The organism is Pseudomonas sp. TH37, assembly GCF_016650735.1.
Classification (GTDB): Bacteria; Pseudomonadota; Gammaproteobacteria; order Pseudomonadales; family Pseudomonadaceae; genus Aquipseudomonas; species Aquipseudomonas farris.
Window position 1 is genome coordinate 230,686 of record NZ_JAEKFD010000006.1, and the last position, 55,587, is coordinate 286,272.

Here is a 55,587-nt window from a genome sequence, read left to right on the forward strand (position 1 = left end):
AGTACTACGCGGACCACCAGCATATTCACAAGCGTACTCACATCTATCAGCCTGCTTCGAGCACTCAATCGTAGACCGAATCAGGCGAGGGGACGCCGCCATTCTTGGGCGCAGTAGATGTTTTATGTAGGGCAGGGAGCCGGCAGCGTATTCATTACTCGGTGCTGGATGCACCGTTCGACAGCCTGAGAAGGTCGCGGCACCTTCAAATCAGCGCCTCGAATGTCCGCTCTCCGGAGCACCATTGCAGGCACAACCGGAGAACACAGCAAGTGGACTCGCAGGCATTAGCTTTCGAACCGCATCGGACTTCAGTGTCTTACAAGCGGTTAGTCAAACAATTACACGCCGATGACCGCTGGTGACAATCGCGGTCGGTAGGCACACAAACATCTATGGCCGGTTAAAACTAGGTGTTGGCTACCTGCGTCTGGCCGAAAGGGGCTTCTTCGTGGCTATGCGTTTGGGCCAGTGAGTGTCGCTTCTGGGTCGAAAAAAGGTCGCTCGGAACGACTGCTATTGGCCGTCTGCTGCCTGTCGCCACGGCAGCTTTTGGCGGATTCCTACCTATTCTCGACGGAGGGGATGATCAACAACGTTCGAATTCGGGAGGTTTACCATTCCGTATGCGGCTCTGAATTACTTGCAGACCGACAACGTGCTGACATCTAAAAAATCCCGAGTTCGATTCCACCGAACGCCATAACTAGCTGATTTGTTTATAGTTACTAGTTGGGGTACGCCGAATTTTCCAGCGAACTCCAGATGCCCGAAAAACCTACTCTCGCCGAAACATACCGTTCGTCTGGTGCCGGCACCATACAAAACGAAGCCCTCGCAGAAATGCGAGGGCTTTGTTGTTTCTGGGGTTTGGAAACTCCCCTGGAAGCTGCCAAATTGCTGCGATAAGACCAACAAAGCCTTATCTCCATCGACAGCCCAAACATTGCCCGCGCGCCTCTACCCGTTACAATTTCACGTCAGCGCAACGTTGACGGGCTCTTACACCTACCTATAATGCACCCCAACACACCCGCCAAGCCTAGGTTGACCCAGTCAGCAAGCTCAAATCGTGCGGGTTTTTTTTGCCTGGAGAAAACTACATGAGGCCCTTCGACAAACCGGCCCTCAGCGTAGAACAGCAATTGGAACTGCTAAAGCAACGAGGCCTGCACGTCGCCAACGACGATCGGGCCATGCGCTTTCTCGAAGTGGTCACGCTGTTTCGCCTGAGCCCCTACATGCGCCCCTTCCAGGAGGCGGGTCCCGAACACACCTTCAAGCCCGGTAGTACACTGAAGGTTGTCGTCGATATCTACCGCTTCGATGGTTCGTTGCGACGCATAACCATGGATGCAATCGAACGTGTCGAAGTTGCCATACGAGCGACTATCAGCAATCACATGTGCCCTAAGTATGGGTCTGACTGGATAGCTGACGTTTCAGTCTTCTCCTCGTCATACTCGCATTCTGATCTACTGCGCCCCCTGCAAAATCAGCTGGACAAGGAACGAAAAAAACTTGGACGTGAGATTGATCGCATAAAAAAGAGCCGTCAGGCTGATGGAGTCCAGCAACAACGGATTGAAAATCGCATGCGCGATAACTATTTCCGATTCTATGGGTCGACTTATGCCCATCCTGAGTTGCCGCCCGCTTGGGCTGTTCTGGAAGAGCTCAGCCTTGGAACGGTATCCACCCTCTTCAATGCCATAGGCAAAAGCGCCGACAAGAAAGCGATCGCTAGCAGATTCAATCTGCCCTTTGAAGTATTGGCCTCCTGGCTCCACACTCTGACCTTCATCCGAAACTGTTGCGCCCACCACTCACGACTATGGAACCGAGAGCTCTCGATTCGACCATCCTTACCCAAAGAATGGGTCATCCCAAATGCACCTGCCGACCGGCCTCAACCCAAGCAGCGGCTATACATCGTATTGACGATGCTGGCCTATCTAACCGACTTGATCAGTCCAGACAGCCAGTGGAAGTTTCGCTTGGCCGAAATCATGGATCAGCAGGAACTGGGCTATTTGAGACTCATGGGATTTCCAAATGATTGGAAACGCCAGCAGCAATGGTGTCTGGAGTAAGTAAGCCAGAAACAGACTGCGATTAATTTATCTCCTGCTTGATCACTCAAGCCAGAAATCGTGGTCTGTTCCCATCGAACCCGTTCGTGCGTCGCAAGCACTACGCACTTAGCTGCTGAATCCAGTCAAGGCTCGCAACGGTAGAACCGGAAGGACGGTATTCACAGCCGATCCATCCTGGATAGCCGCGTTGTTCCAGCTCCGCGAACAAGGCAGCAAAGTCGATGCTCCCCGTTCCCGGTTCGTGACGACCCGGGCAGTCGGCAATTTGCACATGGACTGTTCTGTCATAAAACCGGGCCAGAATATCTGCTGCGTCTCCGGTCAGAATCTGGGCATGGTAAATATCGAGAATCAGCCCAACACTCGGGAAGGTCTCCAGCACCTGTTGCGCCTTGCTGAAGTCAGACATGTAGTAGCCCGGCATCGCCTGCGAACTGATCACTTCGATAAGCGGCCGCAAACCCTGATCTTCGAAATACTTGACTGCATATTCCAGGTTGCCCCCGAAGATGCGCCCAGCATCATCCTGCGTCGTAACGCCAGACATGATGTGGACATCCGAACACGCCAGCGCCTTTGCATAGCTGGCGGCCTGGAGCAGCCCGTTGCGAAACTCTTCTTCCTTGCCCTGCAAGGCAGCGATGCCTTTGGTAACGCCAGCCGGTGCAGCGAACTGAATCAGCGGCAGACTGTATTGAGCCAGGTGGTCGGCCAGGAGACTTGCATCGAATTCGTATGGCGATGGGAACTCCACCGCCCGAAAACCAGCTGCTGCGGCAGCTTCGATGCGTTGTAGAAAGGGCAACTCATTGAATTGGAAACCGAGATGAGCATTGAACTTGAGCATTGGTAAACATCCATGTAGTGATTTATGGCTTTCATATACATTGTAACTGCTTGATGAACCCCACATTCAAAGCGCCTATCTGATCCCGAATGTTGCGTTCCCGATTCCATGGGGAGCCATCGACTCCTGGTGCCCGCACCATACAAAACGAAGCCCTCGCAGAAATGCGAGGGCTTTGTTGTTTCCGGGGTTTGAAAAACCTGGTCTTAGTGCCCCGCACTCTGCCCACCATCGACATGCAAGATCTCGCCGGTGACAAAGTTGGCACTGTCCAGATAAACAACAGCCTGTGCAATGTCGCTGATCTCACCCATATGCCCAACCGGGTGCAAATTCCCCAGGGCTTCGTGAGTTTCCTCACCATGCATCGGCGTCTTGATGATGCCCGGGGAAACCGCGTTCACCCGAATCCCACGTTTGGCGTACTCGATGGCCAGGGATTTGGTCGCAGCGTTCAAGCCACCCTTGGTCAATGACGCCAATACTGACGGCACACCGTCGATGGCATGGTCCACCAGGCTGGTGGTGATGTTGACGACGTGGCCGCGGCCCTGTTTTTCCATCTCGGTGATCGCGAGTTGGGTGATGTAGAAGAAGCCGTTCAGGTTCACCGACAGCACAGCGGCGTAGTCTTCTTGGGTGTAGGCGGTGAACGGCTTGGCGACGAAGATCCCGGCGTTGTTGACCAGCGTATCGATACGGCCGAAACGTTCGATGGCTTCACGGATGACTTGCTGGGCGACTTCCGGGTTGCCGATGTCGCCCGCCACGGTGAGGATGTCCGGGTCGGTGGACGGTTTGATCGAACGCGAAGTGGCGACAACTTTGTAATCCAGATCACGGAAGGCCTTGACCATGCCTGCGCCGAGACCTTGGGAGGCGCCAGTAATAACGATGACTTTTTTAGAATTGCTCATGATGAACCTCTACTAATAAATGATGGTTTGAAAAGTGATCAATCAGGCTTCGGCGGGGGCTTGCGCCATTTGCCTCAGCATCTGTTCGTAGTACTCGACCGATTGCGAACCGGACACCAGGTGACGACCGTTAAGCACCATGGCCGGTACCGAATTGATGCCGCGCTCGCGGTAAAACGCTTCAAGCTCACGCACCTCGTTGGCGAACGTTCCGGAGGCCAGCACCTCGCTTGCACGCTCCGCATCCAGCCCCGCTTCAGCAGCCAAACGCACCAGCGTCTGGTGATCGCTCGGGTTCTGGCCGGCGGCGAAGTAAGCGCGCAGCAATGCTCGCTTGAGCGCGACCTGCCGCCCTTCCTGCAACGCCCAGAACAACAAACGGTGAGCATCAAACGTGTTGTAGAAATGGCTGCGCTTCTCCAGATCGAACTTGAACCCGATGGCCTCACCACAAGCGATCTGCATCGCTTTGCCAGCGGCGACTTCCTCGGCGCTGCGTCCGTACTTGCGCATCAAGTGCTCGACCGCGTTCTCGCCTTCCGCTGGCATGTCCGGGTTTAACTCAAAGGGCTTGAAGGTCAGCTCGACGGAGACTTCACTGACCAGGTTCTCGATCGCTTGCTCCAGCGCCGTCGCACCCAAGGCGCACCATGGGCACACCACGTCGGAGACGAAATCGATGGTGACGGACGCGGTCATGACTGCCCCTGCTCCTCAGCGAGTTGTTTTCGGTACTGGGTGGTGGTGATCCCGGCATAGCCCCAGTTATCGGTGTCGACTTCTTCGATCACGATGTGGGTCAGGTCCGGGCGCTTGTTGAGGACGCGTTCCAGGGTTTCAGTGATTTCAGCGATCACCTGAGCTTTCTGCTCTGAGGTAACGCCATCGCGGGTGATGCGTACGCTTACGAAAGGCATGGGGAAATCTCCAGTGGTCTTCTCATCGGAATGATGAGGAGGCGTTGGAGATGAATGTATGAGGTTGGGTCAGAGGGATAAAGGTGGGGGCGGGAACATCATTAGTTACTTGGTGTAATGACTACGTCGATATCGATTGGAGACGCCACCGGAAAATATGGCCTAACTGTAAGGCCCGCCAGGGGTCAAAATGGGCTTCAATCCGTGCTGACAAACCTCATCGTATTTTCGAAGAAGGCACCGCGGCAAGTGGCCGTTAATTTTGCCGGTGATCGACAAGCACAAAAAACGTTTGCATCAAAAATGATCAATCGGCTAATCTCCATTTATCGTAAATTTTAGATACCGCCTAAAACGGGATAAATGCTCATGGCACTTCAATTCTTTGATAGTCCGTTCCATGTCACGCATGACGAGGAAGTCGCCAGCAAAATGGCGTTGAAAATGGAGCTATCGATATTCATCACTGATTGCATCAAAAAACTGGGCCTCAAACAGAGTGAGGCTGCAGTCAGGTTAAATGTGACCCAATCACGCGTTTCCGAGCTAACCACTGGCAAGATCGAGAAATTTACGATCGATGCAATGATGGACATGCTGGATAGACTCGGATTTCGCACTACTTTTACGTTGCCGTCCAACGATGCCGGGGCCTTGCCTCAGATCGTCATTTCACAAGCTCACGCCTGCTAGACGTTGTAACCCATCTTTCGAAGCTCCCTTTTCAGTTCCTTCAACCGGTCTTGCGCAACAGCCATTGCGTGACGATCGGTTCCATTCGTCGTCTTCACGAATGAATGAAGGACGAAAATGGTGTCCGCATACTTCGCAATGTAGATGCATCGGTATGCCGGGCTGCCATTGATAATCAACTCAATAGCCCCCGCACCTACTGAACTCAGTTGCTTTATTGCCAGCTCTGGATCGCCGCTGTACTGCACACGCATCAGGTCTTTCCCGAACTCATCCTGTACCCACTCCGGCAAATCCTTGTACTCACGTGTTGCCGCCTCACTTACAAATGCAAATCTCTTCAAATGATGGATTCCTACCTGGAACAGTGGATGCCCTCCGAACATCTCAGTAGACGATTTAAGGGGTGCTGTTTAGTAGTCATCGCAGGCTATTTCCGCAGTAGGACTTAGCCCCTTTTGATGTAGTCCATTTAGATACGTGCGCAGTTTTTCCATTTATGCGACGCGTGTTCGTCCAGCGACGCGCAAGCCCCCGAACCCATCGGGGCTTTTTGCGCTTCGTTGAGCTCACATCTCACTAACTTCAAACACAAACGAGATCTTCCGACTGCCCGCACTCCACACATACCGAATGTGCTTCCCTTGCTTCGGAATGGACACGGCCGGCGGCCGAAACGCGGCAACACATTCATGACCCGGCAAACGAACGCTGTTGTAAAGCAATCCCCAGGACAGGGTTTCACGCAGTTGGCGGGCGAAGGCCTGGGCCGGGCCGTAGGCGTTGGGATCTGGGTCGTGCAGGTGTGGGTAGTCGCCACGGATGTCATGCAGCGGTTTGACGACCCGGTTGACGTAGGTGCGCATGGTCAACTCGAGGTCCGGTTCGTTGGTCGCGGCGAGGAAGCGTTCCTGGTGATAGCTCGTCTCGGCGATGGCGGCGGCCTGGCTGCTGGCGGCGTAGTAGACGCCGAAGGTGCCATCGGTGAAGCGGCTGGTTTTGCCGATGTGGGTGAACGCGGCCATGACCGGTGTGGAGCCAGGGCCGGAGACGCGGTCTTCGGGGCGCACGCGGGCGAGTACGCCGGCTTCTTCCATCAGCCGATCGTTGGTCAGGGCTTCCAGCGCGTAGGCGGTGGGCAGGTCTTCGGGGTCGAGCACGTCTTCGAACAACGAGATCGGCGGGAAGCAGCTGTTAACGATCCGATAAGCCCGCGGCCATTGCGGGTCGGCCACCTCTGGCGCCATCAACCGCGCACTCCGTCGAGGTAGCGGCGCACGTCAGCGATGTCGACTACGCGGCCGGCCAGCATGTAGGACAGCGCCGACTGGCCATTGAACGGCGCGGCGGTGTTGGGGCTGCTGACCCAGGTGTAGGCGCGCTCGTGGCTGTTGCTGAAGATGATGCTCAACGCTTTGTGGATGCCCATCAAATACGAGATGCGCTCCAGGGTGTCGTGGGGCAGACGCACGTTGGGCGGCAGGTGTTTGTACTTGTAGAAAGTGGTGTTGCCGACTTTGCCCAAAAGAGTGCGTTGTTGCTCGGCGGTGCAGCCCCAGCGTTCCATGAGATTGAAGAAGAACTTCAGCGCGACTCGACCGGCTTCGGGAGTCTCGAGTTGTTGCTGTGGGCTGAGGGCGATGGTTGAGGCAGGCATGGGATGGCCTCCTTGGATATGCGATGTGTTGATTTCAGACTAGTACAGATGCGAACAAATATGAAATTTTAATTCGTAAACGTATCGACCTATTCCCCTTTTCCGAAAAGAACTTCGCGCAGCTTTTTCGCAGACTAAAAAACTCCGACACACGGTCAAAGACACCCGTTGACACCCGCCATACAGGGGCAGACAATTTAATCGAGAGCGCGAAACCGACTGCCTTCAGGTGGCGATAGTCGATGTAGGAGCCCCGTTGATGACCTGAAAATCAGCGCTCGGGTAAACCTCTCCTCCCCTGCTTGAGGGAGCACAATATCAAGCACCTATTCATGAAAGCAGCCTGATCAGGCTGCTTTTTTTTGCCTTGGAAAAAGGTTTCGCTGATATCCAGAAAACACCCACACATCCCCCTTCCGGGCCATTTTCTGACCCCGATCACCTACGCCCCACCAAAAACCCCAATCCTGTGTAAGCCTCCAGCCATCGGACGCAGAATCATTTCGCTACTAAACTCGGGACAAGCATGCTCAGGTGCAGGATCATAGCCAGCACGCGACCGACGCCCACCGGGGCGATCAGTACACAACAATAGCCAGCCCACTTTAGAGGGCATTACCCAAATGGATAGCAGAACCTTACGTAACCTCATGCGCATTGTGCAGACCGGCTCATTGTCGGCGGCGGCAGAGCATTCCTGTTTGACCGTGCAGGCATTGGCCGCGCAGTTGAACAAGGTCGAAGAGCAGTTCGGTTTTCGGTTGTTTCGTCGCTCCAACAAGGGGCTGACTCTGACAACGCAGGGCACGGAGCTCACGCCCTACATGGACAAAGTGTTGGTCGCTACGCGGCAACTGGAAGAAAAAGCCGCCGCGCTCAAGGTGCCGGGGCAGCGCACGCTCAAGGTTGCACTTAACACCACGCTCTCGGCCGACTTCAACCGGCGCATGATCGGACGCCTCATTGAGGTTTTTCCTGATTATCAACTGGAATTCAGCTACGCCGAGTCGATGGAAAACCTCAGCAAGTTGAAGAATGAGGACTTCGACCTGGCCGTGCTGATCGGGCCGCAGCAGCCGGGATTACCCAGCATTGCCCTGCCCCATGTACAGGTGCAGGTGGTCGGTGCTCATTGCGGTCAGGAAAACGATCCGCTGATGCTGCTCGGCAATAAGTTTCAGGTTCGTCCTGCCGACGATTGTCCGTATTCCCACAGCTTCTTGCGCTTTCTCGACGCTGGCCTTGGTAATTACGAGTCAGGCAAGCGGATGATCTATTCCTGCAGCGAGACCCTGACCCTGTCGTTGATCACGCAAATGGACGGCCTCGGCATGGTTTCCCGTGAGGCGGCCCTGCGTAATGGCTTGACCATTTTCCCGGGTTTCGAGGACTCCCTCGAAGTGCGGCTGGCGGTCAATAACTCCGAGTTGTCGGGCCAGGCCCTGAACGACGTAGTCGCTCTGTCGCTACATGAACGACCCGAGCGCGATGTACGCAGCCGTTCCCACCGCTACGCTGAGAAAGAGGTTTTTGCTGAAATACGCACATAACAACGTCGGAATGGCTGCATAAAATTCCGGGCGATCGAGCTGCACCTGCTGATCCTTGATCAACAGCGGCGTAAGGCTGATTGCAGCGACGATCGCCACCGGCAGGTATTCCAGCGCCCGGGCGACCAGGGGTGGCCAATGATCGGTGCTCACCTGCAGCGGCAACGCGCGCGGCAGGAACGTCACGGCCATCATCAGCACGACGACCAGGATCAGGAACGTTTGGTCAGGCATACACCCACCCCGCAGCCCACAAATGTGGCGATGAACACGTTGAAGGGTGAGCTGCCGATCAGGCTCAGGACACCCATGCAGGCGACCGCGGCCAGTGCGGCGATCAGTTTGTTACGGGTGTTGCACAGCGATACCAGCACGTAGAGCATCATCGCGGTCAGCGCATAGTCGAGCTGATATTTGATCAGGTGCGCCGCGTACTGCGCGCAAATTGCTCCCAGCAAACCGCCCAGCACCCACGACGTGTGGCAATACAGATTGAAGCCGATCAGGTAACGCACATTGACCGGCGTGCCCTTGCCCAGTTTGACGCTGTGGAAGGCGAACGATTCATCGGTCAGCCCGCCGGCATAACACCAGCGCTCGAGACGACTGAGCCCCATCGCCTGCAAGGCCTTGGCCATGTAGACCGACATCAGCATGTGCCGCGCGTTGATCAGAAACGTGGTGAGGATGATGGTGGTCAGTGACGCGCCGCTGGAGATCAGCGCCAGGGCGGCGAACTGCGAGGCACCGGCGTAGACGAACAGGCACATCGCGACCGGCAGCCACACTGGCAATCCGGCATTGACGGCCATCAAACCGAACACAAACGACACCGTGAAGTAGCCCGCAATAACCGGGCTGGCTTCAGCGAACGTGCGCGAGGGCTGGGGCTCGACCATCAGCGGCTGGCTGCTGGACGTCTCATTCATAGGTCCCTCTCAAAGGTAGTTTCGCCGCTCGGCTCGCAAAAGCCTTGAGCACTCCAAAAACGTTTGCCGGCAAGGTTAGCATCGTCGACGAACAGGAACATCCGCAGCACACCGACTCGTTTCATGTCTGCCGAAGCCGCTTCCACCAGGCGCTGACCAACGCCCTGGCTGCGATACACCGGGCTCACCGCCAGGTGATTGATGGTGCCGCGGCTGCCGAGCATGCCACCCAACACCGCGCCGACCACTTCGCCGCAGACATCGAGCGCGAGGAACGCGGTGGTGGTTTTCTGCTCCAACACACCGCGCAGGCATTTGGCGTCCTGCCATTCACAGAATGACACTTCTTCGAATTGCCGAAAGAAGCGTTCCAGACGTTGGGCATCCTTGGCCATCGCGCGCTGCAACATCACCGGTGCAGCGCACTCGGCGATGTGCATCATGGGGTCTAGCTGTTCAGCGAACAATGTCAAAAGCGGTCCCGGGCCGCGAGAAGGAAATGGCCAGAATCTGCCGATAGGCCATTTCGTGAGCGTGGGTGTTGCGTGCCGGTGTCACGTAGTGACGCATGTCGCGATCGAGGAAGTAGGTGGTGTCGAGGATTTCCAGATAGGTCGTCGCCGCCAATGGTTCCTCTTGGGCCGAATACAAACGGCTCTCGGCCCCATCCACGTTGTTGCGGCCCCAGAAATGCACACCGCTGAACGGATAACCGTCGCAGTGAATACCTTCAGGGGTAATTTCCAGTTGCTTGCCCGGCTTGATCTCGATGCGGATCTGATGGATCTGGCATTGCCAGATTTCGTCGTGCAACTCCGGCGGCAGTACGTTTTTGTACACCTCGAAATCCGCATCGATGAGGCTGCGCATCACCGGCGAATTGATGACTTCATTGGAGAAGTCCTGGAAGTGCCGCTCCAGCCCGCCGACATAGCTGTTGTTGGCCTTCGATTGCACGTAGGCGCGGTGTTCCAGCTGCGTCAAGTCACGGGTGACCGGGTTGTATTCGAAATCGCTGTAACGACGGAAACGCATGCCCGCATCGGCCTGGCCGTAATAACTGTCCGGCTCCATGCTTTCCCAACTTTTGGTCAATCTGACGAAGTCGGAAAAATGACCGAAGAGATTGAAGTCGGCTCCCTGGACGTTGACATACTTGTCGCGCCGTAGCGATTCGCCAACTTCTCTGTTCAAAACGATCATTACTAGGTCTCCACTGCATTTAGCGGCTTAATCTAGTAGGTGCAGGATTTGCGGCCCATGAGAAAGAATTTCAGGCATATCAAGCGTTGATTGAAACGCAGTATGAAGTTGCTTTAATTTGACTTTTTGCGATCGAAAACAGCCATTTTTCGTATGTTCTTACGGTCACAAGGCGGAAAAAAACCCCGAACCAGTCGGGGTTTTTATCGAGTCTGAACAACTCAGACGATCATCAGAAGATGTTGATCGGGTAATCCACGAACACGCGCAGTTCGTTGCCGCTGACGTTGTACTCGCTGGATTTCTGCGACACGCGCAGGATCGAGCTGCGTACCTTCACGCTCAGGTCTTTGGCCGGGCCACTTTGCACGACGTACTTGAACTGGTTGAAGATCTCGCGCTCGGTGCCGCCTTCGCTGGTGGAGGTGGTGATGTTGTCACCGCGAACATAGGCGAAGTTGTAGCTCAGGCCAGGAATGCCGAAAGCGCGGAAGTCCAGACCGTAGCCCAACTGCCAGCTGCGTTCGTCTTCGGCGTTGAAGTCGGACCAGTAGGAGTTCGCCAGGTAGATGGTGTTACCGCCGTCGCCGACGCGACCTTGATCCTTCTGGTAGCCGCCGTAGGCGTAGCCCAGGTTGCTGTCGCCGGTGCTGCGTTGGTGAGCGAGAGTGAACGAGTGCGGGCCCGTGGCGAAGGTCGCTGCCAGGCTCCAGATCTTGTTGTCGTCGCCGGTAGCACCGCTTTCGCGGACGTAGGAATCGTCCAGCTTGGTGCGGTAGCCGTTGAAGTCCAGGGTCAGGGACTGATCCTTGTCGATCGGGAACACGTAGTTGGCGTTCACGTATTGCTTCTTCAGCACATCTTCGACGTCGGACGCGTACAGCGCAGCCTTGAACTGTTCGGTGAACTGGTAGCTACCGCCCAACACGTTGATCGACTTCAAGCCACCGCTGTCACGGCCTTCAGCACTTTTACGCGATTCGGCGGTGAAGCGACCGGCGTTCAGCTCCAGGCCTTTGATCTCCTTGGAGGTGATCAGGGTGCCGGTGTAGCTTTCCGGCAGCAGGCGCGAGTTGTCGTAGTTCAGCACCGGCAGGGCCGGCATCTGATTGCCATAGGTCAGCGTGGTGCTGGAGAGGCGGAACTTGACTGCCGCGCCACCCTTCGACAGGTCGTCAGCTGCGTTGCCGCTATCGCCCTGCTTGAAGAAGTCGATACCACCGGCGCCGCTGCGGCCCTTGCCGCCGTCCAGACGCAGTGCGTACAGACCGAAAGCATCCACACCGACACCAACGGTGCCTTGGGTGAAACCGGACGAGAAAGTACCGATGGCCGCTTGGCCCCATTCGGCTTTGTCCTGGTTGCCGTCTTTATAGTCACGATTGATATAGGCGTTGCGCAGCAGCACTTTGAGGCTGCTGTCTTCAACAAAACCCTTGGACTCGGCCTGGTCGTTAGCCATGGCCTGTGTGGCGCTCAACATCCCCAGTGCGATCAGGCTGATTCGCTTGTTCAACATGTTATTTTCCTTATTACGGGTTGATACGCGCTGTGTCGAACAACTGAAATGGCGCTATCGCGCTCTTTTTTCACTCAAAAACAAAAAGGCCCGCCCACGAAAATTCGCGGCGGGCCCTTTATTGTTTTGTGAGTCATGGCGGTTAGCCACAGGCGTGGGGCGCATCCTATCCGCGCCCTTAATAAGGTGTCAATTTCAGGAATCGTCTGTAAATAAGCGAAAATCGTCTAAGAAATCACTTGTCAGCGATAGCCAATTGCACGGTGTGGCTGTCGACGAATTGTTCGAAATGCGTGACTTTGCCGTTAACCAAGGTCCACAAGTGAGCGACCCGAGCATTCATCGGGCGGCCGGTGGCTTTGTAGATGCCGCTGTAATTACCGTAGGCAAACACCTTGTCGCCCTGTGCGACGTAGTTCTCGACCTTGAACTGAAAATCTTCCCACTCGGTGGCCAGGCGCTTGAAGACATTTTCGACGATAGCGTCGAAACCGACATAGGTCCCGGCGTACGGAAAACCCGCCGCTTCGGTCCAGCGGGCGTCATCGGCCAGCGCCGCGGCGGTATTGCGCGCATTCTCCTGGGAGTTGGCGCCTTCGTACGTGCTTTTGATCAGGCTCAGGTTATCCATGGTGACTCCAGCTGAGTTCAATGGGCGCAGCCGTCGAGGCCACAGGTTTGAAACGCGGATGAAGACTCTTTCGCCGCAAACGACTGACCCAGCCATTGGGCGAAAGCTTGCGGCTTGCCGAGCCACGGGCCGATGTCGACCAGGGTGAACTGGCCATCCTGTTCCAGCGCGAAGGTCGGGAAACCCTGACCGCCAACATTGGCCAAGAGTGCGCGACTGTCCTTGATATGGCGCTCGGTGTCGGCTTCATTAAATGCCTGTTGGAACGCCTCAGGTTCAAGGCCGGTCTTTGTGGCGAGTTCCAGCAGAACAGCTTCGTCAGCGATGCGTCGACCTTCCACGTAATGAGCCGTCTGCAAACGCCCCAACAACGCTAGACCACGTCCAGCGATCTGCTCGGCTGCCAGCACGGCGGCAATCGGCGGCGCGGAATCGAACACCGCGGTTTCATCGCGCAGCAAACCCTCAAAATACGCCTCGCCAAACGGCTGGCCGGTGTACTCGGCGATGCGTCGGTCGTGGGGCATGACGTAATTGCGCAGTTGTGGCGAAACGGTCTGGCGGTTGGCGCCGGTCATCATGCCACCACCGTGGGCGATCACCGGCAACACGCTTTGGGCGGCCTGCACCAGTGGCTTGGCGCCGTAACACCAGCCGCACAAAGGGTCGTAAATGTAGTGAAGGATCATGGGAAGACTCCGGCAACAAAGTAGGAAAACTCAATGCCGGCAGGTTAATCCCCAGACAGTTTCGGAAAAACGCTGGAATGGCTTTCAGTCTGTTTCATGAATCGGTCGAATGCTTTTTTCTTCCGCCAGGTGATGGCCTTGGCAAGATCAAAAGATCGCAGCCTGCGGCAGCTCCTACGCCGATCTATGTAGGAGCTGCCGAAGGCTGCGATCTTGACGTCCTGACAAGCGCCAATTTTTCAACAGGCATAAAAAAAGCGCCGCCTTCCCGGCAGCGCTTTTATCAATCCTTTGTTTTTCTTCTTATCCTTCCATCACATCCCACAGTGCTTCCAGTTCCGCCTCGCTGAATAAACCAGCGGGGTAGCGCTCGATCATCATCCGGCGCGGATCAGGTTCCCTGATCTGACGCGTTCCATTGGACTTCAACCACTGCGCCAAGACCTGGAGCGATTCGCTGTTAACTGCCAGGGGATGCATTGCCCGCTCGCTCACGACGTTCATTTCGGCGTTCATCTCAGCGCTCTCTCCTGGTTTGTGAGCGGCTAACTTATCCAAGGTTTATGACAGAACATCGAAGTTCTCTCCCTCCCCATGTTGCGCCATCGAAGATACAAGAGCTGTGCCAATGTTTTCGAAGTGTCGACAAGTGGATACAAAAAAGCCCGCAGTCCTGATGGGCTGCGGGCTTTCTGTGAAATAACGAGGTTAAATCGTTGCTCAATCGATTCTTCAATCAACTCCGGCTGTTACAACCTCACTCACTCCTTGTGCGGCGCGGGCTGTTGTTGGGTAAGGCAGTGGATGTTACCGCCCCCCAGTAACAGTTCGCGACCCGGCACCATGACCACTTCGTGCTGCGGGAACAAAGCCTGCAAAATCTCTTTGGCCGGACCGTCCAACGGGTCGTCGAAGCTCGGCGCGATGATGCCGCCGTTGACGATCAGGAAGTTCACGTAAGAGCCAGCCAGACGAACGGTCGGATTTCGCTCCTGAGTGCCGTCAACCGGATCCACGCCAGCGCACTCGTCTTCGGTCGCGTACAGCGGCCCGGGAATCGGCATCTTGTGCACCGTGAATGGGCGCCCCTTGGCATCGGTGCTGTTTTGCAGCACGTTCATCGCCGCCTGGCAGCGCGGGTAGTTCGGGTCCTGCGGGTCGTCGGTCCAGGCCAGCAGCACTTCGCCCGGACGCACGTAGCAGCAGAAGTTATCCACATGGCCGTCGGTTTCGTCGTTGAACAAACCGTCCGGCAACCAGATGATCTTATCCACAGCCAGATTTGCACTGAGCACCGCTTCGATTTGTGCACGGTCCATATGCGGATTGCGATTGCGGTTGAGCAGGCACTCTTCGGTGGTGATCAGGGTGCCTTCGCCATCGACATGGATCGAGCCGCCTTCGAGCACAAAACCTTCGGTGCGGTAGCGCGGGCTGCGTTCGATTTCGAGGATCTTGCTCGCCACCTGCGAGTCACGGTTCCACGGCGAATACAGACCACCGTCGAAACCGCCCCAGGCATTGAAGTCCCAATCCACACCACGGACTTCGCCACGGTTGTTGATGACGAACGTCGGGCCAGTATCCCGAACCCAAGCATCATCGCTGGACATCTCCACCAAACGAATATTCGGCACGTCGAGACGGGCACGAGCATTTTCGTACTGGCCGGCGGAAACCGCCACGGTCACCGGTTCGAAACGCGCGATGGCCTTGGCCACCGCCACATGCGCGGCTTGCGCCGGTTTGCCGCCCAGGCGCCAGTTGTCCGGGCGCTCGGGCCAGACCATCCAGGTCTGGGTCTGTGGTGCCCATTCGGCGGGCATGTAAAAGCCGTCGGTGCGAGGGGTGCTGTTCAAAGTGGTCATGGTTCAGGACTCCAGGGAACCGTCGAGGGTTTTGATCGCGCCGTACAGGTTCGGGCGACGGTCACGGAACGAGCCCCATGCGCTGCGGATGTGCTCCAGCTCATCGAGGTCGAAACTGTGAACCAGAATGCCTTCTTCTGTTTCATTCAGCTCTTGGACTTTCTCGCCAAACTGGTTGGCAATGAACGACGAGCCGTAGAAGGTAATGTCGTAGCCGTCCTGCTCTTCGTTGCCGATGCGGTTGCTGGCAATCAGCGGCATCAGGTTGGCGCCGGCATGGCCTTGTTGTACGCGCTGCCAGTGGTCGCGGGACGAAATGGTCTTGTCGTGTGGCTCGCTGCCGATGGCGGTCGGGTAGAACAGGATTTCCGCACCTTGCAGCGCCATGCTGCGGGCGCACTCAGGGAACCACTGATCCCAGCAGATGCCCACGCCGATTTTCGCGTAACGGGTGTTCCAGACTTTGAAGCCGGTATCGCCCGGGTTGAAGTAGTACTTTTCGTGGTAGCCAGGACCGTCCGGGATGTGGCTTTTACGATAAATCCCGAGGTTGCTGCCGTCGGCATCGATGATTGCGATGCTGTTGAATCGCGCGCGGCCGGCCAGCTCGTAGAAGCTGATTGGCAGAACAACCTGCAGTTCTTTGGCGACTTTCTGAAAGTGCTTGATGGCGACGTTGTCTTCAACGGTCGTGGCCAGCTGCAGGTAATCCGGGTTCGGTTTCTGGCAGAAGTACGGCGCCTCGAACAGCTCCTGGATCAGGATGATTTGCGCGCCTTTCGCCGCAGCCTCACGGACCAGCTTCTCAGCGGTCTCGATGTTGGCTTCAAGGTCCCAGGAACAGGCCATCTGGGTAGCGGCGACGGTAACGATACGGCTCATGAATCATCTCCTGGGCAAGTGCTTGAGGGTCGAGGGTGGCATCGACCGATGACAGAAAGAGGCAGCACCGGGCGTGGTTCATCCACACCGTGGGCAATGGCGACTTTATAGCCGATAAAAATCGGCTTTTAAAGCGGTAAATATTCTTTCCGTCTGAAATTTCTCACTTAATCCAGATAATAATCGAATTTAACGCGATCCCTTGTGGGAGCGAGCCTGCTCGCGATAGCGGAGGGTCAGTCGACATCAATATTGCATGTTCGACCGCTTTCGCGAGCAGGCTCGCTCCCACAGGGGTATGTATTTACAACCCTTCTTCGAGAACCTTCGACAGCATGTCGACAAAGAAATCCACGCTCTGACGCGACGTAACCATCGGCGGCTTGATCTTGAGAATGTTCAGGTAATCTCCAGTCGGCTGCATGAAGATTCCCAACTCACGAAGGCGATCGCACAACGCCGTGGTTTCTTCAGTCGCAGGCTCCAGGGTTTCGCGATTGCGGATCAACTCCACGCCCAGATAGAAGCCGGAACCATGCACCGCTCCCACCAACGGATGCTGGTCGATCAACGCTTCAAGACGTTCCTTGAAATACCCGCCCACGACCTGGGCGTTTTCCCAGAGTTTTTCTTCTTCCATTACATCCAGCACTGCCATGCCGATCCGGCAACTGACCGGGCTGCCACCGGCCGACGAGAAGAAGTAACCCTCGGCCTCCAGCGCTTCAGCAATTTCCCGGCGGGTAATGACTGCGCCCAACGGCTGGCCGTTACCCATGCCTTTGGCCATGGTGATGATGTCCGGGACCACGCCCTGTTCTTCGAAACCCCAGAAGAATTTGCCCATGCGGCCGTAACCGACCTGCACTTCGTCGGCGATGCACACTCCGCCCTGAGCGCGAACCAGCGCATAGACCTGCTTCAGATAGCCCGGCGGCAGCGAGATACCGCCGGCATTGCCGTACACCGGCTCGCAGATGAAACCGGCTAACTGGCGTTTCTGCTCGGCGATTTTCGCCAGGTTGTGTTCGACGCTACGCACGTAGTCGGGTGCGCTGTCGACGCCACGAAACTCACCGCGATAGGTGTTCGGCGCGGTCACCGGATGCACCCAGTCCGGACGGCTGCTCAAGGCCTTGGGGTTGTCGGCAATCGAAGTCGAAACCGCATCCGCCGCCACTGACCAGCCGTGATAAGCCTCCAACACACTGAGCATGTCGCGACCGCCGCTATAAGCCCAGGCCAGACGGATCGCCAGGTCATTGGCCTCAGTGCCGCTGTTGACCAGAAATACGCGATCCATGTTGTCCGGTGCCAGCTTCAGCAAACGCTCGGAAAACTCGGCAATCGCCGCGTAGTGAAAACGCGAGTTGGTGTTGAGCAACGACCACTGCCGGCTGGCGACGGCAGCCATGCGCGGATGGCCGTGACCCAAGACCGCGACGTTGTTGAGCATGTCGAGGTAAGAACGACCCTGCATGTCGATCAGGTGATTGCGCCAGCCACGCTCGATGCGCGGCGGGTCGACGTAATAGTGCTTCTGGGAGCGAGCGAAACTCGCGTCACGACGGGCCAGCAATGTCTGCGGGTCGAGCTCTTCTTCCGCATCGCAGGCCAGGCCCAACAACACGGCAGGTGACGGACACAGTGCCTGCCAGGCTGCCGCGCGCGAAGGCGTACAAAACAATGGCGCGTCTAGCTGAGCGCTTCGACACAACTGCACGATCAACGGCCCGCTGACCGAACCCAGCACCTGACCTTTGACCAGCGCCGCGCCGGTGTGCAGCGATGGAGTCACGCCCCACAGACGAACGCTCAGTTGCGGGCCATCCAGTTGCAGCACACCCTCTGTCGGCTGATGAACCACCCCGGCAAACGGTGACTCAACCGCCGTGCCATGGGGCACTCGCAACTCTACGTGCAATGGGCATGTGTCCGGTTCGCTGGCACAGTCTGGCCGGGTGCGAGACAGCCGGTATTGCCCGTAACGACTGGCCGCTAGACCGTGAGCTGCGGCGGCCTCAGTCAGCAGACGCTGGTCGATCCCCTCTTGCTCCCAATTACCCGCCTCGAAATGCGGACTGAGCACGCCCAGATCGATCAACGCAAATTCACGCCCAACCAGACTCGGCAACAATGGCGCGAAGCTTTCACTGCCGATGCTCGGCAGGCTTTGACCGACTGCGGTAAGAATCGCCGCCTCCATCAATTCCAACGGCACCGATGTGGCAACACGGAAAATTTCCCACTCATGGGTCAGGTTGTCGCGACTGTACTCATTGCCCGGATCGATGCTGACCTGCTGCTCGCCACTCAACACCAGCACTGCCGAGCGGGCGACGATCAGCGGCCATAGCGCCAGCAGCTCTTCATGCTGCAACGGATTGACCGCGTGATAAGCCCGAACCGCCGGCAAAATGCAGAACGGATCGCCATCGGCATGGTGCAGCAGCGCGGCGCAGGTCACCGACAGATCGGTGATCCGCCAGGTTCGGACCAGATCGCCGAAATCGATGACACCCTGCAACTGCCATTGGCGCTGCGAATCCCGCTGCCAGACCACGTTATCGTCGGTGATGTCCATGTGAATCGCCTGCACCGGCAGCTTATCCACCAAGGGCTGCAAATGGCGCTCGGCCTGTTCGGCCGCTTCAGCAATCAACGCTCGTTGCCGCTCATCCTTGATCACCGGCAGCAGATGCGCGATCAACGCATTGGCGTGGCGGGCGTCCCATTGAAGGGTGCGCTCAAGGCCAGGATGATCGAAACCGGCCAGCGCCAGGTCCATTTCGCCGCAGAGCCGACCGAAACCGGCAACCACAGAATGGCTTAGATGATCGAGGTGCGTCAGGGATTGGCCGTCGATGTAATCAAGCAGGCGCACGTGCACCGCCTGCCCCCCAACCTCCAGAGAGAGAAGGTCTGCGCCGTTCCTGGCCGGGATAACTCGCGGCACCTGCACACCGGGATGTTCAGCCAGATGCTTGAGCCCTGCATGCTGGGCTTGCAGCTCCAGCGTCGAATAATCGCCACGGCAGATTTTCAGGACGAAACGCCCCTGCTCGCTGTCGACCCGGAAATTGAGATCCTGCTGGCTCCCAAGCGTCTGTAATCGTCCGCTCAACCCGTAATGCTCTTTCAACAGCTCAAGCGCTTGCGTCGCAGACACCTGCGGGCTGGGCAGACTGGCGCGGTGAATCAACGTGGCGAGCGGCATACAACGATCCCCTGAAATTTTATTAGGCGCTTATATCGCCACTGCTTCGGGCGATACGCAACCCCCCTTCCTGGTTGGCGCGAATCAAATGCCCGCGCAACTCTCTTCACCACACCACTCGCACCAACCACCACTTTGCGTAAGAATGTCGGCCATCACGCCTATTGCTGGAGAAACACCATGAATGTAGTCACCACCGACCTGCCCGGTGTTCTGATCATCGAACCCAAGGTATTTGGTGACGAGCGCGGTTTCTTCTATGAGAGCTTCAACGCCAAGGCTTTCGAAGAAGCAACCGGCCTGAACACCCAGTTCGTTCAGGACAACCATTCCCGCTCGCAAAAAGGTGTACTGCGCGGTCTGCATTACCAACTGGAAAACACTCAGGGCAAACTGGTGCGCGTCACTTCCGGTGAGGTGCTGGATGTGGCGGTGGATATTCGCCGCAGCTCGCCGCATTTCGGCAAATGGGTGGCGGTGCGCCTGTCCGCCGACAACCATCGCCAACTCTGGGTGCCGGAAGGTTTTGCCCATGGTTTCGTGGTGCTGAGCGATTTCGCCGAGTTCCTCTACAAAACCACCGACTACTACACCCCGTCGGCCGAGCGCAGCATTCGCTGGGACGATCCGGACCTGGGCATTGACTGGCAGCTGAACGAAGCACCGAAACTGTCGGCCAAGGATCAGTCCGCCGCGTTCTTCAAGGACGCCGAAGTCTTTTCCTGAATTCCTGTGTGAATTTTCACCGCCAGCGCGCACTTGATCCCAGGTGCGCAGACTGCGCCCGCAAGCCTAGGCATAATGCATCTGTACCCACAGGCGCCTGATGCTCATGACACCAACTCTCCCCCGCAGACCCCGCTGGCGCAGCCTGGCGTTGCTCGCGCTGTGCCTGGCGCCCTTGCTTTGGCCGCTGGAGCATCTGGCCGAGCGTTACTACCGCAGCGAACTGGCCGGGCAGAACCGTCAGACCCTCGATCTCTACGTCGCCAACCTGCTGGGTACCCTGCACCGATATGAAGTGTTGCCACAGATCCTCGGCGAGTTGCCCGCGCTGCGTGCGACATTGTCCGCACCCGACGAGGGCGTGGTTCAAGGCAATGCCAATCGCCTGCTGAAAAACATCAGCGCCCAGACCGGTGCCGAAGTGATGTACCTGATGGACACCACCGGCAAGACGCTGGCGGCCTCCAATTGGGACAAACATGACAGCTTCGTCGGCCGTAATTTCGCTTTCCGTCCTTATTTCAGTGAAGCCATGGCCGGGCGTCTGGGGCGTTTCTTCGGCTTGGGCACCACTTCGGCCAAACGCGGTTACTTCTTTGCGGCGGCGATACGTGATCGCGAAAAAATCATCGGCGTGCTGGTGGTCAAGGTCGACCTCGACCACACCGAAAGCCTCTGGGGCAAAACCCCGGAACAACTGTTGGTGACCGACCACAATGGCGTGGTCATCCTCACGTCACGGCCCGAGTGGCGTTTCCGCTCGACCCGTCCATTGAGCGACGCGGAACGCGAGGCCATTACCGCGATTCAACCCTACCCGACCCGCGATCCCAAGCCGTTGAATCTCGACGCCAACGCCTGGCTGCCCCAAACGCAACAGATCGAAGAAACCGGCTGGAGCGTCAGTATCCTTGCACCGCGTACCCTGATCGATCGCCCGGTACGCACGGTCGTGGCCATCGGCGGCGCAACACTGTTGGTTTTGATGTTGCTGCTCGGCCTGATGATGCAGCGCCGACGCCATTACCTGGAGCGGATCGCCTTCGAAGGCAAGGCCCGCCAGGAACTGGAAGGCCGGGTCGCCGAACGGACCAGCGACCTCGAAGGCCTCAACCGTCGACTGAAGCAGGAGGTGCTGGAGCGCGAACACGCTCAGCAGGAGCTGGTGCGCGCGCAGGATGACCTGGTGCAGGCCGGCAAGCTCTCGGCGCTGGGGACGATGTCGGCGAGCATCAGCCATGAACTCAACCAACCGCTGGCAGCGATCCGCAGCTACGCGGAAAACGCCGAAGTACTGCTCGACCATCAGCGCACCGAAGATGCTCGCGGCAACCTCAAGCTGATCAGTGAATTGACCGGGCGCATGGCCTCGATCATCGCCCACCTGCGCGCCTTCGCCCGGCGTGATCGCCACGCCCCGGAAAGCGTGGCCCTGCAACCGGCACTGGACGACGCGCTGGCGTTATTGGCCAAGCGTCGGCGCAGCATGGAAGTCGAGCTGATCCGTGACCTGCCAGCCGCCACCCTGTGGGTCGAGGCTGGGGAAACCCGCCTGCGCCAAGTACTCGGTAATCTGCTGGCCAATGCCCTCGATGCCCTGACGGAAAAAGGCCCGCCGCGTAAACTCTGGTTGAGTGCCGAGTCCACCGCCGACGGCGTCAATCTGTACATTCGCGACAACGGCCCCGGGTTCTGCCTGGAAGCACTGGGTCGTGCCGGCGAGCCCTTTTACACCACCAAGACCCGCACTCAGGGGCTTGGGTTGGGGCTGGCGATCTGCGACACCCTGATGCGCGCCTTCGGTGGTGAACTGTCGTTCTCCAACCACAAAGAAGGCGGCGCCCTGATTACCCTGAAGTTGCGCGCAGGTGCACCGGGTGTGAGCCTGCAACCGTCCGAGGACCGAAGTGCATGACCATCGACAACCGCATCCAGGTCGTGTTGATCGACGACGATCCCCACCTGCGCCAGGCCCTGAGCCAGACCCTGGACCTGGCAGGCCTGAAAATCCTGCCGCTGGCTGAAGCCAAAGGCCTGGCCGGGCAACTGGAACGCGACTGGCCGGGGGTGGTGGTCAGCGACATCCGCATGCCGGGCATGGACGGTCTCGAACTGCTGACCGAACTCCACGCCCAGGACCCGGAGCTTCCGGTGTTGCTGATCACCGGCCACGGCGATGTGCCGCTGGCGGTACAAGCCATGCGCGCCGGGGCCTATGACTTTCTGGAAAAACCTTTCGCCAGCGACTCCCTGCTCGACAGCGTACGTCGTGCCCTGGACCTGCGCCGGCTGGTGCTGGACAACCGCAGCCTGCGTCTGGCCCTGAGCGATCGCAACGAACTGAGCGCTCGACTGGTCGGGCAATCGGCGCCGATGCTGCGCCTGCGTGAGCAGATCGGTGCACTGGCGGCGACCAAGGCCGATGTGCTGATCCTCGGCGAAACCGGTGCGGGTAAGGAGGTCGTGGCCCGCGCACTGCACGATCTGTCGAGTCGGCGTAACGGCCCGTTCGTGGCGATCAACGCCGGGGCTCTGGCCGAGTCGGTGGTGGAAAGCGAGCTGTTCGGTCACGAGCCCGGTGCGTTTACCGGCGCGCAGAAGCGCCGCATCGGCAAGTTCGAATTCGCCAACGGCGGCACGTTGTTCCTCGATGAAATCGAAAGCATGAGCCTGGACGTGCAGGTGAAACTGCTGCGCTTGCTGCAAGAGCGGGTCGTCGAGCGCTTGGGTGGCAACCAGCTGATCCCGCTGGACATCCGCATCATCGCCGCGACCAAGGAAGACCTGCGTCAATCCGCCGATCAGGGCCGTTTCCGTGCCGACTTGTATTACCGCCTGAACGTCGCGCCGCTGCGCATTCCGCCGCTGCGCGAACGGGGCGAAGATGCGCTGATGCTGTTCCAGCATTTCGCTGATGAAGCCAGCGCCCGCCATGGTTTACCACCCCACGAATTGCAACCGGGGCACCGGGCGCTGCTGCTGCGTCACACCTGGCCGGGCAATGTGCGTGAACTGCAGAACGCCGCCGAACGCTTTGCCCTGGGCCTGGAACTGGCGCTGGACAACAGCGCGACGGATGGCGGCGTCGGCACCACGGTTGAAGTGGTCAGCGGCGGTCTGAGCGAGCAAGTGGAGAACTTCGAGAAAAGCCTGATTGCCGCCGAACTGACGCGCTCTCACAGCTCCGTGCGCAGCCTCGCCGAAGCGCTCGGGATTCCGCGCAAAACCTTGCATGACAAACTGCGCAAGCATGGTCTGAACTTCGCCGACGCCGGCGCCAGCAACCCCACCGACGACCTTGATTGAGCTACCGTAAAATCATCCCCTTCAAACAAAAGGCCCGTGCATGAACCGCGACAGTCGTCACCTGGAATCGATCCTCCATCACGACATTCCCCTCACGCGGAAGATGGGCCTCAAAGTGCTCGACTGGCACGACCAACAACTGCGCCTGCATCTGCCGTTGGAGGCCAACGTCAATCACAAGAGCACCATGTTCGGTGGCAGCCTGTATTGCGGCGCGGTGTTGGCCGGCTGGGGCTGGTTGCATTTGCGTTTGCACGAAGCAGGCATTGAAGACGGGCACATCGTGATTCAGGAAGGGCAGATCAGCTACCCGCTGCCGGTCACCATGGACGCGACGGCGATTTGCCAGGCACCGAGTGCGGCGGTGTGGAAGAAGTTTCTGACGATGTATGAACGGTATGGGCGGGCGCGGTTGACGCTGCATTCGCGGATTGTGAATACCGGGAGTGAAGAGGATGCGGTGAAGTTCGTGGGACAGTACGTGCTGCACCGCTAGGAACCAGAACCAAATACAGAACCTGTGGCGAGGGGGCTTGCCCCCGTCCGGCTGCGCAGCAGTCGCCATTCAGACAACGGGGGTTAACTGATATTTCGCGGTGGCTGGATTTGGGGCCGCTGCGCAGCCCAACGGGGGCAAGCCCCCTCGCCACAGGGGTACGGCGTACTCAGGAGCGTGCGAGTTTCAGCAGCTTTTCCCGCCATGCCGCCTTAGCCGGCAGCGCCAGGAAAAACTCATTCAACAACGACTCCCGCGCCGGATAGCAGAACGGCTCACCGCTCAAATCCAGCACCTCCCCCCCCGCACCTTCCAGCACGCCTTGAGCCGCGGCGGTGTCCCATTGAGACGTCGGCGCCAACCGCGGATAACAATCCGCCGCCCCTTCCGCCAGCAGGCAAAATTTCAGCGAGCTGCCGATATTCGCCAGTTGCAGCTCACCCAGGCTGTCGCTCAACCCCGCGAGTAACCGCTCCTGCTCAGGGCTCGAATGCCGACGACTGGCGACCACCGTAAAGGCTTCACCCGTAGCCGGAATCTCGCGAACCTGAATCGGCAACGGCTCGGCACCTTTATCGCCACGCCAGGCACCCAATCCGGCACCGCCGACATAAAAGCGCCCGTTGGTCGGCATCGACACCACGCCAAACACCACACGTCCCTGCTCGATCAGCGCAATGTTGACGGTGAACTCTTCGCTGCCAGAGATAAACTCCTTGGTCCCGTCCAACGGATCGACCAGCCACCAGCGCTGCCAGCCGGCGCGCACGCTCTGGGGGATATTGGCGTCCTCTTCGGACAGCACCGGAATGCTCGGATCCAGCGCCGTCAGCCCGGCCAGAATCAGATGATGAGCGGCCATGTCAGCGGCGGTGACCGGAGAATCATCGGACTTTGCAGTCACGGCAACGTTGACGCGCCAGAACGGCAGGATCGCCTCGCCAGCCTTCAAAGCCAGTTCAACGACTGGCGCCATCAACGGATGGGGAAAATTCAAGTTCACGGCAAAAACACCCCACGTTGAGTCAGTAAGTCCCGGGCCAGATACAGCGCCGCCAAGGCACGGCCTTCGGTGAACCGAGGGTTTTGCGCCAAAGACGACAACTCACGCAGGTTGATTTTTTCCACTCCCATCGGCTCGGGCTCGTCGCCTTCCAGGCGTTCTTCGTACAGGTCGGTGGCCAGCACCACCTGGATCCTCTGGCTCATGTAGCCGGGTGACAAAGACAACTCGGTCAGATGTTCCAGCTGCCGCGCGCCATACCCGGCCTCTTCCATGAGCTCCCGCTCGGCCGCTGCCAACACGTCTTCGCCCGGCTCGATCAAGCCTTTGGGCAGGGACAATTCGTATGCATCGGTGCCGCCGCAGTACTCCTCCACCAATACCGCGTGTTCCGCGTCCAGCATCGCCACAATCATTACTGCGCCATGGCCGGTGCCTTTGCTGACCAGTCGCTCGTAAGTGCGCTCCACGCCATTGGAAAAGCGCAACTTCAGCTCTTCGACACAGAACAAACGGCTGGTGGCGACGATCTCGCGGGCGAGTACGGTGGGTTTCTGGCGCATGAGAGGCTCCTTGGCGTGAACGCGTTACTATACCCGGCCTATCCTGATTGTTTACCTCGGATATCTTTTTTACCGCTGGAGAAGTTTTTTATGTCCCTGCTGCCCTGGCGCGACATCGATACCGTTCTACTGGATATGGACGGCACGCTGCTGGACCTGCACTACGACAACCATTTCTGGATGGAGCACCTGCCCCAGCGTTATGCCGAGCTGCATGGGGTGAGTCGGGCCATGGCGGAGCTGGAATTGCAGCCGCTGTTCGAACGCAATGCCGGTCAGTTGCAGTGGTACTGCCTGGACTTCTGGAGCGCTGAGCTGAAGCTGTCGGTGCGCGAACTGAAACTGGAAACCGCGCACCTGATCGCCCTGCGTCCAGATGCAGATACTTTTCTGGCGGCGATCAAACGGGCCGGCAAACGCGTGGTACTGATCACCAACGCCCACCGCGACTCGCTGTCATTGAAGCTGGAACGAATTGAACTGGCGCCGTATTTCGAACGGTTGATCAGCTCCCACGATTACGGTTTCCCCAAGGAAAACCCGCAGTTCTGGGATGCCTTGCAGGCCGACATCGGCTTCGACCCGACGCGCAGTCTGTTTATCGACGATACGTTGCCGATTCTGCGCAGTGCGCGCAATTTTGGTGTGGCGCATCTGCTGGCCGTGAGCGAGCCAGACAGCCGCAAAGGGCCGAAGGACACTGCCGAGTTTGCGGCGGTGGGGGATTATCGGGAGTTGATTGCCGGGCTCTAGCGCCTGACGCGGTCATTGTGGCGAGGGGGCTTGCCCCCGTTGGGTCGCGAAGCGGCCCCAGAATCTTTACGACTGCTTCGCAGCCGAACGGGGGCAAGCCCCCTCGCCACAGGTTTTGTGTTACTCAGGAATCCGCAATACCTGCCCCGGATAGATCTTGTCCGGGTGCGAAAGCATTGGTTTGTTGGCCTCGAAGATTTTGTTGTACTTGTTCGCGTCGCCGTATTCGGCCTTGGAAATCGCGCTGAGGGTGTCGCCCTTTTTCACGGTAACGAAACGAGCGGCCTTCGCCACCGGTCCAGTCACAGTAATCTGGTCATCAACACTGCCGATACCGGCAATATTGCCCACGGCCAACAGAATCTTTTCCTTCTCTTCCTGACTCGCCACTTCACCGGTGACGATGACTTTGTCACCCTCGATTGTCGCCTGAACATTCGGATTACCCAGGCCGACCTTGCTGATGTGTTCCTTCAGCTGCTCGCTGGCATTCGCATTGCCAGGTGTCAGCAGATCGATAAGTTTTTCGCCTGCTTCTTTCACAAAGCTAAAAATACTCATGGTGCACTCTCCTTGGGGTTTAGGTTCCAGACGCCAAAGACTAGACCAGCCTTGCAAAACACGGTTCCCAGCCGACCAATGACCCAACCCCGCGCAGGCGGTAGAATCGCAAACCTTGCCCGCGCCCTGGAGCGAAGATGGACATCAAGCAGCTCAAATTCCTCATCGCTCTCGACGAAACCCGGCACTTCGGCCAGGCCGCCGCGCGTTGCCACATCACCCAGCCGACCCTGTCCATGCGCCTGCGCAGCCTCGAAGAAGAGCTTGAACTGCCGCTGGTCAACCGCGGCCAGCGCTTCGAAGGTTTCACCGCACCGGGCGAGCGCGTGTTGGCGTGGGCGCGTACGGTACTCGCGGCCTACGACGGTTTGCAGGCCGAAGCGGCAGCCTGTCGCGGCAACCTCGTGGGTACGTTGCGTCTGGGCGTGGTGCCACTGTCGAGTTTCGATCCGGTACCGCTGATGCATCGCCTGCACGCCGAGCACCCGAATCTGCGCTTCGAACTTTCGGCACTGAGTTCCGAACAGATCCTCGAACAGCTGGCGAACAACCGTCTCGACCTCGGCGTGTCGTACCTGGAGCGTCTGGACGGTGAGCGTTTCGATTCCCTGGCTTTCAGCGAAACCCGCATGGGCCTGCTCTACGATCAGCGTTTCTTCAGTTTCGGCGAGGCGCCGTTAAGCTGGGAATCGTTGATTGAATTGCCGCTAGGCATGCTTACCAGCGGCATGCATTTTCGCCAGTCCATCGACCATAACTTCCACAGCCGTGGCCTGACCCCACAGCCGTTGCTGCAAACCGATGCGGTCCACCAATTGTTACAAGCCGTGCACGGTGGCCTTTGTTGCGCAGTGATGCCCCTGGACAGTGGCCTTGAAAACCTCACCGATCACTTGCGCCTGCAACCCATAGAAAGCGCCCGGACCCTCGCCCGGCTGGGGCTGATCATGCGGCGCAGCGCTCCACGTTCGGCACTCGCAGAAGCCTGTTTCGCGATCTATCAGAAATCACTGACAGACTCTTGATCGACCCCATCTATCGGCAGATCAGTAATAGCGATTAGACGCGACAAGTTGACACGCCTAGTCTTAAAGCTGACCAAACCGTTGGTGAGCCCATGAACGCCAAGCGCCCTGCCCGCGCGGCGCCTGCTGTTGAAACGCCCGCGACCGCCGCAAGCCAGACATACAGTTACTGCAACCTTGAATACACCGAATCGGCCAGCACCGCGCTGGCCGAAGAAGTCGCATTGGCGATCGCCTATAACGGTATCAGCCAGGCGGTCATGCTGGTGACGCCCACGGATCTTGAAGACTTCATCGTCGGCTTCAGCCTCGGCAGCGGCATCATCGAAGACGCTGCAGACATCTACGACCTGCAACTCAGTGGCACAGGCTCGGCGCAATACGCGCAAGTGACTATCGCCAATCGTGCCTTCTGGAACCTCAAGCAGCAGCGTCGGCAACTGGCCGGCACCAGCGGTTGCGGGCTCTGTGGCGTAGAAGCGGTGGAGCAAGCGCTGCCCGACCTCAAAGTATTGCCCGGCGCCCCGCTACCCCCGGCCGAATGGCTGGACGGCCTGCGCCAGCGCATCGGCGAATTCCAGCCGCTGGGCCAGCATTGCGGCGCGGTGCATGCGGCGGTGTTCATGAACGGCAACGGCGAATTGCTGCTGGGCCGTGAAGACATCGGCCGGCACAACGCCCTCGACAAGCTGATCGGCGGGTTGATCCGCCAGAAGATCCCGACCACTGGCGGCCTGGCGATTGTCACCAGCCGTTGCAGCCTTGAATTGATCCAGAAAGTTTTACGCGCCGGCATCCAGACCCTGGTCAGCCTGTCGTCGCCCACGAGCCTTGCCGTGCAATGGGCCCGTCGTCACAACCTCAACCTCATCCACCTGCCGCAGAAAAGTGCACCGCGGGTCTACAGCCCAGCGTTGGAGAATCAAGCGTGAGTCAACACCGTCAAGCCGACCAGAAACCCGTCCCCCGCTACAAGCCCTACAAAGGCCCAGCCGGTGGCTGGGGCGCGCTGATCAGCGTCGCCCAAGCCTGGTTGACCAGCGATAACGCGCTGAAAAACCTCCGCATAATGCTCAAGACCAACCAGAACGGCGGCTTCGACTGCCCGGGTTGCGCCTGGGGCGATTCTCCGGAAAAGGGCATGGTGATGTTCTGCGAGAACGGCGCCAAAGCGGTGAACTGGGAAGCGACCAAACGGCGTGTCGACGCTGCATTCTTTGCCAAACATAGCGTCACCTCGCTGCTGGAACAGAGCGACTACTGGCTTGAATATCAGGGCCGCCTGACCGAGCCGATGAGCTACAACGCCGAAACCGATCGCTACCAACCCATCAGCTGGGATGACGCCTTCAGCCTGATCGCCAAGCATCTGCGCGGCCTGTCGAACCCGGATCAGGCCGAGTTCTACACCTCGGGCCGCGCCAGCAACGAAGCGGCGTACCTGTATCAATTGTTCGTGCGCGCCTACGGCACCAATAACTTTCCCGACTGCTCGAACATGTGCCACGAGGCCAGCGGTGTGGCCATGGCGCAAAGTGTCGGCGTCGGCAAAGGCACGGTGACCTTCGATGATTTCGAACACGCCGATGCGATTTTTGTCTGGGGCCAGAACCCCGGCACCAACCACCCGCGAATGCTCGAACCCCTGCGCGAAGCGGTGAAACGCGGTGCTCAGGTGGTGTGCGTCAACCCGCTGAAAGAACGCGGCCTGGAACGCTTTCAGCACCCGCAGCATCCGCTGGAAATGCTCACCAACGGCGACAAGCCGACCAACACCGCGTACTTCCGCCCGGCACTGGGCGGTGACATGGCGGTGCTACGCGGCATGGCGAAATTCCTGCTGCAATGGGAACGCGATGCGCAGAAGGCTGGTGCCCCGGCGGTGTTCGATCACGACTTCCTCAATGAACATGCGGTCAACGTGCTGGAATACATGGGCGTCATCGACGACACCCCATGGGAGCAGATCGTCGAGCAGTCCGGCCTGACGCTGGTGGAGATCGAGCAAGCGGCGCGCATGTACGCCAAAGGCAAGAACGTGATCATGTGCTGGGCGATGGGCATTACCCAGCATCGTCATTCGGTACCGACCATCCAGGAAATCGCCAACCTGATGCTGCTGCGCGGCAACATCGGTCGGCCGGGTGCCGGTCTGTGCCCGGTACGTGGACACAGCAATGTGCAGGGTGACCGAACGATGGGCATCAACGAACGTCCGCCAGTGGCGTTCCTCGATTCTCTGGAGCGCCGCTTCCAGTTCAAGGTGCCGCGTGAAAACGGCCACAACGTGGTCGAGGCGATTCACGCCATGGCCGACGGCCGCGCAAAAGTCTTCATCGGCCTGGGTGGCAACTTCGCCCAAGCCACCCCGGACAGCCCTCGAACCTTCCAGGCCTTGAGCAACTGCGACCTGACCGTGCAGATCAGCACCAAGCTCAATCGCAGCCATCTGGCGCACGGTAAAGACGCGCTGATCCTGCCGTGCCTGGGCCGTACCGACATCGATATCCAGACCGAAGGCGCCCAAGCGGTGACCGTGGAAGACTCGTTCAGCATGGTCCACGCCTCCAACGGTCAGCTGCAGCCGCTGTCGAACCAGATGCGCTCAGAGCCTGCAATCATCGCCGGCATCGCCGCCGCGACGCTGGGCAGCAAACCGGTGGACTGGAACTGGCTGGTGGCCGATTACAGCCGCATCCGCGACCTGATCGCCGACACCATCCCGGGCTTCCGGGACTTCAACGAGAAGATTCAGAACCCGGGTGGTTTTCACCTGGGTAACAGCGCCCGCGCACGTCGCTGGAATACCCCATCGGGTCGGGCCAACTTCCGTGCGAACATGCTACCCAAAGACCTGGTGCACGAACGCACCCGCGCCACCGGCGTGCTGCCTGACCTGATCATGCAGTCGATGCGCTCCCACGATCAGTACAACACCACGATTTATGGTCTTGATGACCGTTATCGCGGGGTGAAAGGTCAGCGGGATGTGTTGTTCGTCAATGAGGCCGACATCATTCGCCTGGGGTTCAAACCGGGGCAGAAGGCCGACATCGTTTCGATCTGGGATGATGGCCGTGAGCGCCGGGTGAAAGGTTTCACGCTGCTGGCGTTTGATATTCCTGCCGGGCAAGCGGCCGCTTACTATCCGGAAGTGAACCCGCTGGTGCCGCTGGAAAGCATCGGGGATCGCAGCCATACGCCGACGTCGAAGTTTGTGGCGATTCGGTTGGAGGCGGCGAGTGAGACCGGGTTGATCATGGCCAAATCGGCTTAACGCGGCAGCTGGGATGGCCTCTTCGCGGGCAAGCCTCGCTCCCACACTCGATCTTCAGCGGACACAGATTTTGCGTACGACTGAGTTCCAATGTGGGAGCAACTGTCTTGATGACCTTTATTTTGAAGGCATATTGATAGACAGCTGAACTCCCACAGCTTTAGGCCATGCGATGCCCTACAGGAACACCGCGACCCGTTTAGGCCAAGGGTTCTTTCCACTCAGTTCGGTCTCGGATCATGGCGTTCAGCCGTATCAACAACACGCGCATACAGGCGATGAGCGCTACTTTTGCGCATTTGCCCTTATGACGCAGTGCGTCATACCGCGCTTTGAACTCAGGCTGTCGCTGAATCACCACCCAGCACGCCATGTACATCGCCCGACGCGCAGCAAACCTGCCACCGCCAATGTGGCGGGGGCCTTCATGTTTGCCGCTGTCGTCGTTGTAGGGGGCTATGCCTGCCAGCGCTGCGATCTCGTGCCGTCCAACCTCGCCCAGCTCAGGTAAATAGGCCATCAAGCTGGCTGCCGTCACGAGCCCTATACCCTTGACCGAACACAAACGGGCCGTTTTATCACTGTCCAGGTCTTTAGCAGTTTGACGGATCAACCTTTCTATCGACTTTATTGCTTGGCATAAATAGTCGATATGACTTCGCAGACAGGGTTTTACCGTGTCAGCAGAGGCTGTTTTGAGGCGCCGTAAATCGTCGCCATGTTGCTGAACAAAGTTTTCACGTTGCTGTACCAGCGCACGTAAATTGTCCTGTTCAGGGCTGGTGATTCGGTTGCTTGGCGACTTTATGACTTCGGCAAACTGCGCGAGCAGCCGCGCATCTATCGGGTCGGTTTTAGCGCGCTGCCCCATGGCCTTGGCAAAGTCTCTGGCTCGGCGAGGGTTGATCCGCAAGACTTCGAAGCCGGCAGCCTGAAGCGCTTTCATGACCTCTCGCTCATAGCCGCCGGTGGCTTCCAGCAATACGCGGCTGACCTGGTAGCGCTTTAACCAATCAATCAGCCCAAGGAAGTCACTGGCGGTATTGAGGTAACTGGCGCCAATGTCTTGCGGGTTAATCCAAATTTCAAGGGTATCTTTGGAAACATCGATGCCTGCGCAGGAAAACATAGCCGAACCCTCTTACACTCAAAGGTGAGAGCGCTCTGGCTGGGCACCACGCTTGTAATGTTCGAGGTCGGCTCGTTCAACTGTTCGGGCTCAATAACCAGAGCGGAGAGGTGAATGGCAGCATGGGCTCCCACACGTGCTTTAAGCACTCCGGGCATTCAGCTTGCCACTCACCGCTCTCACCCTCAGTCTAATTCCTGCCCAAGACACAAGCGGGCTTGCTCGCGAAAGCGGTGGATCATTCAACGAATCTTTCGGAACCAACACTTTCCAATCGCCCACAAAAAAGGCCGTTTCTGTATAGAAACGGCCTTTGCGAAGTAGTTAAAGACCGGCCAAAAACACTTAAGTTCCACCCAAAAAACAGTAACTTATAGAATTGTGCTCAAGTCGTGTTATTCGTCGGATTTGTATTGTCACAACCATGACACAGCCTCAGGATCGCGCCGTCATCCCCTTGAGGTTCCTCTATGAAGTTCTCCTCGATTCTCTTGTTGTCCCTTGGCCTGGTCAGTGGCTTCGCTTCTGCTGGCGGCACCACCGAAGCAGGTGTGGGCGGCGCATTGGGCGGGGTTCTTGGCTCGGTCGTCGGTCAATCGCTAGGCGGCAATACAGGTTCAACCATTGGCGCGGCCCTGGGCGGCGCGGGTGGTAGCGCAGTCGGCGCAGACAAACGCAGCCGTGGCGAAGCCGCCATTGGCGGTGCGTTGGGCGCAGCAGGCGGTAACGTGGTCGGCCGCAGCATGGGCGGCACCACCGGCAGCCTGATCGGCTCCGCAGCAGGCGGCGGCGCTGGTGGCGCGCTGGGTAACTACATGGGCAGAGAGAGTGATCGCGACGATGATCGTCGTTCCTATCGTGACCGTGACGATCGTCGCTACTACCGTGACGGCCATCCAGGTCGCGGCCATGCCTATGGCCATCGCAAGCATAAACATCGCTATCGCGACTGAGGCTTGAATCGCCTCGTTTATCGGTAGATCAAAAAATCGCAGCCTTCGGGCTGCGATTTTTTTTGCCGCTCAAAGCGCTAGCCGCTCCAATGCACCGCGCAATCCGGCAGGAATCGCCACCGGTTGATTCGATGCCCGATCCACGAACACATGCACGAAGCGCCCCGCCGCGCAGGCTTCATCTTCGCCTGACTTGAACACCGCTAGCTCGTATTGCACCGAGCTGTTGCCCAACTTGCCGACCCGCAGGCCGATTTCGATCCGGTCCGGGAAAGCGATAGAAGCAAAGTAGTCGCAGGCCGAACTCACCACAAAACCCACCACCTCGCCGTCATGGATATCCAGACCGCCGACTTCGATCAGGTAGGTATTCACCGCCGTGTCGAAAAAGCTGTAGTAGGTGACGTTGTTGACGTGACCGTAGGCGTCATTGTCATGCCAGCGGGTGGTGATGGGCTGGAAGTGCAGATAGTCGGTGCGTTGGGGCATCAGAGCGTTCCTTTCATGATCGTTCCCACGCTCTGCGTGGGAATGCAGCCCGTGACGCTCTGCGTCACATTCAGGAGCGGACGCAGAGCGTCCATGGAGGCGTTCCCACGCAGAGCGTGGGAACGATCAGTAAATCACTTGCCAGAAAACCCTTTACCCTGCGCCGCCAGTTCACCAATCAACCGCGCCGGCGCCCAGTGATCGCCCTGCTTGGTCTCAAGCTGCAACAACCGCAGATGAATATCTTCCAACCCTTGCTGATCTGCCCAGGCCATCGGCCCGCCCTTCTCCGCCGGGAAGCCATAACCATTGAGGTACACCAGATCGATGTCATGCGCCGACGTCGCAATACCTTCCTGAAGAATCTTCGCCCCTTCGTTGACCAGCGCCAGCAAACAACGCTCCAGAACCTCTTCAGGGCCGATCTCGCGACGCTGGAACCCCAACCCTTCGCTGACTTCCAGTACCAGCGCATCGACTTCCAGATCGTGCTCAGCCTGGCGACTGCCCGGTTCGTAGTGGTAATACCCATCGCCACTCTTCTGACCGAAACGCCCGAGCTCGCACAGGCGGTTGTCCACCTGAACCTCCGGCGCATCCTGACCCTTGCCAGCCAGCTCCCGAGCGCGCCACTCCAGATCGATGCCGACCACGTCGTACATGCGGAACGGCCCCATGGCGAAACCAAAACCTTGCAGCGCCGCATCCACCTGATAAGGCAAAGCGCCCTCCAGCAGCATCTTGCGCGCTTCGAGCACGTACGGATGCAGCATGCGGTTGCCGATAAAACCATGGCAGTTGCCCGACACCACGCTGACCTTGCCCATCCGCTTGCCCAGCTCCAGCGCCGCATCAAGCACCGCCGGCGCCGTCTGGGCGCCACGCACGATCTCCAGCAATTTCATGATGTGCGCCGGGCTGAAGAAATGCAGGCCCAGGACCTGCTGCGGACGGCGAGTGGCAGCAGCAATCGCGTCGATGTCCAGCGCCGAGGTGTTGCTGGCCAGAATCGCTTCAGGTTTCATCAGGCCGTCGAGTTCGCGGAAGATTTTCTGTTTCAACTCGAGGTTTTCGTAGACCGCTTCGATGACCAGATCGACATCGCGGATTGCTGCGTAATCGGCAGCCGCCGTCACCCGTGCAATGCGCGCATCCGCCTCTGCCTGATCGATCCGCCCCTGACGCACGTTATGGGCGTAAGTCTCCGCCACGCTGGTCAGAGCCTGCTCAAGCATCTGCGGATTGTTATCGACCCATTGCACCGGCACCCCGGCGTTGGCCAGGCACATGACAATGCCACGGCCCATGGTGCCCGCGCCGATCACGGCGGCGCGCTGAATATCGAACGGTGTCTGGCTCATGATTGTTCTCTTGTTAGCGATCCAAAGACAGTCCTCACCATAGTCAGGCGCCGGGCTTTTTTGAAATTTATTCCTGTGATGAGCGACATTCAGGGGATGGATGTGCGTTCAAAATAAAGGTCATCAAGACAGTTGCTCCCACATTGACGGTGTTTCAGCTTGGCAGGTGCGCTTGAGCCCACTCCCGCACGTCGCCATACGGATAATCCTCCAACGCCGCAAACCCTGGAATCGACCGCGCCTTGAGTTTGGTAAACAACGGCACGCTGATCCCACATAGAAATCTTGTTACGCGCTCAGCCGAAGGGATGTTGCCCGCGTGCTGCTCGTGCCTGTGGATAAAATCACCACACAGCGCCTCGAAGTTTTTATCCACAAGCGCTGGCAATTCCGGCGGTGCCGGCAATCGCGCCACCTGACCGTGACACACCGAGCAATGCCCACACTGCCGGGGCGCGTTATCGTCGCCGAAGTACTCGGCCAGGCGGTAACCCAGGCAGTGGTCAGTGGCGAACAGATCGAGCATGGCGTGAATCCGTGCGATCTCGGTGCGCTCGTGCTGGGTGAAGTAGGCGTGCAATTCAGCGCTCAGGGTTGGGGAATCAAAGTCCGCTTGCTGCAGGCTGTAGACCTCAGTCATCTGCTTGCTTTCGACCTCCACCCAGCCCTTTTCCTGAAAATAATCCAGCGCCTTGACCACCCGACTGCGCTCGGCGGAATACTGCTCATACAGCGCATCGAAATTCACCGTGGCCCAGGTCCGTGCGCGGCTGGAGGTCCGGATGATCGCCGAGACGAAGTCCTTTCGCTCACCTTCAAATCGGGCAAGCAATGCTTCGGGTTCCTGCAAATACTTGAAGCGGTATTCGGCGTAATAGGCATAACGCGGCGCGATTATTCCGCGCAGCTCCAGCTGTACCAGCAAGGTCTTGAGCGGTAACTGGCGAATGTTGCTCTGATCGGCCAAAGGTCCCAGCAGAAACTCCCACTGCCCCTCGGGCACAGCGACTTGCAACTCCTCGAGCACGCAACGAATGCCGTCCCGTTCCGGCGTGTCGCCGTAAACGAAGTTCTCCAGCACGTTGAGGCTGTCGCGATTGGCCAGCACCAGGCAATCGGACGGCTGACCGTCTCGACCAGCGCGGCCGATTTCCTGGCTGTAGTTTTCGATGGATTTAGGCAGGTCGAAATGCACCACGTTGCGGATATCGCTTTTGTCGATGCCCATGCCGAAGGCAATGGTGGCGACAATGCAATTGGACTGCCCGCCCATAAACCGTTTCTGTATTCCTTCCCGCTGCTCATGGGGCAAACCGGCGTGATAGGCCTCGGCCTGGATGCCGTTCCGGCCCAGATGTTCGGCGATGTGCTCGGCGGTTTTCTGCAGGGTGACGTAGACGATACTCGGCTGGCCGGGACGCTGGCTCATCCACTCGACAAGGCGTCGGCGCTTGTCCTGGCCGCGTACCGGTTCCACCAACAGGTTGAGGTTGGGTCGGTAAAAACCGGTGGTCACCACATCCTCAGGGGCGATGGCGAATTTGGCCTCCATGTCAGCGATCACCTTGGGTGTCGCGGTGGCGGTCAGCAGCAAGGCCTGAGGGATGTTGAACTGGCGCTGGTAGTCCGGCAGCTTGAGGTAGTCGGGGCGGAAGTTGTGACCCCATTCAGAGATGCAGTGGGCCTCGTCCACCACCAGCAGCGAGATCGGCACCTGCTGCAAAAAATGGCGGAAGCGCTCGTTCTTCAGGCGCTCCACGGAAATCATCAGAATCTTCAATTCACCGGACTTTGCCCGGGCCATCACCTCGCTGGCGTCATCGCGGCTCTGGGCCGAATCGATACTGCCCGCCGCAATGCCGTGGCGCTGCAAGAACGCCAATTGATCCTGCATCAACGCCAGCAAAGGCGAGACCACCAATGTCAGGTGCGGCAGCAACAAGGCCGGCAATTGATAGCAAAGAGACTTGCCCGAACCGGTCGGGAAAATCGCCGCCGCCGAGCGCCCGGCCAACACAGCACTGACCGCTGCCTCCTGGCCGGGCCGAAACTGTGGATAACCGAAAACCTGTTCCAGGGTGTTGTGCATAAGCTGTCACTCCGTTGACCGCTGCGAAGCCCAAAGCCTAGCCGGCGAACGCAGCGAGTCGAGAAAAGGTCGGGGGCAAAAACGATACGGGATGATACAGCGGATAGGTCGGGGGGCTACGGCACCAACACCGCCACCCGCAACTGCTCATCCAGCGCCTGCTCATGAAACACCCGGCTCTTGCTCGCCCAAACCGCAAAAGCCGGGCTGATTTCGCCAGTGAACGCCGCCGCCAACTGACGCAAATCCGCGACACTTCGCACACGGGGGCAAAAGGGTTCACCGTCACAGTTCTGGCTGGCGTTGCGGTAGGTAATCAGCAACCGATCCCACAGCCCCTCACGCACTTGCCTGACCGACTTGAGCTTCACAGCCTGCACACCCAGTCGCTGCTTCAGACCCTGTTCATCCAGCGCTTCGCTGGTCAACAGCGCCTTGCCCACCATCAACACCTCGGCGCGGGACGCAGTGTCGACGTCTGCCTGAGTGGTCAGCGCCTGTGGCCAACTGGTGCGGTCCATGTTGGCAAGGATCAGCGAATGATCCCCGTCAGCAGCGCCGGTCAAACGGTAAACACCGGCCCACAACAACAAAATCGAGGCCATACGCAGCCATTGCATACCTAATTCCCTTTAAGAGTCGACTCAGACGCTTCGAAACGTCCTACAAATTCTGGCGCGCACCATGCAGAACTTTGATGCGCTAAGCCTGACAGGCCCGTAGGAATATCGACCTCTAAGGGAAAAGCTTAAAAAATAGTTGAGGTATGCGTAGGCAAAGACCGATAGCGCCGGTAAACAACCTACAAAACCTGTCCATTTGCGCCACCTTGCGATGCCTCGCCGTGGCCCTCTATAGTTTTTCGACGCGGCTGAAAACATTGTGTCGGCCTGCCGGCGAGACTGCCCGACTTCCCACAGGACTGACCTCGATGACCACGTTCCACTCGTTAACAGACCGCTATCGCCCGCTCAAAACCAGTTACAGCGATACCCCCGTGTTGGTCATCGACACCGAAGCCAATCCTCACGAGATTCTCGACGCCTCCCTGCAACGCATCCGCGCCGCCAGCGATCTGCTCGAAACGCTCTATTGCCTGTGCTTCAAACAGGCCGACGTGAAAGACATACCCAATATCGTCAACGCACTTTACTTGCTGACCCAAGATGGCTGCGAACTACTTGAAGTCGCCAAACAGCGAATTAAATAAAAAAGACTAACAACTAATAACCCTTACAAAAACAGCAACAACTAATCACTTCACTATTCAAACAACACAAACTAACGTGCCAGCTCTTACATCAAACAAGAGCGACACAAATGACTGCACTAACTATTTTCTTCTGCGGCACTGGCTCAACTAAATTCGACGATACCAATGCAAATTACTGGGACGGCGAACTGGTGTCGACACTCGCATCCCACCATCTCGGCAGGGAGTTCGCCGAATGGATCGTGGTCGACGGCCCCGGCAGCGGTAACCTGCAAGCCGACGATCTCTTTACCAAGTCCGAGGAGTACGGCCTCAGCGGCACACTGTTCGGCAAAGGCTGGGAGCAAAACGTCCAGCACGCGATCAACATCATCAAAGGCCAATGCAGCTGGCAGCGCGAGCAACTGACCGAAGAGGAATACAACCGCCTCAAAGCGGCCGGCATTCCAATCGAAGACGTAAAAGTTGAAGGCTCGTGGTTCTGGCGCAAATACAACTATGGCGATCGCAGCGTGACCCAGCAGGCGTTACAAGAACAGATCATCAAAACCTTCCGCAAGGACGGTGTTATTCCCACCCAAGTAAACCTGGTGGGCTGGAGCCGCGGCGGCATTAGTTGCCACATGCTGGCCAACGCCATGTTCAAGGACAGCGAACTTAAAAACATCCCGGTTAATATCTTTGCAATTGACCCCGTGCCTGGTATTGGCAACTTTCAGGATGACAAAGTCAAACTCGGCGCCAACGTCAAAGAGTATGTAGGTTTCTATGCCCGGGACGAACGCTCGAAAGGTTTCAGCTGCGTTATTCCGCAAACCGCCACCGGCACCAAAACCCACATTTACCCCATACCCGGCCGTCACGCCACCGTGGCCGGTAACGCCACCTCCACTGGCGGCGCTCCCAACAACGCTAGCGACGTGAAGATCCTTGCCGAGCCAGGCCGGATCGTCCGCCACTTCGCCGAAGTCTGCCTCCAGCGTTGGGGCGTGCAACTGGACAAGTCGTTGAACCTGACCCATGCCGATCTGGAGAACCTCGGCAAAGCCATGGTCGACAACGAAGCGATGTACCAGCTGATGCACAAATACTCTTACACCTACTTCACCGAGCTGGATCAAGGCGAACGCTATGTTTCGCTGGGCAGCCAAGGGATCAACTTCTCGGCAGTGAAAGGCACTATCTATACGCCGGCGACTGGGCTGACGACTAGCGTGCTGGATGTTGCGGCTTATCAGCATATTTGTTGAAAGCGGTGGGCGGATCGGTAGGAACGGCCTATCAAATCTTCGTCCCGTTCCTACAACAGAAGGCTCCTTATCGGCTATCGCCACCCTGTAGCTCAAATCTATAGTCGTGACTGTCGCTGCCAAATCAGCGGCTCGGGTTTGGTCACCCGAAAATCAGAGATAACTGACGCATGCCCTTGTATGCTGCCGACATCTTTTTTTGTCGGCACGCTTTATGGCGGCTGTGTTTGGGACGCCTCGGCGTACCGGGTTATCTCTGCCGGTTTGACCAACCTGAACACAGTCCGCCTCCACCGCTTGGTCACGGTGTTGGCGGTTCTTCCGATACATTCAGAGATGATTAAAATGAATAGCTGGAATCAGTTCACAACCGATCGCTACCGCCCACTCCAATCCAACCTCACCGACACCCCGCCCCTGATCATCGACACAGAGGCCAATCCCCAAGACATCCTCGAAGCCGCCCTCCAGCGAATCCGAGCCTCCAGTGATCTCCTCAAAACCCTGCACTGCGTTTGCTTCAAACACGGCGACATTGAAGACATCCCCCACATCACCCACGCGCTCTTCCTGTTAACCCAGGACGGCTGCGACCTGCTACAAGTCGCCCAACAACGCATGATGAACTGGAAAGCGCTGGCCTGACGCTGAGTGAAGATCGTTCCCACGCTCCGCGTGGGAATGCCTCTACGGACGCTCCGCGTTCGGCTCTTAGGACGCAGAGCGCCGAAAGCCGTCATCGAACACTGGAGATAATCACGAGCAAGTTTTTTGATGAGCTAATGGAAAGCGTGCAACAGATGAACGAGATCTTACGCGGTGAGCGTGAGCCTTCCCGCGACTTTCATGTTGATGCGTTGCAAGTCCAAGAGATTCGTAAGGCTCGTCATCGCTTGATCCCGGAACGCGGGAACGATCAAAAGTCTTGACTCTTCATGGAGTCGTTTTTCCGACTGTCCACATTCCATAAAACGTGGACAGTCGCCAAATGCTTCAACGTCTAGAGTCAAGACAGCAGACCCGTGCGCCGCTCAAACTACTTTTCCTGCTTGCGGCTCGCAGGCTTCGACACGTCACCCACAGACCTCAGAAAACCGCTGCCTACTCAAGAAGAAACACTTACCAAATACCGGTAAGGCAAAATCCAACGTCCGTCCTGACGAGTAAATTCTGACTTTTTCATGCACTACAAGATAAAAAAAACAAATAGTCCGGGCTGTCGAATTTCTTCCCAATGAGTACCTCCAGGCTGTTTATTTGCCCGTGCGATAGCTCGTACTCATAGATGGGATCGTCTGGCTCCTTCCACTCCATCAGCTCTTTGAGTTGCTCAAAATGCTCTGAGGGAATACCAATTCGGAATGCCAGTCGCTCCGTAGTGTTATAAAACGCTCTGACGGAATGCTTCATTTTTGTGTTCTCCTCACTGGATCTCCATCTGCGAGTCTGTTGCCAAATTCTGCGTTTGTCCCACAGAGCCCCTCTCCTCTTAACCAGAAGAAGTTAGATAAAGATCCAGCTCTTCAGGAAAAGTCACCGAGGCCAAGCGCTCAATCTCAAGCGCCTGTGCTGTTGTGATCCGGAAATCCACACCCACGCAGTCATTGCTGTTCGTCCATTGCATCACGGGGATCAAATCCTCCACCGATAAGCTAATGGCCTGCTCAAATACCAATTCATCCTTATCCGGATGAAAACCCATCACCAGAAAACTCATGGTTTGCCTTCTGTATCGAGACACCGGTCTATGAGTAGCTTCCAATAAAAAGACTTAGCCTTTCTATCGCAGGCTCCCCAAGAACTGCAGCCATACGCGTCACCTGCTCTGGCGTAAGTTCTGATTGCCCACCCAAACCGTCGTCAAGTGAAGACCAGCCCATTACCTCTAATACCGATGGTTCTAAATTTTTTTGTATGATTCGCTTGTACTGCAAGGAGTCATCATTATCCGGCTCTGGAAAAAAACCTGTTATGCGTAAGTACATAAGTGACCTCTCAGTTCATTTTGGTGTGGTTCTTCCGGGTTTTGCTGGCTTGTTTTGATTGCCCGTATCAGGGTTGAACTCACCCAAATGCTTCCCTTGCCTGTCATAGACTTCAACTGCACCGTGCTGAAAATCCCATTCATAAATCCTACCTTTCCGGTCTTTCCAACGATCCCGTTTTTTTCCACCACCTTGAACTGTCGACTTAGGACGCACACTTACGGCATCCGGAAAAGCGGGTAGCAAATCTGGAGCGGCGTGATAGCCAACATTCGCTGTAACACTGACCACGATGTACAGCGGCCGAACCCCAGAATCCGCCGGAAATACCAGAATAAAATCCTGATACTCCGGCGGATAAACCGGGCTGACGATAATGTTGTCTGCCTGTTCCGTCGGCGGAAAAATCCACACTTGAGGTGCTTGCGGTGCCGCTTCCAGCGCCGGGATACCCAGCGTATCTGCCGGGTTCTCTGCGGGAGTCCAAATCAATTCAACCCCACTGCCAAAGTCAGCCACCTGCTGAGATCCGTGCGTTTCAAACGTCACGACAGGGACCATCTCCCAATCACGCCGGCTCTGAGTGTTGTACCCGTAGCCCTTGAGCGTTCCGTCAGCCTGCTCCTCTACCCGCAAACGAACCCGTGTTCGAGCTTGTTTGAGTGACCTCAGTTGATCGTCGGTATACAACGCACCGTCACCCAGACTCGATGGAGCAAGCAAAGCAACCAGCCCAACTAATGCACCCGCAGCAACTCCGGCAGTGACGACTCCGCCAGTTCCCACAACTGAGGTCGTTGCCGGAGCAATCGCTGCCCCACCCAATGCCAAAGAGCCGATGCCTACTGGCAAAACACCGCTGATCTTCTTGAGCGGCAAACGGCAAGAGCCATCGGCCTGACGACCTCCCAATAAGGTGAGCTCACCATACTCACCAACGCTATCCGTCGGCAAAAACCCCGATGGGCAGGTGTAGTCGATGATTGAATCCGGCAACTTACAAGACTTGGCAAAGACACAACCGGTGAGCGACTGACGCTTTTTCTGAAACGCCACTTCCCGGCTCTTTTCGAATGCGTCCTGCCTGGCGAGCATGGCCTCGTAGGCGTTTTGCCTGGCCTCTCTCTCTGCCAATTCAGTGGTGGTCATGTCCCGTAGCCGACGGTAACCACCTCCATCGTTATCATAGTGCTGCCACACTTGCGGTGTGTCCTTGCCCATCCGTTCCCCTCTCGGTCACCAATAAAACCACGGCTCAATGCCGAGGCCGGTGAAGTTACCGAGTGTTGGAAAGTGCGGTTGTAGGGCTAATCTGATCCTGCCGTGCGATCCTTCTTGATCGTCTATTGCGGATGATTCCGCTCCAAACTTGCCGCAAAATCCGGCCCGAGCCGACTCATCGGCATGCCCCTAATGGAAGATGCACCATGAACCTCGCCCCCAACTTCCCCGACGACCACGCCATGCACCTGCTGATGCAGCTGCTGCATGAAGAACTCGGCCTGCCTGAACGCAAAACCATCAGCCTCACCACCTCGATCAACTTCGACCTGGGCTGCGACGGTGCGAATGCGCGGCAGCTGATGGAAGCGCTGGAGGAACAGTTCGCCATCGACTTCGTGGACTACGACGCCTATCGCTACTTTCAGCCCGAAGGCTTTGATGTGTTTCTCAAGCGTCGGGCGAAGGGGCGTGGCGAGAAAGTGCCGTTGACCATTGGCATGCTCTACCAAGCGATCAAGGCGCAACGGTGGGATACGCAGGAGCTGGAGAACATCTGTCTGAACGCGTAAGTGGCATTATTCTGGCTGTTTAACGCTTTTTCAGCTGGAATATTGGCAGTTGTATTTCTGATGGTCTAAATCGCGCCCATAAAAAAAGCCGCCCCAAAGGACAGCTTTCTCTTAACTCAAACCACTACCGATTCTTACAACTTCGGCCCAGCAGCCTTGATCGCGTCGCTCACGTCGAACTTCTTGAAGTTCTCAACAAACAACCCAGCCAGTGCTTTAGCGGCTTCATCGTAAGCAGCCTTGTCAGCCCAGGTATTACGTGGGTTCAACAGGCCAGTCTCAACGCCCGGCACAACCAACGGAACGTCCAGGTTGATGGTGTCCAGGTGCTCAGTCTCAGCACCGATCAACGCACCGCTCTGGATCGCTGCAATCACGCCGCGAGTGGTCGGGATGTTGAAGCGTTTGCCGACGCCGTAGCCACCGCCGGTCCAGCCGGTGTTGACCAGGTAGACCTTGGAGCCGAAGCCGCGGATGCGTTTGATCAGCAGTTCTGCGTATTCGCCGGCCGGACGCGGGAAGAATGGTGCGCCGAAGCAGGTGGAGAAGGTCGACTTGATGCCGCTGCCGGAACCCATTTCGGTCGAGCCCACCAGTGCGGTGTAGCCGGACAGGAAGTGGTAGGCCGCTTGTTCTTCGCTGAGGATCGAGACTGGCGGCAGGACGCCGGTCAGGTCGCAGGTCAGGAAGATCACAGCGTTTGGCTCGCCACCGAGGTTCTTCTCGGAACGCTTCTCGACGTGCTCCAGCGGGTAGGCTGCGCGGCTGTTCTGGGTCAGGCTGCCGTCGGCGTAGTCAGCTTTCTTGGCGTCGTCCAGCACAACGTTTTCCAGGACTGCGCCGTGCTTGATGGCTTTCCAGATGACCGGCTCGTTCTTCTCGGACAGGTCGATGCACTTGGCATAGCAACCGCCTTCGATGTTGAACACCACGCCCTCGCCCCAGCCGTGCTCGTCGTCACCGATCAGGTAACGGCTTTCATCGGCAGACAGGGTGGTCTTGCCGGTGCCGGACAAACCGAAGAACAGGGTCACGTCGCCCGCTTCACCGATGTTGGCAGCGCAGTGCATTGGCAGCACGTCGGCGGCCGGCAGCAGGAAGTTCTGCACCGAGAACATGGCTTTCTTCATTTCACCGGCGTAGCGCATGCCGGCGATCAGCACTTTCTTCTGTGCGAAGTTGAGGATCACGCAACCGTCGGAGTTGGTGCCGTCACGCTCTGGCACGCACTCGAAGTTGGCAACGTTGAGGACTTGCCACTCTTCACGGCCAGCCGGGTTGTACTGAGCTGGGTTGATGAACAGGCAACGACCGAACAGGTTCTGCCAGGCAGTCTGGGTGGTCATCTTCACGGCCAGGTAGTGCTCTTCGGCAGCACCTACGTGCACGTGGGAAACGAAATGCTCTTGCGCGTTGTTGAAGGCCTCGACGCGAGCCCACAGGGCATCGAACTTGTCGGCCGGGAACTTGCGGTTGATCGGGCCCCAGGCGATGGCGTCCTGGGTGGTCGGCTCTTCAACGATGAAACGATCGACTGGCGAACGGCCGGTACGGTGACCGGTGCGAACAACCAGCGCGCCGGTATCGGCAAGCTCGCCTTCACCGCGATTCAGGGCTTCTTTAACCAGATCATCAACACTCAGATCGGTGTACACGGCGTTATTGGCTTGCGTCATGAGGTTCCCCGTCGGCCAGTGGCCGAGTGCTCCAAACGTTTTGTAGTAGAAAGTCGTGCACTACTACCGCGAAAAAAGTGGGCCGGATTATGCCAGAAAAGCCCAAAAAGTGTAGGGCCCTCCGGTCAGAACGGCGTTATTCCGGCGTTAAGCAGTGAATTTACCTGCACTGAAACGTTTTAGTGACGGGTATCTGACGGCGTATCGACCCCTGCACCAGCAAACAATTGGGTGATATCGGCCGCGTCGAACAGGTAACGTTCGTTGCAAAACTGGCAATCGATCTCCACGGCGCCACCGTGTTCGATAACGAGTGCCTGGGCATCATCCAGACCCAAACTGACCAACGCATTGCCCGAGCGTTCCCGAGAGCAGCTGCAATGGAAACGTAGGTTCTGCACGTCAAACAGGCGCACCTGTTCTTCATGATAGAGGCGATGGAGCACGGTTTCGTTGTCCAGGCTCAGCAATTCATCGGCTGTCAGGGTGCTGGCCAGGGCGGTGATGTGCTGCCAGCTGGCGGCGCGTTCTTCTTCGTCTTTCAGACGGTCGGCAGGCAATTGCTGCAGCAACAGGCCACGGGCACGACGGCCATCGGCGTAGAGCCAGAAACGCGTGCCGACCTGCTGAGACATGACGAAGTAGTTAGTGAAGCACTCCGAGAGAGTTTCGCCGTCGAGGTCGACGATGCCTTGGTAACGCTGGCCCTGAGTCGGGTCGACGGTCAGCGCCAGCACGCCATTGGGCATCAGGTCGGCGAGGGTCGCGTCGGGGGCGATCTTGTCGGCTTCGTAACGAGCCAGGCCGCGGATTTCACGCTCACTGGAGCACTCGATCATCAGCAACGGCACCGGGCCTTCGGAACGGGCCTGCAGAATCAGCAAGCCATCGAACTTCAAGGTGCCAACCAGCAACGCTGCCGCCGCCATCAGCTCGCCCAGCAGTTGCGCGACCGGCTCCGGATAGGCGTGTTTGGCGAGGACTTCGGCATAGCTACGCTCCAACCCAACCAGCTCGCCGCGGGTGTCGCTGTCATCGAAGATGAAGCGTTGGGTGTAGTCGTTATCCGATAGATTGGTCATAGGTCTGGGTATCTGAAAGGGTGACAAAAAATGAAAATCGCGTCATTTCCGCATTTTTGGGCGGGCAAAGTTCAGCCGTAAAGGCATTTTATGAACAATCCGGGGTTGTTCCAAGCAAGGTCAAACCTCGGTTTTCGACGAACGGCGTTTTCACTTTTCCGCTGTCGAGTACACCCATATGGCTGCACAGGTGCGTGATTGCAAGTCCGTGCCCGACGGCCGTCACTACTCGTCGTTGCTGTTACCGCGAAACTTGAACAGATCCCGACGCTGCTTCTTGCTCGGCTTGCCATCGGTGCTCACGCCCAATGCCCCGGCCTTGCGCATGGCCGCAGCCGCTTCACGTTTGGCGACGCTGGCTTCGGTTTCGGCATACAGGGCCTGAGCCTCCGGCGCACCACGGCGCACGATCGACAGCGCCTGGACCACCACCGTACGCTCCTCGAAGCCGGTGCGAATCTGAAACTCATCGCCAACCCTCGGCTCCTTGCCTGGCTTGCAGCGCTCGCCCCGGCAATGCACCTTGCCACTCTCAATCGCGGCCTTGGCCAAGGCACGTGTTTTATAAAAACGCGCGGCCCACAACCATTTATCGAGACGGACCTTGTCGTCCTCTTCGCTTTTTTGTGCCATTGGATGACCTCATTCTGAAATATCGATGAACTGTACTACCGTTTCTGTCGTGCCATGAATCACCACGCTGTGGATTAGAATGCAGGCATCCCCCGCACATTGAGGGATGGAAATTCGGGCAGTAGATATCTGTCGCCTTTTACCCATTATTCTGCGTGAATACCGCGAATTCGGCCGCACGCGGTCTGAGCGGTTTTTGCCGGTTGAGCACTTTTGAAGACATTTGACCATTTGACCGTTATCGGTCTGCGCGAGTGGGTGGCGCTCCCGGATTTGGGAGTCGCGGGCCTTCGGGCAAAAATCGACACCGGCGCCAGCACCTCCAGTTTGCACGCCACCGACATCGAGCCGTTCGAGCGCGATGGGGAACAGTGGGTGCGCTTTACCGCGCACCTGGGCACGGTGGTGCAACTGCGGCACCGACGCTGCGAAGCCCCGCTGGTAACGAGGAAAACCATTAAAAGCTCCAATGGCCATGCGCAGATGCGCTATGTGGTCAGCACCACCCTGGCCCTCGGTGATCGGGTCTGGCGGGTCGAGTTCACCCTCGCCTGCCGCAAGTCCATGCGTTATCGCCTGTTACTCGGTTCCAAAGCCCTGATCGACGGCCAGTTGGTGGTCAATCCGGGCATTAAATATGTACAAGACAAGCCGGTGTTCCCGGTATCTACCTTCTCCACAGGTGTTGCATGAAGATCGCTGTGCTGTCGCGGAACCCGCGTCTGTATTCCACCCGTCGTCTGGTCGAAGCCGGTATGGAGCGTGGCCATGAAATGGTGGTGATCGACACCCTGCGCGCCTACATGAACATTGCCAGTCACAAGCCGCAGATCCACTACCGCGGCAAGCCGCTGGAGGGTTTCGATGCAGTGATCCCGCGGATCGGCGCATCGGTTACGTTTTATGGCTGCGCGGTGCTGCGCCAGTTCGAAATGATGGGCGTGTTTCCGCTCAACGAATCGGTAGCCATCGCCCGTTCGCGAGACAAACTGCGTTCGCTGCAATTGCTGTCGCGCCGGGGGATCGGTTTGCCGGTCACCGGCTTTGCCCACTCCCCGGATGACATTCCCGACTTGATCGAGATGGTCAATGGCGCGCCGCTGGTGATCAAGGTGCTGGAAGGTACTCAGGGCATCGGCGTGGTGCTGTGTGAAACGGCCACGGCGGCGGAATCGGTGATCGAAGCCTTCATGGGCCTGAAGCAGAACATCATGGTTCAGGAATACATCAAGGAAGCCGGCGGCGCGGACATTCGTTGTTTCGTGGTCGGCGACAAGGTCATCGCGGCGATGAAGCGCCAGGCCAAGCCGGGGGAGTTTCGCTCCAACCTGCATCGCGGCGGCAGTGCGAGCCTGATCAAGATCACGCCAGAAGAACGCATGACCGCGTTGCGTGCGGCGAAGGTCATGGGGTTGGCGGTGGCGGGGGTGGATATCCTGCGCTCCAATCATGGGCCACTGGTGATGGAAGTGAACTCGTCACCAGGGCTTGAAGGGATTGAAACCACCACAGGGAAGAATGTGGCGGGGATCATCATTGAGCATCTGGAGAAGAATGGCGGGCCGAATATGACTCGGACCAAAGGGAAGGGTTGAGCCTGAAAAGATCGCAGCCTCGCTTCGCTCGACAGCTCCTACAGGATTGATCGTTCCCACGCTCTGCGTGGGAATGCCTCTACGGACGCTCCGCGTTCGGCTCTGGATGGGACGCGGAGCGTCCCGGGCTGCATTCCTTTGCTGCGCGTGGGAACGATCGAGTCAGACAGCATCCCGCGGCAACATCAACCCAAGCGGCAACCGTACCCGCGCTTCCAGCCCACCACCGGAGCGGTTGCGCAGCTCGACGTTCCCGCCATGCATCGAAGCGATCCGCTTCACGATTGCCAACCCCAACCCGGTCCCCTTCCCGCCCCGGGCCCGATCGCCACGGGTGAACGGGTTGAAGATCGCCTCCAGTTCCGACGGATCGATCCCCGCGCCACGGTCCATGACGCTCAGCACCACATACGGTGCACTGGTATCTCCAGACACATAAGCCGCCACTTCGACGCCGCTGCCGGCGTGATGCAGAGCATTGCCGATCAGGTTGTTCAGCAGCCGTTTCATCGACACCCGACGCAACGGGAACGGCTGGATCGGCTCCAGGCGCAAGTGCACTTTCTCTTCGTTCTGGTTGTACGGCGCGGCGACTTCGCGAACCAGATCGCTCAGGTCCACTTCTTCCACCGACTCGTCACGTCCGTCACGAATGAACGCCAGGAACTGATCGAGAATCGCATCCATGTCCTCGATGTCGCGCACCATATCGTCGGTCAGGTCACTGTGATCGCCCATCAACTCCAGGGACAGTCGCAAACGGGTCAGTGGCGTGCGTAGATCGTGAGAGACCCCGGCCAGCATCAGCTCCCGTTCGCGTCCCGCCTGTTCGACGTCTTCAGCCATTTGGTTGAAGGCGCGATAAACCTCGGTCATCTCGCTCGGTGTATCGCTGATCGGCAGACGCACGCTGCGACCCTGACCCAGTTGCCTTGCGGCATAGACCAGTCGTTTCAACGGTTGATTGAGCTGGCTTACGAAGATCCACGCCGAGGCGGTGGACAACAAACCAATGGCGAGGAACCAGCCGAGCACGTTCCAGATTTTCTGGCCGCGCAATGGATGCGGGTATAGCGGCACTTTCAGCCAGCCATCGCCCAGGCTGGGCGCCCGGACCCACAGCGCCGGCGGTGAGTGCATGCGTAATCGCACTTCGGTGTCGGCACCCAATTCGGCCTGCATCTGTCGCTGGTAGATCTCGCTGTAGGGCCAGTGCTGTTCGCCTTCCGGCACACCGGCACCCACCACCCGGATCAGGGTCGCGGCATCGGCGATTTTCGTGCGGTTCTCTTCGTCGGCGGCCCAATAGGCGCGCAGCGTCAGGGCGACGCCGTGGCTGTATTGGCGATCCACCAGCACATCTTCGTTCATCAACAGATAAACCAGGGTCAGCGCCTTGGAGAACAGGACGACGATCAGCACCAGCCACAGGGTGCGGGAGAAGAAGCTCTGGGGGAACCAAACAGGGGTTTTCATGGGTAACCGCTACACACTTGCAGGAGCGAGCGATGCTCGCATATTGCGGATCGCGAGTCTGCGGGAAAGGTCATCTGACCGTTACCCGCAAGACCCGCTCCTACAAATCACTAATCACTTCGTGGCGGCGCCATCCGGAACGAACACGTAACCCACGCCCCAGACAGTCTGGATGTAGCGTGGTTTGGACGGATCGGGTTCGATCATCCGGCGCAGACGGGAAATCTGCACGTCGATGGAACGCTCCAGGGCATCCCACTCGCGGCCACGGGCCAGGTTCATCAGTTTGTCGCGGGTCAGTGGCTGACGCGCGTTCATGACCAACGCCTTGAGCACCGCAAACTCACCGGTGGTGAGCATATGCACTTCGTCGCCGCGCTTGAGTTCGCGAGTGGCCAGGGACAGTTCGTAGTCACCGAAGGTCACGCTTTCGTCTTCGCTGCCCGGTGCGCCCGGCACCGGTGCCGCCTGACGACGCAGAACTGCTTTGACCCGAGCCATCAGCTCGTCCGGGTTGAACGGCTTGGCCAGGTAATCGTCGGCGCCCAGTTCCAGGCCCTTGATGCGGCTAAGCTCATCGCCCTTGGCGGTCAGCATGATGATCGGAATCTGATTGTTCGCCGTGCGCAGGCGGCGGCAAGCGGTCAGGCCGTCTTCGCCGGGCAGCATCAGGTCGAGGACGACCAGGTTGAACACTTCACGCGCCAGCAGGCGGTCCATTTGTTCGGTGTTCGGTACGGCGCGGGCACGGTAGCCCTTGCTGACGAAAAAGCGTTCCAGCAGGCTGCTCAGCCCAGGATCGTCGTCAACAATAAGAATTTTTTCGCCTTCAGCAATGTTTGCAGTGCTGCTCATTGGATGCTCCTTTGATCTCGGCGCGCATTATGGCGTAGCTGCCGTTATACGCACCGTGTGCATTGTTAGCAGATTTTTCCTTCACCGCCAGAAAACCGGGCATTGTGCCTACAACCAGCGATGCCCCCGAATGGACAGAACGCTGGTTATAATGCGCGGCCTTTTGTGTCAGGCAACGTCTGATCGTTACTGTTAGCAGCCGCTTTTTTTTTCATGACGCTGGCAGTAATTGTTCGATTTCACGGGTCAACGGGAAGCCTGTTGGCTCAGGTAGCGGCGCACGCCAGGCCGCTCAACCAGACTCGCCGAGCCCTTATCTCTGCGCCTGCGAGCCTGCTTTCACAATTTGTCAGGTGGTTTTATGGACAGCATCAACAGCCGCATCGCCGAGGAACTCGGCGTCCGCCCACAACAGGTCGAAGCGGCCGTCGCGCTACTCGATGAAGGCTCTACCGTTCCCTTCATCGCCCGCTACCGGAAAGAAGTGACCGGCAGCCTCGATGACATCCAGTTGCGTCATCTGGAAGAGCGTCTGCGCTACCTGCGAGAACTCGACGAACGGCGGATCAGCATCCTCGCCAGCATTCAAGAGCAGGGCAAACTGACCCCGCAACTCGAACGCGACATCAAACTCGCCGACACCAAGACCCGTCTCGAAGACTTGTACCTGCCGTACAAGCAGAAGCGCCGCACCAAGGGCCAGATCGCCCTGGAAGCCGGCCTCGGCGAGCTGGCCGACGGCCTGTTCAACGACCCGACCCTGAACCCTGAAGCCGAAGCCGCGCGCTTCATCGATGCCGAAAAAGGCGTGGCCGATGTGAAAGCCGCCCTTGAAGGCGCCAAGTACATCCTCATGGAGCGCTTCGCCGAAGACGCTGGCCTGCTGGACAAGTTGCGCAACTACCTCAAGCAGGAAGCCACCCTCAGTGCCCGCGTGATTGCTGGCAAGGAAGAGGAAGGCGCCAAGTTCCGCGACTATTTCGAACACGACGAACCGCTGAAAAGCATGCCATCGCACCGCGCACTGGCGATTTTCCGTGGCCGCAACGAAGGCATTCTCAGCTCCGCGCTGAAAGTCGGCGATGAACTGCCGGGCACCATGCACCCGTGCGAAGGCATGATCGGCCAGCAATTCGGCATCCAGAACCAGAACCGCGCCGCCGACAAATGGCTGGGCGAAGTGGTGCGCTGGACCTGGAAGGTCAAGCTCTACACGCACCTGGAAACCGACCTGCTGGGCGAGCTGCGCGACGGCGCGGAAACCGAAGCGATCAACGTGTTCGCGCACAACCTGCACGACTTGCTGCTGTCGGCCCCGGCCGGCCCGCGTGCCACCCTGGGCCTCGACCCGGGCCTGCGCACCGGTTGCAAGGTCGCCGTGGTCGATGCCACCGGCAAGCTGCTGGATCACGCCACGGTTTACCCACACGTACCGCACAACAAGTGGGACCAGACCATCGCGATTCTGGCTGCCCTGTGCGCCAAGCATTCGGTGGACCTGATCGCCATCGGCAACGGCACCGCCAGCCGTGAAACCGACAAGCTCGCTGCTGAACTGATCAAAAAATACCCAGCCATGAAGATGACCAAAGTCATGGTCTCCGAGGCCGGCGCATCGGTGTACTCGGCGTCGGAACTGGCATCCAAGGAATTCCCGGACCTCGACGTATCGATCCGTGGCGCGGTGTCGATTGCCCGTCGCTTGCAGGATCCACTGGCTGAGCTGGTGAAGATCGATCCGAAATCCATCGGCGTCGGCCAGTACCAGCACGACGTGTCGCAGCTGAAACTGGCACGCGGCCTGGATGCAGTGGTCGAGGACTGCGTGAACGCCGTCGGCGTCGACGTCAACACCGCCTCCGTGGCGCTGCTGGCGCGCATCTCCGGCCTCAACGCGACCCTGGCGCAAAATATCGTCAGTCACCGCGACGAGCATGGCGCCTTCAAAACCCGCGCCGCGTTGAAAAAAGTCGCGCGTCTGGGTGAAAAAACCTTCGAACAGGCCGCCGGTTTCCTGCGCGTGATGAACGGCGACAACCCGCTGGATTCGTCCGCGGTTCACCCGGAAGCCTATCCGCTGGTGCAGCGCATTGCCGCTGAAACCGACCGTGACATTCGCTCGCTGATCGGCGACGCAAGCTTCCTCAAGCGCCTCGATCCGAAGAAGTACACCGACGAAACGTTCGGTCTGCCGACGGTCACCGACATCCTGCAAGAGCTGGAAAAACCCGGTCGCGACCCGCGTCCCGAGTTCAAGACCGCCGAGTTCCAGGAAGGCGTCGAAGACCTCAAGGACCTGCAACTGGGGATGATCCTCGAAGGCGTGGTCACCAACGTGACCAACTTCGGCGCCTTCGTCGACATCGGCGTGCATCAGGACGGTTTGGTACACATTTCCGCGCTGTCGGAGAAGTTCATCAAGGATCCGCGCGAAGCGGTGAAGGCCGGTGATGTAGTCAAGGTGAAGGTCATGGAAGTCGACATCCCGCGCAAACGCGTTGGCCTGTCGATGCGCATGAGCGACACCCCGGGCGAGAAGATCGACGGTGCCCGTGGCGCGCGTCCGGGGTCGGCACCACGCCAATCCCAGAACACCGCACCGCGCAAGGAAACCACGGCAGCAGCCCCAGCCAACAACGCCATGGCTTCGCTGTTCGCTAACGCCAAACAGTTGAAAAAACGCTGATGGAGATCCCGGCCGGCTTGACCGAAAGCGCGTTTTTCAAGCTGCTGGGGTGTCGCTTGCACAGTCTGGAAACCGGGGTGGCGCAAGTCGCCCTGGCGCTTGAGCCAGAACTGCGCAATCGCGGCGGCAAACTGCACGGCGGCGCACTGTTCAGTCTGGTCGACATTGCCATGGGGCTGGCCTGTTCCAGCACCCACGGCTTTGACCAGCAGAGCGCAACCATCGAGTGCAAGATCAACTACATCCGCGCCGTCGCCGACGGTGAAGTGATGTGCACGGCGCGGGTGATCCATCCGGGTCGCCGCACGCTGGTGGTTGAAGCCGACGTGATGCAAGGCGACAAACTCGTCGCAAAAGCACAAGGCACGTTCGCTGTCCTGTAGCCCCCAATCATCAATTTGAGTTAATTTCGGCGCTGTGACTGCAGCGTCGGAGTTTTCTGTGGGAGCGCCTGTGGCGAGGGGGCTTGCCCCCGTTTGAGTGCGTAGCACTCACAATATCTTGGAACATCAGAGATTTTGGGGCTGCTTTGCAGCCCAACGGGGGCAAGCCCCCTCGCCACAGGCCGCTCCCACAGGGGATTGCGGCGATCAATCCTTGGCTGGCTGACAGCAGGCCAGTGCGGCCCGAAAACCAGGCGAAAACGCCAGTTTTAACTTCACCCTTGTAGACCGTCTTGCCCACCCCCATATTGGGGCGACTGACGCGTGAAGGAATCCAACTTGAGCGAACTTCTCAACCGCCGCCTGGCTCTGCTCGGCGAGCGCGCTAACCTCTCTCTGCTCGAACAGTGCCTTCACGGCATCGAACGTGAATGCCTGCGCGTGACAGGCGAAGGGCGCCTGGCGCAAACGCCGCACCCCGAAGAATTGGGTTCCGCGCTGACCAACGAACAAATCACCACCGACTATTCCGAGTCGCTGCTGGAGTTCATCACGCCAGCCCTGCCAGACCCGGCGGATACGCTGGCGAGCCTCGATAAGATCCATCGGTTTGCCTACAGCAAGCTCGGCAACGAGTACCTGTGGAGTCCATCGATGCCGTGCCCGTTGCCGGCCGAGGAAGACATCCCGATCGCTTATTACGGCACCTCCAACATCGGTCAGCTCAAGTACGTCTATCGCAAGGGCCTGGCCCTGCGTTACGGCAAGACCATGCAGTGCATCGCCGGGATCCACTACAACTTTTCCCTGCCGGAAAAGCTCTGGCCGCGGCTTAAAGAGGCCGAAGGCTTTGTCGGCACCGATCGCGATTATCAGTCGTCGGCCTACATCGCGCTGATCCGCAACTTCCGTCGCTACAGCTGGCTGCTGATGTACCTGTTCGGCGCCTCGCCTGCGCTGGACGCCGGTTTCCTGCGCGGTCGTTCGCATCAGTTGGAACAGCTGGACCCGGACACGTTGTACCTGCCGTACGCCACCAGCCTGCGCATGAGTGACCTGGGTTACCAGAGCAACGCCCAGGCCGGTCTGACGCCGTGCTACAACGATCTGACCAGCTACACCGACAGCCTGCGCAAAGCGGTGGCTACGCCTTACCCCCCGTACGTCGAGATCGGTACGCACCAGGACGGTGAGTGGGTTCAGCTCAACACCAACATCCTGCAGATCGAAAACGAGTACTACTCCAACATCCGCCCGAAACGCGTGACCTACACCGGCGAACGGCCGATCCAGGCGCTGGTGGCCCGTGGCATTCAGTACGTCGAAGTGCGCTGCCTGGACATCAACCCGTTCCTGCCGATGGGCATCGACCTCACCGAGTCGCGGTTCCTTGATGCGTTCCTGTTGTATTGCGCGCTGAACGACAGCCCGCTGCTGACCAGTACCAGCTGCGGTAACGCGACGTCGAACTTCCTCAGTGTGGTCAAGGAAGGTCGTCGTCCGGGCCTGCAATTGCAACGTGACGGGCACCCGGTAGACCTGAAGGAATGGGCCGGCGAATTGCTGGAAAAGATTGCGCCATTGGCGGCGTTGCTGGATCAGAGCCATGGCGGC

Annotated in this window: 57 protein-coding genes and 1 pseudogene (2 of these 58 cut by a window edge); 24 read left to right on the forward strand and 34 right to left on the reverse strand. The window is 58.3% G+C overall.

Annotation, left to right across the window (positions count from 1 at the left end; all coding sequences use genetic code 11):
- Both JFU11_RS17500 and JFU11_RS17505 read left to right on the forward strand, forming a co-directional pair.
- Positions 1-74, forward strand: partial view of a hypothetical protein gene (locus JFU11_RS17500; protein WP_201061517.1) — the 3' end only. It extends 3,961 nt beyond the left edge of the window; the window shows 74 of its 4,035 coding nt (coding positions 3,962-4,035); its start codon lies beyond the left edge, outside the window; the stop codon is at positions 72-74.
- Positions 75-1,103: 1,029 nt separating this feature from the next.
- Positions 1,104-2,093 (forward strand): Abi family protein, encoded by a 990-nt coding sequence (locus tag JFU11_RS17505; protein WP_201061520.1) that lies wholly within the window; start codon positions 1,104-1,106, stop codon positions 2,091-2,093.
- Positions 2,094-2,193: 100 nt separating this feature from the next.
- Here the strand turns inward: JFU11_RS17505 and JFU11_RS17510 are convergent, their stop codons facing one another.
- From JFU11_RS17510 to JFU11_RS17525, 4 genes are all read right to left on the reverse strand, one after another.
- The gene (locus tag JFU11_RS17510) at positions 2,194-2,943 is read right to left on the reverse strand and encodes a TIM barrel protein (RefSeq protein WP_201061522.1); all 750 of its coding nucleotides are present in this window, start codon (positions 2,941-2,943) and stop codon (positions 2,194-2,196) included.
- A gap of 206 nt (positions 2,944-3,149) precedes the next feature.
- Positions 3,150-3,860 (reverse strand): SDR family NAD(P)-dependent oxidoreductase, encoded by a 711-nt coding sequence (locus tag JFU11_RS17515; RefSeq protein WP_201061524.1) that lies wholly within the window; start codon positions 3,858-3,860, stop codon positions 3,150-3,152.
- A gap of 42 nt (positions 3,861-3,902) precedes the next feature.
- Positions 3,903-4,559, reverse strand: a complete 657-nt coding sequence (locus JFU11_RS17520) for a DsbA family oxidoreductase (protein ID WP_201061526.1) — start codon at positions 4,557-4,559, stop codon at positions 3,903-3,905.
- Positions 4,556-4,777, reverse strand: coding sequence for a 4-oxalocrotonate tautomerase family protein (locus tag JFU11_RS17525; protein WP_123361089.1), 222 nt, complete (start codon positions 4,775-4,777; stop codon positions 4,556-4,558). Before JFU11_RS17525 ends, JFU11_RS17520 begins: the two co-directional genes overlap by 4 nt.
- A 369-nt stretch (positions 4,778-5,146) precedes the next feature.
- Between JFU11_RS17525 and JFU11_RS17530 the strand changes: the two genes are divergently transcribed.
- Positions 5,147-5,470: a helix-turn-helix transcriptional regulator gene (locus tag JFU11_RS17530; RefSeq protein ID WP_123721675.1), complete on the forward strand. Its 324-nt coding sequence runs from the start codon at positions 5,147-5,149 to the stop codon at positions 5,468-5,470.
- On the opposite strand, the gene JFU11_RS17535 is transcribed toward JFU11_RS17530, so the two are convergent.
- From JFU11_RS17535 to JFU11_RS17545, 3 genes are all read right to left on the reverse strand, one after another.
- Positions 5,467-5,814 (reverse strand): type II toxin-antitoxin system RelE/ParE family toxin, encoded by a 348-nt coding sequence (locus tag JFU11_RS17535; RefSeq protein ID WP_123721676.1) that lies wholly within the window; start codon positions 5,812-5,814, stop codon positions 5,467-5,469. The two genes, JFU11_RS17530 and JFU11_RS17535, sit on opposite strands and share 4 nt — an antisense overlap.
- A 225-nt stretch (positions 5,815-6,039) precedes the next feature.
- Entirely contained in the window at positions 6,040-6,717 is a 678-nt protein-coding gene (locus JFU11_RS17540; RefSeq protein ID WP_201061527.1) for an RES family NAD+ phosphorylase, read from the reverse strand.
- Positions 6,717-7,127, reverse strand: a complete 411-nt coding sequence (locus JFU11_RS17545) for an MbcA/ParS/Xre antitoxin family protein (RefSeq protein ID WP_201061529.1) — start codon at positions 7,125-7,127, stop codon at positions 6,717-6,719. The genes JFU11_RS17540 and JFU11_RS17545 overlap by 1 nt, the downstream gene beginning before the upstream one ends.
- A 623-nt stretch (positions 7,128-7,750) precedes the next feature.
- On the opposite strand from JFU11_RS17545, the gene JFU11_RS17550 reads away from it, so the two are divergent.
- The gene (locus JFU11_RS17550; RefSeq protein ID WP_201061531.1) at positions 7,751-8,677 is read left to right on the forward strand and encodes a LysR family transcriptional regulator; all 927 of its coding nucleotides are present in this window, start codon (positions 7,751-7,753) and stop codon (positions 8,675-8,677) included.
- On the opposite strand, the gene JFU11_RS17555 is transcribed toward JFU11_RS17550, so the two are convergent.
- The 11 genes from JFU11_RS17555 to JFU11_RS17605 all read right to left on the reverse strand — a co-directional run bounded on the left by JFU11_RS17555 (position 8,594) and on the right by JFU11_RS17605 (position 19,615).
- Positions 8,594-8,911, reverse strand: a complete 318-nt coding sequence (locus JFU11_RS17555; protein ID WP_038978526.1) for an AzlD domain-containing protein — start codon at positions 8,909-8,911, stop codon at positions 8,594-8,596. The genes JFU11_RS17550 and JFU11_RS17555 overlap by 84 nt on opposite strands.
- Positions 8,890-9,606, reverse strand: a complete 717-nt coding sequence (locus JFU11_RS17560) for an AzlC family ABC transporter permease (protein WP_008068738.1) — start codon at positions 9,604-9,606, stop codon at positions 8,890-8,892. Before JFU11_RS17560 ends, JFU11_RS17555 begins: the two co-directional genes overlap by 22 nt.
- A complete protein-coding gene (locus JFU11_RS17565) occupies positions 9,603-10,016 on the reverse strand; it encodes a GNAT family N-acetyltransferase (RefSeq protein WP_187326451.1) in 414 nt (137 codons plus the stop codon). Before JFU11_RS17565 ends, JFU11_RS17560 begins: the two co-directional genes overlap by 4 nt.
- A gap of 46 nt (positions 10,017-10,062) precedes the next feature.
- Positions 10,063-10,809: a 2OG-Fe dioxygenase family protein gene (locus JFU11_RS17570; protein WP_123721680.1), complete on the reverse strand. Its 747-nt coding sequence runs from the start codon at positions 10,807-10,809 to the stop codon at positions 10,063-10,065.
- Between the two features lie 232 nt (positions 10,810-11,041).
- Positions 11,042-12,328 carry an OprD family porin gene (locus tag JFU11_RS17575; RefSeq protein WP_201061535.1) on the reverse strand — a complete coding sequence of 429 codons (1,287 nt, stop codon included), beginning with the start codon at positions 12,326-12,328 and terminating at the stop codon, positions 11,042-11,044.
- 235 nt (positions 12,329-12,563) lie between these two features.
- Positions 12,564-12,959, reverse strand: coding sequence for a nuclear transport factor 2 family protein (locus JFU11_RS17580; RefSeq protein ID WP_201061537.1), 396 nt, complete (start codon positions 12,957-12,959; stop codon positions 12,564-12,566).
- A gap of 17 nt (positions 12,960-12,976) precedes the next feature.
- Positions 12,977-13,648 carry a DsbA family protein gene (locus JFU11_RS17585; protein WP_123721683.1) on the reverse strand — a complete coding sequence of 224 codons (672 nt, stop codon included), beginning with the start codon at positions 13,646-13,648 and terminating at the stop codon, positions 12,977-12,979.
- A gap of 303 nt (positions 13,649-13,951) precedes the next feature.
- Positions 13,952-14,164: a hypothetical protein gene (locus JFU11_RS17590; RefSeq protein WP_008068732.1), complete on the reverse strand. Its 213-nt coding sequence runs from the start codon at positions 14,162-14,164 to the stop codon at positions 13,952-13,954.
- A gap of 245 nt (positions 14,165-14,409) precedes the next feature.
- Entirely contained in the window at positions 14,410-15,516 is a 1,107-nt protein-coding gene (gene aguA, locus JFU11_RS17595; protein WP_123721684.1) for an agmatine deiminase, read from the reverse strand.
- Between the two features lie 3 nt (positions 15,517-15,519).
- Positions 15,520-16,398 carry an N-carbamoylputrescine amidase gene (aguB, locus tag JFU11_RS17600; RefSeq protein ID WP_008068730.1) on the reverse strand — a complete coding sequence of 293 codons (879 nt, stop codon included), beginning with the start codon at positions 16,396-16,398 and terminating at the stop codon, positions 15,520-15,522.
- Positions 16,399-16,702: 304 nt separating this feature from the next.
- Complete coding sequence (locus tag JFU11_RS17605) at positions 16,703-19,615, reverse strand: aminotransferase (RefSeq protein ID WP_201061539.1); 2,913 nt, start codon at positions 19,613-19,615, stop codon at positions 16,703-16,705.
- Positions 19,616-19,795: 180 nt separating this feature from the next.
- On the opposite strand from JFU11_RS17605, the gene rfbC reads away from it, so the two are divergent.
- From rfbC to JFU11_RS17625, 4 genes are all read left to right on the forward strand, one after another.
- Positions 19,796-20,341: a dTDP-4-dehydrorhamnose 3,5-epimerase gene (rfbC, locus tag JFU11_RS17610; protein WP_123721686.1), complete on the forward strand. Its 546-nt coding sequence runs from the start codon at positions 19,796-19,798 to the stop codon at positions 20,339-20,341.
- A 106-nt stretch (positions 20,342-20,447) separates the two neighbouring features.
- The gene (locus JFU11_RS17615) at positions 20,448-22,256 is read left to right on the forward strand and encodes an ATP-binding protein (RefSeq protein ID WP_123721734.1); all 1,809 of its coding nucleotides are present in this window, start codon (positions 20,448-20,450) and stop codon (positions 22,254-22,256) included.
- Positions 22,253-23,647 (forward strand): sigma-54 dependent transcriptional regulator, encoded by a 1,395-nt coding sequence (locus JFU11_RS17620; protein WP_123721687.1) that lies wholly within the window; start codon positions 22,253-22,255, stop codon positions 23,645-23,647. The genes JFU11_RS17615 and JFU11_RS17620 overlap by 4 nt, the downstream gene beginning before the upstream one ends.
- Before the next feature lie 40 nt (positions 23,648-23,687).
- Entirely contained in the window at positions 23,688-24,143 is a 456-nt protein-coding gene (locus tag JFU11_RS17625; RefSeq protein ID WP_123721688.1) for a thioesterase domain-containing protein, read from the forward strand.
- Between the two features lie 169 nt (positions 24,144-24,312).
- On the opposite strand, the gene cysQ is transcribed toward JFU11_RS17625, so the two are convergent.
- Positions 24,313-25,146 (reverse strand): 3'(2'),5'-bisphosphate nucleotidase CysQ, encoded by an 834-nt coding sequence (gene cysQ, locus JFU11_RS17630; RefSeq protein WP_201061543.1) that lies wholly within the window; start codon positions 25,144-25,146, stop codon positions 24,313-24,315.
- Positions 25,143-25,709 carry an ADP compounds hydrolase NudE gene (nudE, locus tag JFU11_RS17635; RefSeq protein WP_123721690.1) on the reverse strand — a complete coding sequence of 189 codons (567 nt, stop codon included), beginning with the start codon at positions 25,707-25,709 and terminating at the stop codon, positions 25,143-25,145. The genes cysQ and nudE overlap by 4 nt, the downstream gene beginning before the upstream one ends.
- 90 nt (positions 25,710-25,799) lie before the next feature.
- On the opposite strand from nudE, the gene yrfG reads away from it, so the two are divergent.
- Entirely contained in the window at positions 25,800-26,462 is a 663-nt protein-coding gene (gene yrfG, locus JFU11_RS17640) for a GMP/IMP nucleotidase (protein WP_030129609.1), read from the forward strand.
- 120 nt (positions 26,463-26,582) lie between these two features.
- Here the strand turns inward: yrfG and lysM are convergent, their stop codons facing one another.
- Positions 26,583-27,023: a peptidoglycan-binding protein LysM gene (gene lysM / locus JFU11_RS17645; protein WP_201061544.1), complete on the reverse strand. Its 441-nt coding sequence runs from the start codon at positions 27,021-27,023 to the stop codon at positions 26,583-26,585.
- 137 nt (positions 27,024-27,160) lie between these two features.
- Here lysM and JFU11_RS17650 point away from each other — a divergent pair, with 137 nt between their 5' ends.
- The 3 genes from JFU11_RS17650 (at position 27,161) to JFU11_RS17660 (ending at position 31,325) form a co-directional block, all read left to right on the forward strand.
- Complete coding sequence (locus tag JFU11_RS17650; RefSeq protein WP_123721691.1) at positions 27,161-28,048, forward strand: LysR family transcriptional regulator; 888 nt, start codon at positions 27,161-27,163, stop codon at positions 28,046-28,048.
- Positions 28,049-28,140: 92 nt separating this feature from the next.
- On the forward strand, positions 28,141-28,980 hold the full coding sequence (gene fdhD, locus JFU11_RS17655; protein ID WP_123721692.1) for a formate dehydrogenase accessory sulfurtransferase FdhD: 840 nt from the start codon (positions 28,141-28,143) through the stop codon (positions 28,978-28,980).
- On the forward strand, positions 28,977-31,325 hold the full coding sequence (locus JFU11_RS17660; protein ID WP_201061546.1) for an FdhF/YdeP family oxidoreductase: 2,349 nt from the start codon (positions 28,977-28,979) through the stop codon (positions 31,323-31,325). Before fdhD ends, JFU11_RS17660 begins: the two co-directional genes overlap by 4 nt.
- Before the next feature lie 199 nt (positions 31,326-31,524).
- Here the strand turns inward: JFU11_RS17660 and JFU11_RS17665 are convergent, their stop codons facing one another.
- Positions 31,525-32,454, reverse strand: a complete 930-nt coding sequence (locus tag JFU11_RS17665; RefSeq protein ID WP_123719003.1) for a transposase — start codon at positions 32,452-32,454, stop codon at positions 31,525-31,527.
- 470 nt (positions 32,455-32,924) lie between these two features.
- Here JFU11_RS17665 and JFU11_RS17670 point away from each other — a divergent pair, with 470 nt between their 5' ends.
- Positions 32,925-33,407 carry a glycine zipper domain-containing protein gene (locus JFU11_RS17670; RefSeq protein ID WP_123721694.1) on the forward strand — a complete coding sequence of 161 codons (483 nt, stop codon included), beginning with the start codon at positions 32,925-32,927 and terminating at the stop codon, positions 33,405-33,407.
- Positions 33,408-33,476: 69 nt separating this feature from the next.
- On the opposite strand, the gene JFU11_RS17675 is transcribed toward JFU11_RS17670, so the two are convergent.
- From JFU11_RS17675 to JFU11_RS17690, 4 genes are all read right to left on the reverse strand, one after another.
- Positions 33,477-33,896, reverse strand: coding sequence for a thioesterase family protein (locus JFU11_RS17675; RefSeq protein ID WP_201061549.1), 420 nt, complete (start codon positions 33,894-33,896; stop codon positions 33,477-33,479).
- A 134-nt stretch (positions 33,897-34,030) separates the two neighbouring features.
- Positions 34,031-35,257, reverse strand: a complete 1,227-nt coding sequence (locus JFU11_RS17680; RefSeq protein WP_201061551.1) for a 3-hydroxyacyl-CoA dehydrogenase — start codon at positions 35,255-35,257, stop codon at positions 34,031-34,033.
- 154 nt (positions 35,258-35,411) lie between these two features.
- Positions 35,412-37,346, reverse strand: a complete 1,935-nt coding sequence (locus JFU11_RS17685) for an ATP-dependent DNA helicase RecQ (protein ID WP_201061553.1) — start codon at positions 37,344-37,346, stop codon at positions 35,412-35,414.
- A 116-nt stretch (positions 37,347-37,462) separates the two neighbouring features.
- Entirely contained in the window at positions 37,463-37,966 is a 504-nt protein-coding gene (locus JFU11_RS17690; protein WP_123721698.1) for a polysaccharide deacetylase, read from the reverse strand.
- 311 nt (positions 37,967-38,277) lie between these two features.
- On the opposite strand from JFU11_RS17690, the gene JFU11_RS17695 reads away from it, so the two are divergent.
- The 5 genes and pseudogenes from JFU11_RS17695 to JFU11_RS28155 all read left to right on the forward strand — a co-directional run bounded on the left by JFU11_RS17695 (position 38,278) and on the right by JFU11_RS28155 (position 40,945).
- Positions 38,278-38,556, forward strand: coding sequence for a hypothetical protein (locus tag JFU11_RS17695; RefSeq protein ID WP_123721699.1), 279 nt, complete (start codon positions 38,278-38,280; stop codon positions 38,554-38,556).
- Between the two features lie 110 nt (positions 38,557-38,666).
- A complete protein-coding gene (locus JFU11_RS17700; RefSeq protein ID WP_201061555.1) occupies positions 38,667-39,809 on the forward strand; it encodes a hypothetical protein in 1,143 nt (380 codons plus the stop codon).
- Between the two features lie 345 nt (positions 39,810-40,154).
- A complete protein-coding gene (locus JFU11_RS17705; RefSeq protein ID WP_201121339.1) occupies positions 40,155-40,454 on the forward strand; it encodes a hypothetical protein in 300 nt (99 codons plus the stop codon).
- Positions 40,455-40,591: 137 nt separating this feature from the next.
- A pseudogene (locus tag JFU11_RS28150) lies at positions 40,592-40,693 on the forward strand (transcriptional regulator); the annotation flags it as partial.
- Between the two features lie 138 nt (positions 40,694-40,831).
- Positions 40,832-40,945 carry a DUF2559 domain-containing protein gene (locus JFU11_RS28155; RefSeq protein WP_342032647.1) on the forward strand — a complete coding sequence of 38 codons (114 nt, stop codon included), beginning with the start codon at positions 40,832-40,834 and terminating at the stop codon, positions 40,943-40,945.
- Positions 40,946-40,988: 43 nt separating this feature from the next.
- Here JFU11_RS28155 and JFU11_RS17710 read toward each other — a convergent pair whose 3' ends face one another.
- The 3 genes from JFU11_RS17710 to JFU11_RS17720 all read right to left on the reverse strand — a co-directional run bounded on the left by JFU11_RS17710 (position 40,989) and on the right by JFU11_RS17720 (position 43,015).
- Positions 40,989-41,219: a hypothetical protein gene (locus JFU11_RS17710; RefSeq protein WP_201061558.1), complete on the reverse strand. Its 231-nt coding sequence runs from the start codon at positions 41,217-41,219 to the stop codon at positions 40,989-40,991.
- A 79-nt stretch (positions 41,220-41,298) separates the two neighbouring features.
- Positions 41,299-41,526, reverse strand: coding sequence for a hypothetical protein (locus tag JFU11_RS17715; protein WP_123721705.1), 228 nt, complete (start codon positions 41,524-41,526; stop codon positions 41,299-41,301).
- A 283-nt stretch (positions 41,527-41,809) separates the two neighbouring features.
- Entirely contained in the window at positions 41,810-43,015 is a 1,206-nt protein-coding gene (locus JFU11_RS17720) for an S-type pyocin domain-containing protein (protein ID WP_201121335.1), read from the reverse strand.
- 206 nt (positions 43,016-43,221) lie between these two features.
- On the opposite strand from JFU11_RS17720, the gene JFU11_RS17725 reads away from it, so the two are divergent.
- A complete protein-coding gene (locus JFU11_RS17725) occupies positions 43,222-43,587 on the forward strand; it encodes a DUF1493 family protein (protein ID WP_123721707.1) in 366 nt (121 codons plus the stop codon).
- Between the two features lie 134 nt (positions 43,588-43,721).
- On the opposite strand, the gene JFU11_RS17730 is transcribed toward JFU11_RS17725, so the two are convergent.
- The 3 genes from JFU11_RS17730 to JFU11_RS17740 form a co-directional block, all read right to left on the reverse strand.
- On the reverse strand, positions 43,722-45,263 hold the full coding sequence (locus JFU11_RS17730; RefSeq protein ID WP_201061563.1) for a phosphoenolpyruvate carboxykinase: 1,542 nt from the start codon (positions 45,261-45,263) through the stop codon (positions 43,722-43,724).
- A gap of 179 nt (positions 45,264-45,442) precedes the next feature.
- The gene (gene hslO / locus JFU11_RS17735; RefSeq protein ID WP_050681816.1) at positions 45,443-46,345 is read right to left on the reverse strand and encodes an Hsp33 family molecular chaperone HslO; all 903 of its coding nucleotides are present in this window, start codon (positions 46,343-46,345) and stop codon (positions 45,443-45,445) included.
- Positions 46,346-46,570: 225 nt separating this feature from the next.
- Positions 46,571-46,978, reverse strand: coding sequence for a S4 domain-containing protein (locus JFU11_RS17740; protein WP_038978494.1), 408 nt, complete (start codon positions 46,976-46,978; stop codon positions 46,571-46,573).
- 231 nt (positions 46,979-47,209) lie between these two features.
- On the opposite strand from JFU11_RS17740, the gene JFU11_RS17745 reads away from it, so the two are divergent.
- Both JFU11_RS17745 and rimK read left to right on the forward strand, forming a co-directional pair.
- The gene (locus JFU11_RS17745) at positions 47,210-47,671 is read left to right on the forward strand and encodes an ATP-dependent zinc protease (protein WP_173667533.1); all 462 of its coding nucleotides are present in this window, start codon (positions 47,210-47,212) and stop codon (positions 47,669-47,671) included.
- On the forward strand, positions 47,668-48,573 hold the full coding sequence (gene rimK / locus JFU11_RS17750) for a 30S ribosomal protein S6--L-glutamate ligase (RefSeq protein ID WP_008005189.1): 906 nt from the start codon (positions 47,668-47,670) through the stop codon (positions 48,571-48,573). The genes JFU11_RS17745 and rimK overlap by 4 nt, the downstream gene beginning before the upstream one ends.
- 162 nt (positions 48,574-48,735) lie before the next feature.
- On the opposite strand, the gene JFU11_RS17755 is transcribed toward rimK, so the two are convergent.
- The gene (locus JFU11_RS17755) at positions 48,736-50,049 is read right to left on the reverse strand and encodes an ATP-binding protein (protein WP_123721709.1); all 1,314 of its coding nucleotides are present in this window, start codon (positions 50,047-50,049) and stop codon (positions 48,736-48,738) included.
- 114 nt (positions 50,050-50,163) lie between these two features.
- Positions 50,164-50,904: a two-component system response regulator OmpR gene (ompR, locus tag JFU11_RS17760; RefSeq protein ID WP_007903084.1), complete on the reverse strand. Its 741-nt coding sequence runs from the start codon at positions 50,902-50,904 to the stop codon at positions 50,164-50,166.
- A 361-nt stretch (positions 50,905-51,265) separates the two neighbouring features.
- Here ompR and JFU11_RS17765 point away from each other — a divergent pair, with 361 nt between their 5' ends.
- From JFU11_RS17765 to gshA, 3 genes are all read left to right on the forward strand, one after another.
- On the forward strand, positions 51,266-53,590 hold the full coding sequence (locus JFU11_RS17765; RefSeq protein WP_201061564.1) for a Tex family protein: 2,325 nt from the start codon (positions 51,266-51,268) through the stop codon (positions 53,588-53,590).
- Positions 53,590-53,973: a PaaI family thioesterase gene (locus tag JFU11_RS17770; protein ID WP_008076564.1), complete on the forward strand. Its 384-nt coding sequence runs from the start codon at positions 53,590-53,592 to the stop codon at positions 53,971-53,973. The genes JFU11_RS17765 and JFU11_RS17770 overlap by 1 nt, the downstream gene beginning before the upstream one ends.
- Before the next feature lie 339 nt (positions 53,974-54,312).
- Positions 54,313-55,587 carry the 5' portion of a glutamate--cysteine ligase gene (gene gshA, locus JFU11_RS17775; RefSeq protein WP_123721710.1) on the forward strand. 309 nt of this gene lie beyond the right edge of the window, so only the first 1,275 of its 1,584 coding nucleotides appear in the window; it begins with the start codon at positions 54,313-54,315; its stop codon lies off the right edge, out of view.

Excerpts from the sequence above, each read along its gene's own strand:
- JFU11_RS17505 (WP_201061520.1), top strand. The coding sequence starts at position 1,104 with ATGAGGCCCTTCGACAAACCGGCCCTCAGCGTAGAACAGCAATTGGAA.
- JFU11_RS17510 (WP_201061522.1), bottom strand. The coding sequence starts at position 2,943 with ATGCTCAAGTTCAATGCTCATCTCGGTTTCCAATTCAATGAGTTGCCC.
- JFU11_RS17515 (WP_201061524.1), bottom strand. The coding sequence starts at position 3,860 with ATGAGCAATTCTAAAAAAGTCATCGTTATTACTGGCGCCTCCCAAGGT.
- JFU11_RS17520 (WP_201061526.1), bottom strand. The coding sequence starts at position 4,559 with ATGACCGCGTCCGTCACCATCGATTTCGTCTCCGACGTGGTGTGCCCA.
- JFU11_RS17525 (WP_123361089.1), bottom strand. The coding sequence starts at position 4,777 with ATGCCTTTCGTAAGCGTACGCATCACCCGCGATGGCGTTACCTCAGAG.
- JFU11_RS17530 (WP_123721675.1), top strand. The coding sequence starts at position 5,147 with ATGGCACTTCAATTCTTTGATAGTCCGTTCCATGTCACGCATGACGAG.
- JFU11_RS17540 (WP_201061527.1), bottom strand. The coding sequence starts at position 6,717 with ATGGCGCCAGAGGTGGCCGACCCGCAATGGCCGCGGGCTTATCGGATC.
- JFU11_RS17545 (WP_201061529.1), bottom strand. The coding sequence starts at position 7,127 with ATGCCTGCCTCAACCATCGCCCTCAGCCCACAGCAACAACTCGAGACT.
- JFU11_RS17550 (WP_201061531.1), top strand. The coding sequence starts at position 7,751 with ATGGATAGCAGAACCTTACGTAACCTCATGCGCATTGTGCAGACCGGC.
- JFU11_RS17555 (WP_038978526.1), bottom strand. The coding sequence starts at position 8,911 with ATGCCTGACCAAACGTTCCTGATCCTGGTCGTCGTGCTGATGATGGCC.
- JFU11_RS17560 (WP_008068738.1), bottom strand. The coding sequence starts at position 9,606 with ATGAATGAGACGTCCAGCAGCCAGCCGCTGATGGTCGAGCCCCAGCCC.
- JFU11_RS17565 (WP_187326451.1), bottom strand. The coding sequence starts at position 10,016 with ATGTTGCAGCGCGCGATGGCCAAGGATGCCCAACGTCTGGAACGCTTC.
- JFU11_RS17570 (WP_123721680.1), bottom strand. The coding sequence starts at position 10,809 with ATGATCGTTTTGAACAGAGAAGTTGGCGAATCGCTACGGCGCGACAAG.
- JFU11_RS17575 (WP_201061535.1), bottom strand. The coding sequence starts at position 12,328 with ATGTTGAACAAGCGAATCAGCCTGATCGCACTGGGGATGTTGAGCGCC.
- JFU11_RS17580 (WP_201061537.1), bottom strand. The coding sequence starts at position 12,959 with ATGGATAACCTGAGCCTGATCAAAAGCACGTACGAAGGCGCCAACTCC.
- JFU11_RS17585 (WP_123721683.1), bottom strand. The coding sequence starts at position 13,648 with ATGATCCTTCACTACATTTACGACCCTTTGTGCGGCTGGTGTTACGGC.
- JFU11_RS17590 (WP_008068732.1), bottom strand. The coding sequence starts at position 14,164 with ATGAACGCCGAAATGAACGTCGTGAGCGAGCGGGCAATGCATCCCCTG.
- aguA (WP_123721684.1), bottom strand. The coding sequence starts at position 15,516 with ATGACCACTTTGAACAGCACCCCTCGCACCGACGGCTTTTACATGCCC.
- aguB (WP_008068730.1), bottom strand. The coding sequence starts at position 16,398 with ATGAGCCGTATCGTTACCGTCGCCGCTACCCAGATGGCCTGTTCCTGG.
- JFU11_RS17605 (WP_201061539.1), bottom strand. The coding sequence starts at position 19,615 with ATGCCGCTCGCCACGTTGATTCACCGCGCCAGTCTGCCCAGCCCGCAG.
- rfbC (WP_123721686.1), top strand. The coding sequence starts at position 19,796 with ATGAATGTAGTCACCACCGACCTGCCCGGTGTTCTGATCATCGAACCC.
- JFU11_RS17615 (WP_123721734.1), top strand. The coding sequence starts at position 20,448 with ATGACACCAACTCTCCCCCGCAGACCCCGCTGGCGCAGCCTGGCGTTG.
- JFU11_RS17620 (WP_123721687.1), top strand. The coding sequence starts at position 22,253 with ATGACCATCGACAACCGCATCCAGGTCGTGTTGATCGACGACGATCCC.
- JFU11_RS17625 (WP_123721688.1), top strand. The coding sequence starts at position 23,688 with ATGAACCGCGACAGTCGTCACCTGGAATCGATCCTCCATCACGACATT.
- nudE (WP_123721690.1), bottom strand. The coding sequence starts at position 25,709 with ATGCGCCAGAAACCCACCGTACTCGCCCGCGAGATCGTCGCCACCAGC.
- yrfG (WP_030129609.1), top strand. The coding sequence starts at position 25,800 with ATGTCCCTGCTGCCCTGGCGCGACATCGATACCGTTCTACTGGATATG.
- lysM (WP_201061544.1), bottom strand. The coding sequence starts at position 27,023 with ATGAGTATTTTTAGCTTTGTGAAAGAAGCAGGCGAAAAACTTATCGAT.
- JFU11_RS17650 (WP_123721691.1), top strand. The coding sequence starts at position 27,161 with ATGGACATCAAGCAGCTCAAATTCCTCATCGCTCTCGACGAAACCCGG.
- fdhD (WP_123721692.1), top strand. The coding sequence starts at position 28,141 with ATGAACGCCAAGCGCCCTGCCCGCGCGGCGCCTGCTGTTGAAACGCCC.
- JFU11_RS17665 (WP_123719003.1), bottom strand. The coding sequence starts at position 32,454 with ATGTTTTCCTGCGCAGGCATCGATGTTTCCAAAGATACCCTTGAAATT.
- JFU11_RS17670 (WP_123721694.1), top strand. The coding sequence starts at position 32,925 with ATGAAGTTCTCCTCGATTCTCTTGTTGTCCCTTGGCCTGGTCAGTGGC.
- JFU11_RS17675 (WP_201061549.1), bottom strand. The coding sequence starts at position 33,896 with ATGCCCCAACGCACCGACTATCTGCACTTCCAGCCCATCACCACCCGC.
- JFU11_RS17680 (WP_201061551.1), bottom strand. The coding sequence starts at position 35,257 with ATGAGCCAGACACCGTTCGATATTCAGCGCGCCGCCGTGATCGGCGCG.
- JFU11_RS17685 (WP_201061553.1), bottom strand. The coding sequence starts at position 37,346 with ATGCACAACACCCTGGAACAGGTTTTCGGTTATCCACAGTTTCGGCCC.
- JFU11_RS17690 (WP_123721698.1), bottom strand. The coding sequence starts at position 37,966 with ATGCAATGGCTGCGTATGGCCTCGATTTTGTTGTTGTGGGCCGGTGTT.
- JFU11_RS17695 (WP_123721699.1), top strand. The coding sequence starts at position 38,278 with ATGACCACGTTCCACTCGTTAACAGACCGCTATCGCCCGCTCAAAACC.
- JFU11_RS17700 (WP_201061555.1), top strand. The coding sequence starts at position 38,667 with ATGACTGCACTAACTATTTTCTTCTGCGGCACTGGCTCAACTAAATTC.
- JFU11_RS17705 (WP_201121339.1), top strand. The coding sequence starts at position 40,155 with ATGAATAGCTGGAATCAGTTCACAACCGATCGCTACCGCCCACTCCAA.
- JFU11_RS17710 (WP_201061558.1), bottom strand. The coding sequence starts at position 41,219 with ATGAAGCATTCCGTCAGAGCGTTTTATAACACTACGGAGCGACTGGCA.
- JFU11_RS17715 (WP_123721705.1), bottom strand. The coding sequence starts at position 41,526 with ATGAGTTTTCTGGTGATGGGTTTTCATCCGGATAAGGATGAATTGGTA.
- JFU11_RS17720 (WP_201121335.1), bottom strand. The coding sequence starts at position 43,015 with ATGGGCAAGGACACACCGCAAGTGTGGCAGCACTATGATAACGATGGA.
- JFU11_RS17725 (WP_123721707.1), top strand. The coding sequence starts at position 43,222 with ATGAACCTCGCCCCCAACTTCCCCGACGACCACGCCATGCACCTGCTG.
- JFU11_RS17730 (WP_201061563.1), bottom strand. The coding sequence starts at position 45,263 with ATGACGCAAGCCAATAACGCCGTGTACACCGATCTGAGTGTTGATGAT.
- hslO (WP_050681816.1), bottom strand. The coding sequence starts at position 46,345 with ATGACCAATCTATCGGATAACGACTACACCCAACGCTTCATCTTCGAT.
- JFU11_RS17740 (WP_038978494.1), bottom strand. The coding sequence starts at position 46,978 with ATGGCACAAAAAAGCGAAGAGGACGACAAGGTCCGTCTCGATAAATGG.
- rimK (WP_008005189.1), top strand. The coding sequence starts at position 47,668 with ATGAAGATCGCTGTGCTGTCGCGGAACCCGCGTCTGTATTCCACCCGT.
- JFU11_RS17755 (WP_123721709.1), bottom strand. The coding sequence starts at position 50,049 with ATGAAAACCCCTGTTTGGTTCCCCCAGAGCTTCTTCTCCCGCACCCTG.
- ompR (WP_007903084.1), bottom strand. The coding sequence starts at position 50,904 with ATGAGCAGCACTGCAAACATTGCTGAAGGCGAAAAAATTCTTATTGTT.
- JFU11_RS17765 (WP_201061564.1), top strand. The coding sequence starts at position 51,266 with ATGGACAGCATCAACAGCCGCATCGCCGAGGAACTCGGCGTCCGCCCA.
- JFU11_RS17770 (WP_008076564.1), top strand. The coding sequence starts at position 53,590 with ATGGAGATCCCGGCCGGCTTGACCGAAAGCGCGTTTTTCAAGCTGCTG.